Source organism: Fructilactobacillus sanfranciscensis DSM 20451 (assembly GCF_001436035.1).
Classification (GTDB): Bacteria; Bacillota; Bacilli; order Lactobacillales; family Lactobacillaceae; genus Fructilactobacillus; species Fructilactobacillus sanfranciscensis.
Genome location: NZ_AYYM01000005.1, coordinates 1 through 57,671, shown reverse-complemented (window position 1 = coordinate 57,671; position 57,671 = coordinate 1). Strand labels below are relative to the sequence as shown.

The following is a 57,671-nucleotide window of genomic DNA, read 5'->3' as shown; positions in this document are numbered from 1 at the left end:
TTATTAAACTTTTTATAATTGCAATGCTTAATTTTTTCACTTTTATAAAATATGATAATATAAACATAATAAACTACTGAACAGAAAGGATTTTTATGAATAATCAAATTACTCTTCAATACTCATACATTAATCACCAAATTAATGAACCTTTAAATGATGAAAATATCATTTCAGAACTTAATCCGGTCGTTAATGACGTACGGGTAACTCCACAATTTTTCGTTAACACTTCCAACGTGAACCCTTACCAAAGTGGAACTTATAACGCGACCCTATGGTGCCAAATTGGAAATCAAAAAGTTGAAAAGCCTTTCAAAGTTAACGTTAAGGATTTTAATCGTTTAAACGATAACAACTTCGTCAATAATCAAAACAATAATATTCCGCAATCAAATAACAATAATCAATCATATGCACCTCGCAGAACATCAACTGCAAAAAAGATTTGGATTGGAATTTTAGTTTTTGTATTAATTGTTTTAGGCTTAACATCTTGCTCAATTTATAACCAAGCTAAAACAAACCAAGCTCAAGATAGCGCACAAAATCAAAAATTACAAACAGAATTAAATCAGGTTAAACAAGCCCAAAAAACTTACCAAGAAAACCATGATAAAGAGCAACTTGAAAACACTTTAAACGGAATTCAATCACAAATTAGTCAACTTCAAAGTAATAGTGCAACTAATGCACTTAATAATCAAATCAATAAAATCCAAAGTAACCCTGATTCCGGTAAATTAGAATCTGAAATGGATGACTTGAAAGATCAAATTCAACAACAAAGTGGCTTAATTCAAGAATTACAAAACACGATTAATTCATGGTTAAGTAAAGTAGGATTTTAAAAATTAAATCAATAACCTAGCCGATTGTGGCTAGGTTATTTTTTTGCACAAAAAAACAGGCCTAGGCACGGGCAGTTTTTTACAACTTTACGTAGGATCAACAGAACCTAAATGTACTCGCGCCCATTCCTGTATCTACATACTAGTTACTCATTACTTTTTTTGCAAATAAAAAGTCCCCAATTAGAGGACTAGTTTATTATGAAGTAGCCAATCGTCTTTCAAACCATTTTGATAAGAGCGATAAACTGTAATTAACAACAAAGTATAATGCCGTAACGATGGCAAACATTGGAATCATATAGTTAGGGTTTTGCCCATAAATTACTTGACTTCTAAACATCATTTCGGTCAAAACGATGGCAGTTGCAAGGGATGTATCTTTCACTAAAGAAATAAACTGAGAAATCAATGGTGGAATCGAATTTTTCAAAGCTTGCGGTAATAAAATGTACCATAAAGTTTGAAATTTAGTCATTCCAGTTGATAAAGCCCCTTCGATTTGTCCAGCTCCCACTGATAATAATCCACCCCGAATAATTTGAGAAACCATCGTTGATTCAAAGACTGACATTGCAAAGACCGTAGCAGTGAAGGCGTTTAGCTCCACTCCTAGTTTAGGCATGGCAAAGTAGGTAAAGAAGATTAATAACAATAATGGTAAATTACGAATTGTATTTACAATAAATTGAACCGTCCGAGAGAAGTATGGAACTTCTTCAAATAAAATTACTCCTAAAATTGTCCCAACAATAAAGCTAATCACAATCGAAATAATTGAGACGGCAATCGTAATGCCTAAACCACCCATTAGATAGTGCATGTTAACTGAATTGAATGCTGATGCATAAATCATTGCGCTACCTCCTATCTTAATCTATTTTCTAAATGATTCATGAAAACCGAGAGTGGTCCGGTTAACAATAAGTAGAAAATTCCAATGACAATATAAGTGTTAAATGGATCTAGGTTAGCTCCCGAAATTACATTAGCTTGGTACATTAAATCAAGTCCAGCTACAAAGGAAAGAATCGATGAATTTTTGACTAAGTTAATGAATTGGTTTCCTAATGAAGGAATAGCTAATTTAAATCCTTGGGGCAAAACAATGTGGATCATAGCTTGCGTATAGGTTAATCCATTTGAGCGGGCCCCTTCCATTTGTCCTGGGTCAACTGAATTCACGCCTCCCCGAATACATTCAGCGACAAATGATGAAGTATACAGAATTAAGGCAATTGTTCCAGCCCAAAATCCGTTAATTTTAACGGCATGGGACACCACCACATAGAAAAACAATGTAATTACCAATAACGGAATATTTCGGAAAAATTCCACAAACGCCGTTCCAATGAATTTCAGAAATTTATTGGGAGCCATTTCCATTAAAGCAAAAACCGTTCCTAAAATTAATGAGCCTAACAGTCCAACAATTGATGAAAGAATTGTAAATTCAAATCCAGTGATAATTGTCGACCAGTTATCAGTTAAAATTTTGATCATTTTGTCAATTCCCTCCAATCTAAGCCAGGAATGTTACCAAACCATTTTTTAATCAAACGGTCATAGGTTCCGTCAGCTCGAATTTCTTTAAGAGCCCGGTTAACTGCTTTTTGTAAATCAGTTTGACCCTTATCCATTGCTAATCCATACGGTTGGTTGGTAAATGTTCCTCCAATCACTGCAACGTCTTTACTTTGTTGACAGAAACCATACAAAATCGCATTATCAGTCGTCATTGCATCCCCTTGGCCAGATTGTAAGGCACTAAATGCTTGAGAATTATCAGGCATGGCAATTAATTTGGCTTTAGGCGCGAATTTTTTGGTAGTTTCCATGGCCATCGTTCCCATTACTCCGATAATCGTCGACTTAGGATTGTTTAATTGTTGAATATTTTTAATTCCAGAATTCTTTTTAACTAAAATTGATTGCCCAGCTGGAAAATAAGGATTGGAAAAATCAACTATTTTAGCCCGTTCTGGGGTGATGGTCATCGAAGCAGCCACCGCATCCACTTGGTTATTTTTAATTAATTGAATTTTAGAACTGGTCGTTACTGGCGTAAATTCTGGTTTAATTTTAGTTCCTTGATCTTTAGCGATTTGTTTAGTAACAGTACGGGCCATATCAATATCAAAGCCCTCACTTTGACCAGTTTTCGGACTAATCAAACCAAACAACCGGGTATCACTTTTAACGCCCCAGCGCATTACATGAGCTGACTTAATGTTTTTCAGTGAATTTTTGGTCTTGCTTTGATATTCGTGATAAGTCCATCCAAAAACCAAACTACCCACTAAAACAACCACTAAGACTACGGCTGCCAGTAAACCAATGCGTTTTCCTTTTAATTTACTCATAGGTTTATCCTCATTTCTTAATGATGTTCAACTTGTGAAAGAAATTGACGAGCCCGTTCAGTCTTAGGTTGTTTGAAGAACTCTTCGGTAGAAGAATCTTCTAAAATTTTACCATCCGCCATGAAAATAACTCGATCAGCCACTGCTTTCGCAAAATCCATTTCATGAGTAACCACTAAACTAGTCATTGAAGAACTCGTGGTAATGTCTCGCATAACACTCAAAACACTTCCAACCATCTCTGGGTCTAAGGCCGAAGTGGGTTCATCAAAAAGTAAAGCTTTGGGATCCATTGCAAGTGAACGCGCAATCGCAATTCGTTGTTTTTGCCCACCAGATAATTGAGCAGGATATTTTGCACCTTGGTCAGTTAAACCAACGCGTTTTAATAATTGATCCGCAATTTCCCGATTCTTGGCATCATTTCGTTTTAAAACAATTTTAGGTGCTAACATAATGTTGTCCAAAATCGTTTTATTATTGTAGAGATTAAAGTGTTGGAAAACCATTCCAACATCCGTTCTTAATTGATTTAGATTAGTTTTGTCACTAGAAACATCTTTGCCATCTACAATCAGTTGACCCTTTTGAATTGTTTCTAGACCGTTAATGGTTCTAAGTAACGTTGACTTTCCAGAACCTGATGGTCCAATTAATACAACCGTTTCACCGGGGTGAATAGTTAAATTAATATCATGAAGTACATGAAAATCACCATAATATTTTTGGACATCTTTAAATTGAATAATATATGACATATTTATGTCCCTCCTCGTCTTCTCTAGAAAGGGGCTTCTAGGCTTCCTTAAACTTACTAGATAATCATAAATATGCCTAGGTTTCCTGTCGCATTTTGTGACATCAAATACGAATGATAAATTTTAATATAAAAATTTATTATTCGTATTTAATGTCTAATTGTTTCATGTGAAACGACAAAAAACGCTGCTTCCTAACATAGGAAACAACGTTTTTATTTTTATAATAATGGAGATAGCAATCGACTAAAGTGTTGTTTGAAATTAAGCCAAGTAGATTGATCTTTAAAGATCTTTTCTGTTTGAAGTGTACTTTCAGCAATATTTTGTGCGTAAATCTCTTCCATTTTTTGGGCAAGCTTTTCATCGTAAACAAAGGCATTACATTCAAAGTTAAGTTCAAAGCTCCGATAATCCATATTGGCTGAACCAACAGAAACTAGTTTATCATCAACCACCATCGTTTTCGCATGCATAAATCCATTGTTATATGCATAGACTTTCACCCCGAGATGCATTAATTGTCGAGAATAATATTGGGTCGCACGATAAACAAATGGGTGATCAGGCATATCTGGAGTGACAATTTCGACATTTACGCCAGACTTAGCAGCAATTTTCAAAGCATTTAACACTGATTCGTCAGGGATTAAGTAAGGTGTCGTGATTTTAATTGATTTTTCTGCCATTTCAATCAACTTAATGTAACCCATTTTAATTTGTTCCATCGTTGAATCAGGACCACTAGCAACCACTTGAATAATGGCATTTCCATCCGTTTCCATTTTAGGATAATATTTAGCAATATTATCAGGATCATTAGGATCAATTTGTGATTTAAGATCAGTTCCATTCCAATCTAAAATAAAGCGAGATTGTAGCCCATAAACTCCATCACCATGAATTCTAATCGTACAATCATGCCAATTACCAAATTTTTTTGACCAACCCATGTATTGATCACCAATGTTCAATCCGCCAATATAACCAAATTCACCATCAACGGTCACTAACTTGTGGTGATCACGAAAGTTAACTCGCATGTCTTTAATGTTTAACTTATTGTGCAAGAAAGGAAATGCCCTTCCTCCACCATCAATTAAAGGTTTAAAGAACTTTTCAGTTGTCCCCATCGAACCCCATGCATCATAAACTACTCGAACATCAACCCCTTCTTGAGCCTTTTAACCAAGAGATCTAAGATTTGACGTCCAATCTTATCATGAGAAAAAGCATAAAATTCGATGTTAATGGAACTTTTGGCATTTCTGAAATCAGTAAATAATTGTTTAATGAAATCAGGGCCATTAGTAAACGTTTCAATTTCATTATGTCCTAGTAAAGGTGCTGAAGCGGTATTCATAAAAAATTTTACTAATCCTTGTGAGTCGTTAACAATTTTATTGTTAGGATTCTCTTTATCATTGAACTTACCTAACTTTTGTTTTTGTTGCTTAATTTGTCGTTTAACTTGCTTCTTGGCACTCCCGCTAAGTCTTAATAAACTACTCTTTGGCAAACGTCTGCCAAAGAAGGCATAGACAATAAATCCAAAGATGGGGATGAAAATTAATACTAACAGCCATGCCCAAGTTGCTGCAATATCACGTGGGGTTCTAAAAACAGTGATAATCGCAAGAATCGTATTAATAATGATAATTGCGTCTAAAATTGACCCAAAAATTGCCATGGGAACTCCTCCTAATTTCTAATAACACTATTCTACCTAATTTTTCAGACTTTTGTTGAAAAATAAGTTATTAATAATCAAAATAAAAAGAGCTAAACCAATTTGGTTTAGCTCTTGTCTTTATTCTAATGAATCCCATGGTTCTAACATAATTGGTGCTTTGTCTAATACTTTTTTGGTTTCATCACGAAGAAATTCCTTTTTAACAACCACTTCATAAGTGTAATCATCCATCCAGTTATCGGCCATTACAAAATAACCTTTGTCGCCAATTTTAGGACCCCAACTATTTTCTACTTTCCACTTAATTGGTTGGTCATTAACCACATCAACTCCCGTTAAAGTCATTGCATGAGAAACTTCTGCTTCATGATATTCAAGTCGTTCTGCTTTACTCATTTTGGTATTGATCCCAAATAATTCATCATGTAAGAACAATTCACTATCTAAAATACCCTTTTGACGGTCCATTTGTTGTAAAACATCATTTCCAAACCAAATCGTTTCTCCAGCTTGAAGCTGTTTAATGGCAGCTTCTTTAAGTTGATCCATTGACTCGTTTAAAAATTCAATTTGTTTGCCACCTTCAACATTATCTTGACTAGGCAATGCGTATAATTCACCGTATTTTTTATCTGGGGAATTAGTTAAAACTACGTATTGATCTAAATCAACTCCAATGTATTTGGCATAGAAATCTTTAGGTGTTAGTCCTCGATCAAGATGATACTTTTTATCATCATCACGATATTCCAAATCAAATTTTTCTGGTGGAACACCGACTGATTGACCAGTAATTCGATAAATTTCATCCATATATTGTTGTTTCAAATTATTGATTTCAGCATCCGTTGCTCCACGATTGACTAATTCACGAAGTTTCATAGCATCATGACGCATTTTTCGATTTAACAACATATCCAAATCACTTGTGTCTTCTGTAACAGCGGTTTCCGGGAAGGTTTCACGTGGAACTACCCCATATTTTTGGACTAAAGCAGCTGCCATCGCCCATTGACCACCATCAGTACCTGGTGAACTCAAGTAAAATTCAACTTCACGATCACTAGCAGGACGACCAGCTAAAGCAATCATCCGATCATAAAAAATATTAGCCCGTTCAATCTTATCCCAGAAAAATAAGTAGCTTTGAGACAATTCAAAGTCTTTTACTTTATACTGAGTAGCAAATTGATGACGTAACGTATTTAAAATTGAAAATAACCAACAGCGTCCACTGTGCTTTTGATTGGCAACAGTTCCTGTAGGAATATCAATTGAAAAAGTATGGTTCAATTTAGCTAAAACTTGAGCGTTCGTAGCAGTTTTATTAATTCCATTAGACATCACAGCGTTAGCAACAATTTTATGTTCCGAACGGTCTTTTAACTTTTGGTGCATTTGTGCAAGGTCTTGATTAGTAAGCGGTTGATTAAATTTCATGTTATTCACCCTTTCGATTTAATTGACATTGTACCAATTAAATTTACAAATAGCAAAAAAGACGACCAAAAGTCGTCTTTTTATTAATCTCGGTCATTGATATTTTCACGTTTTTGTTTATTAGTATCCCAAGGGAAAGTCTTAACTACCCCAATAACCTTATCTTTCGGTACAAATCCCCAATAACGGCTATCATTTGAAACACTTCGGTGATCACCCATTACAAAGTATTGATTCTTTGGAACCTTCACTGCTCCTTGATTCTTTTTCCAGTTTCTAGAGAGTGATTTTAAATCCCAGTTTCCAGGTTGCATATTGTAGTCAGATCCATTTTTTTGTTCTGAACTACTAATGTAGCTTTGATCAATTTTATGATCATTAACGTAAATTGATCCATTCTTAAAAGCAACCGTATCTCCTGGAACTGCAATAACTCGTTTTACATAATCAGTTCCATTAGTACCAAGTAAATTCTTTACAAAACCACCATTTTCCGCTGCTTGTGGATCAATCCCGGCTGCGTTGAAAACAATTACACTCCCACGTTTGATTTCTGAACGACGCCAAACCATAATTCTTTCATTATTAATCAGGTTCGGCTCCATGGAAGGCCCATCAACACGAGCAACCGTGAAAAAACATTGTCTAATTATTAAGGCAACCGCCAAACCAATTATCACTGGGAGAACCCAACTTAGAATTTCTTTGATTGTTTTCATTTTATTTCTCCTATTTTATAAATCAATCTATTTTACCACTAATGCAAATTTCGCTGTAAAAATTGTTCTTTTTGAGCAAAAACCGTTCCGTTCATAAAACCACTTGGTCCATGTGGAGCATCCGGTACAATATGTAACTCTACGTTTTGAGATCCAATTTTTTGCGCTACTTCAGCGGCTAAATTAATTGTTTGAATATAAGGAACGACCCGATCCTGTTTTCCTGCATACATTAAAACGGGAATCATATGTTTGTTTAAATAAGTTTTCGGATTAACGGCCACATTTAAATCAGGAACGTCTAACGGACGTTGTTGTCCTAACATCATACCTTCAAATGAATCAGCAGCTCCAGTTTCTGAAAATTTAGGTGTTTGGCCTAAGACAGCGAATTGAGCAGGCATCATCGCTAAATCGTAAGGACCATAAGAGGCAATTACTCCGTTGACTTGACTGCTATAAGATAAATTACCACCAAACTCACTTTGCAACTGATTATTTGCTTCTGAAGCAGCGGTTAGCATGGCCAACTGTGCTCCTGATGATTCCCCCATTAAAAACACATTCTGATCATCAAAATGATATTGGTCGGCATGGGCTTTTACCCACCGAATCACAGCCTTCAGTTCATAAATTGGCTGAGGAAAGTCTGCCATGTAACTTAATGAATAGTTAGGGCTCACCACTGCATACCTGCGTTTCAATAATTGAAGGGCTCCGTTTAATTTATTAGAACTTTTTTCTCCAAAGTACATTCCGCCACCGTAAACATCAATGATAACTGGATAATTAGATTGTTCTTGGTTAGGTAAATAAATATCAAGTTGGTTACGCTGACCATCTGCATATGCCAAATTAAGGAATTTGCGGTCAATCCCTTTTGTATCTGCGCCCACAAAAGTTGGTTTACGTTCAATAAATTTAACCATTTTCCCGTTCACCTCAAAATTATTGATTTTTCTTATTTTACCATTAATCGATTAAATTTTAATTAAGCTTGTAGTTTACTGAATCCAAATTGAATAAAGACCACACTCACAATTAAGACCATTCCTAAAATTTCAAATCCGCCTAATTTATCCTGCAAAACTAACATGCAAGCTAAGGTAGCGGTCAATGGTTCAAATGACCCTAACATCTGCGTTGTAGCTGCTGGTAAAAACGCCAAACTTTTAATGTAGGCCAGACTTGCTAACAAGGTCCCAACTAAAACGACAAACACAATATTGATAATAATTGGAACAGAGAAAGCTGGTAATGCAATCAAAAACACCACTGGTAATAATGGTAAACTACCTAAAAACATGCCCCAACCCACAACAATTGTCGCATCATAATCATTTAGTAGTTTTTGCGGCAATAAACTGTAGAAAACTGCTCCAATCGCTGATACAATTCCCCAAAATAGAGCCAATGGAGCCAAAGATAAGCTACCAAAATTACCATTTGTTACTAATAAAAGGGTTCCACCTAAACTTAATCCAATTGTGATCATTTCAATTCGATTAGGTAAGCATCGTTTCTTCAATGTGCAATAGATGATGGTGAATAACGGGTTCAAAAACTGGAGAGCCGCTGCGGTCGCAACGTTACTGTAACCAATCGTTAAGAAAAATGCTAATTGAGCGGGTAAAAAACCTAAGAAACTAAATAAAAGAAGTTGTTTACGAGAACTACTAGATTGCCAAATCTTAAAAGTTTGTGCTTTTAATTGGGGTTGGCTAGCTGCAAATAGCAACATTAATAAACCAGCCACGAACAATCGCATCCCTACTAACCAAATTGGGGAAAAAGGTTGCTTAAATAAAAACTGGCTCGATACCCCACTCAAGCCCCAAAATGATGCTCCTAAAATTGCTAAAATTAATCCTTGTTTTCTTTTCATCTCAATCGTCCTCCACTAATCATAGTTTTAATATATAATGGAAAACAAAATAATAAAAATTAATATTTTTTATTAAATTATAAGGATACGTTATATTATGAATAAATATTGGGCTTTAAAGCTCGTCTTAGAACAACAAAGTATTACCAAAGCTGCACAAATCATGGGTTATTCTCAACCAGCAGTTAGTCAAATGCTAACTAGTTTAGAACAAGAATTAGGTTTTCCCTTACTTAGTAAGCAACGACAAACATTAAAGTTAACCAAGGAAGGCCAAGCCATTTATCCTTTCATCGTTAAATTAATCAATGACCAGCAAGCTCTAATAGATAAACAGCACGAAATTACTAATCAAGCCAATCGATTAATTAGAATTGCAACGATTCCTAGTATTTCCCAACAGTGGCTGCCAGAGCTAATCAGTGCTTTTCAATTTCAAAATCCAAACGTTGATTTTTCCATTATTCAAGGTGATAACGTCAGTATCCCTCGGTTAGTAGAAAACGGTGATGCTGAATTGGGAATTTTAAATCAAGATGCTGCCCCTGATTGTGATTGCGAGTTTTTAAAGGAGCAAACTTTGAGAGCAGTTCTGCCTAAAAGTTATCCATTTTCGTCAGATCTAAATGCATTAAATTTAGCTGAACTAACCAAGTACCCCTATATTTTATTAGAAGAAGGTTTACATAGTGAATCTTTAAGTCAGTTTAAAAGTGCTGGTCTAAAACCCCATATTAAAATGCGACTACATGATAGTTTTTCAACATTATTAATGGTCGAACAGGGCTTAGGCTATACCATTATGCCAGTTGATCAATCCTTAGATGACCACCATCAGATTCGCATTTTACCAACTAGTCCAATCATTACCAGAAAAATTGGGATTCTATCAAAAAATGAAATCCTGATGACCAGTGCCGCAGAAAAATTCAAAAAATTTGTCAAAAAACATGCCCAAGAATTAAATTAACCAAAAAAATAAGACATCTCAGAGAGTTGTCTTATTTTAATTAAAAGATTTGGCGAATAACATTCATAACTTTAATAAAAAACCGATTAGAAATTTTTCCACATACTGGGCGTGGCGCGTCCGAAAATCAAACGTATAAAATTGTAAAGCATTTACATAGCCATCAATTTCCTTACCTTTTACGGTAATAGAGGTTACGTGGTTTTTTTGGCCATGTGTAATTGGGGACACGGCAACTAATCCCGTTCGCTCACTATAATCCCCTTTACTAAGGACTAAAGCTGGCCGACGTTTTTTGATTTCCAACCCACTTTGGGGGTCAAAATCGAGATAGATAATGTCTTTTTGTTTTGGAATATACTCATCAGTCATCTAATTTTTCCTCCCCCATAAATTTGCCAAAATCCATTTCTGCTTGTGAAAAATCAAGGTCAGCAAATTCTGGACTAGAAAAAATATCTTGATACAACGGGGTAAATACAATCTCACCATTATCTAACTGTGAAACATAATATTGGTCACCTAAATTAAGCTTAATTTCATCCGTAACTGGTAAAGTCATCTGTTTTCCATTTTTAATTACTTTTACAATGCGATTATTCATCTTTTTGCCTCCATATCGACATTATAAGCTAAAAAGTTCAATCAACGAGCTAAGTTGATTGAACTTTTTATTATGTTTAAATTATTCAGTTTTCGCAATCTTCCCCTGTTGAATGTACACACTCAAAATGGCGATGTCAGAAGGATTAACACCACTAATTCGTGATGCTTGCGCAATCGTGGTTGGTTGAATTTGTTTCAACTTTTCTTTTCCTTCAGTTGCAATTCCATCAATCGCATCGTAATCAATCTTTTCCGGAATTTTCTTCGATTCCATTTTTTTCATCCGATTAACTTTTTCTTCTTCTTTTTTAATGTAACCAGCGTACTTAATGTAAATCGTAATTTGTTCCACAACACGTGGATCAAGTGGTTCATCCGTTGCTGGAATGTATTCTAGCAACTTTGCATAGTCCACATAAGGTCGACGTAAGAATTGAGCGGCAATAATTCCATCTTTCAAAGGCTTATCACCGTGTGATTGGACAAATTCATTAATCTGATCATTTGGTTTAATTCTGATGGTTTCTAGACGATTAATTTCATCTTCAACGGCTTTTTTCTTGGCCAAAAATGCTTCGTAGCGTTCATCAGAAATCAAACCGATTTCATGACCAATCGGAGTTAAACGCATGTCAGCATTATCGTTTCGTAACAATAACCGATATTCGGCCCGACTAGTCAAAAGTCGGTAAGGTTCATTAGTTCCCTTGGTAACTAAATCATCAATTAGCACCCCGATGTAAGCATCGGAACGTTTTAAGATAATTGGATCTTTACCTTGAACTTTACGTGCAGCATTAATTCCGGCCATTAATCCTTGTCCAGCGGCTTCTTCATAACCCGAAGTTCCATTGGTTTGCCCCGCTGTGAAAAGATTTTCGATTACTTTACTTTCCATACTAGGCTTCATTTGTTGTGGTGGAATAATGTCATATTCAATCGCATAACCAGGACGCATCATCTTGGCATTTTCCAACCCTTTAATTGAATGGAGCATTTCTTGTTGTAATTCTTCGGGCATGGAATTAGACATTCCATCCACATACCATTCGTCGTTGCCACGACCTTCTGGTTCAAGGAAGACTTGGTGACGATCTTTATCAGCAAACCGGACCACTTTATCTTCAATTGAAGGACAGTAACGAGGCCCAATTCCATCGATTACACCATTAAAAAGTGGAGAACGATCTAAATTATCTCGAATAATTTGGTGTGTTGTGGGATTAGTGTAAGTTAACCAACAAGAAATTTGTTCACTGACCGGTAAATAATCACTATAAGGAGTCATAAAACTAAAGTGATGTGGTTTCTCATCTCCCGGTTGTTCTTCAATTCCAGAATGATCAATCGTATTTCCATTTACTCGAGGGGGAGTCCCAGTCTTGAACCGTTCCAAATTAAACCCATTTTTTTCCAGATTTTCTGACAATTTAATGGATGGAAGCGAGTTATTAGGACCTGATGAATAACGAAGTTCCCCAATGTAAATTTGTCCTCGTGCTGAAGTTCCGGTTGCAAGGACCACCGTTTTCGCGTGATAAATTGCCCCAGTATTGGTGATAACTCCTTCAACGCGGTTATCATTTACTACCAAATTGTCCACGATGGCTTGACGCAACGTTAAGTTGTCTTCTTTTTCAATCGTATTTTTCATTTCTTGGTGATAAGCATGCTTATCAGCTTGAGCCCGTAATGCTTGAACTGCAGGACCTTTACCGGTATTCAAGAGCCGCATTTGGATGTAGGTTTTATCAATATTTTTACCCATTTCGCCACCTAAAGCATCAATTTCTCGAACCACTGTCCCTTTTGCTGGTCCACCAACCGAAGGATTACAAGGCATAAAGGCGACCATTTCTAAACTAATGGTTAGTAATAAAGTCTTTTGACCCATCCGTGCTGCAGCTAAAGCGGCTTCACTACCGGCATGTCCAGCACCCACAACTACAACATCGTAATCACCCGCATTGTAAGTGTGCGTAACATCCGTTGTTTTTAAAACTTCTTTTTTTTCTGTCATTATTTTCTCCTAATGTTTCATGTGAAACAACTATTTTCCAATACAGAACTGGTCAAATAATTGATCCATCAATTCATCATCATAACTATCTCCGGTAATTGCGCCTAAATCATCCCATGCTGATTGCAAATCAATTTGCACAATATCAACTGGTAATCCCGCTCCAATTCCATCAATAACCGTTTGCACTGAGTCAAGTGCTTGTTGTAAAAGACTAATATGGCGAGCATTGGTGACCATCACACTGTTTTGCGTGCTAGCAATTCCTTTAGTAAAGAACATTTGAGAAATTGTATCTTCAAGTGTTTTGGTTCCATTTTCTGCCATAGCAGAAGTCTTAATCATGTCACTATTCCCGTATTCGGCTTTAATTTTCTCAATGTCTAACTTCATTGGAAGATCGGTTTTGTTCAATAAAATCACTCGTTTACTATCGCGAGTTAAATCAAGTAATTGTCGATCTTCATCAGTTAAGGGTTCGCTTGAGTTCAAAACTAAAAGTACCAAGTCAGCTTTTTTAATTGCAGCACGAGAACGGTCAACCCCAATTTTCTCTACCTTATCTTCAGTTTCCCGAATTCCTGCGGTATCAATTAAATGAAGCGGAACACCCGCTACATTCACATACTCATCAAGCACGTCACGGGTAGTTCCAGGCACATCCGTTACAATTGCTTTTTCTTCATGCAATAAACGATTCAACAAACTTGATTTACCAACATTAGGTCGACCAACAATTGCGGTATTTAAGCCATCACGGAGAACTTTTCCTTGTTGGGCCGTTGCTAATAATTTCTCAATTTCAGCTTTAATTTCCTGTGCTTTATCCAACATTAATTTTGAAGTCACTACTTCAGCCCCATCATATTCGGGATAATCAATATTAACTTCGACATTAGCTAACACATCAACAATTTTTTGCCGCATTTTACGAATTGCTGCAGAAAGATTACCATCCAACTGATTTAAAGCTGCTTTACGGGCTTCATCGGTCTTGGCATCAATCAAATCCATTACCGCTTCTGATTGAGAAAGATCAATTCTTCCATTTAAAAAGGCGCGCTTCGTAAATTCTCCTGGTTCAGCCATCCGAGCGCCGTTTCTTAATACTAGCTGCAAAACCTTATTGGTAACTTGAATTCCACCGTGGCAATTAATTTCAATAATATCTTCTTTAGTATAGGTTTTGGGAGCCCGCATCACTGAAACCATCACTTCATCAACTCTACTATCATCATTGGCAGGATCGACAATGTGTCCATAATTAATGGTATCAGTTGCTACTTTATCTAAGTCTTTACCACGATAAATTTTTTTCGCAATTTTCATGGCGTCTGACCCACTAATTCTTACGATTGAAATTCCCCCAACTCCTGGAGCAGTTGAAATTGCTGCAATGGTATCATAATCAGTTGTCATTAATGGCATCTTAAAAACTCCTTTCTGCTTTTTTCCATAAAAAAAGTACCTACCCCTCGCGTCTTAACAACACGGGGACAAAGCACTTTCACTACTTTATCGATTTAATTTTATATCTTATCTATCATAATTAGATTAATTTAATTTGTCAATTTATGACTATCGTGGTCCAATAACCACTTCACGATTTGGTTCATTTCCAACTGAATAAGTTAAAACATCATCAAAATTTTCTAAAACTAAATGAATTTGTTTACGCTCAAAGGCAGGCATGGAATCAAGATGAACTGGTTGGCCCGTTGCTTCAACGTCCCGAGCACTTCGTGTAGCTAAATCAATTAAAATTTTCCGGCGACGTTCGCGATAATTAGCGGTATCCAAAACGACCTCGACGTAGTTTACGCCGTGATTATTAAGGTAAAATTCACATAATTGTTGGAGAGCATTAATAGTTCGACCGTGCTTACCAATTAAAAGTCCTTCTTTATCAGTTTGACAATCAATGTAAACACGTTTGTTGTTCGGCATGTCAACCTCTAAAGTGGCATTGATTCCCATCTCATCAAGTACGTCTTGTAAATACTTAGCAAGCTTTTTAACAACAGCAAAGTTACGTTCAAAACGGGCTTCAGCAGTTGTTTCTGGCTGTTTACTAGCTTTTTTGGAGACCTCAGTTGTAACTGTTTTTTTAGTTGGTTTCAGTGTTTTAACTTGTTGTTTAACAACTTTCATTTCAATAATGGCATCTTTTTTAAATAATCCTAAGAATCCATTACTTGGTTTTTGAATAATTTTAATTTTAGCGTTTTCACGATTGATGTTTAAGTCTTTAAGTCCATTTTCAATGGCAGTTTCTAGATTTTTACCTGTATATTTTGGCATGATATATGATTTCTCCTAGTTAATTGTCAACCTTGATAGCATAGCACAAATTAACTAGGTTTCGAAAGGGTTTTCGTTCGTTTGTAATATTAATTTATAAATAAAATAAGCTTAGGAATTAAATTTCCCAAGCTTATTTTAAATATTAACGTTTTTTGTGACTCTTTTTAGCCCGACGAATTGCTTTTTCAACAGCTCGTTCATGCTCACGTTTAGCCTTTTGCTTTTCTTCTCGTTCGCGTTTCATTTTCCAAGGATTTTGGATAACTAATGTTTGTCCAACTTGGAAAGCGTTGGTAACTACCCAGTACAATGAAAGGGCTGATGGAACATTCAAGGCCGTGAAGAAAATAATCACAGGCATCAAGAAGGTCATCGACATTGCCATGGCATTGGTTTCTGGTTGTGACTTCATTGCTAACCAAGAACTAAAGAACGTAAACAAAGCAGCAAGAATTGGCAAAATAAAGTATGGATCACGACTTCCTAGTTGTAACCATAAGAAGTGCCCGGTTTTTAGTTCCGGTGTCCGCCAAATGGCTTGGTACAACGCAAAAATAACTGGTAATTGTACAATCATTGGCAACATACTTGCCATTGGATGTACTCCATTTTCTTTATAAAGCGCTTTTTGTTCAGCCTGCAACTTCATCATCGTATCAGTATCACGAGATGAATACTTCTTTTGCAAAGCTTTAAGTTGTGGCTGAAGTTCAGCCATCTCTTTCATGTTTTTAGTTTGGTAAACCATCAATGGCAAAATGATAACTCGGATAATAATAGTAAATAAAACAATCCCAATTCCATAGTTGTAATCAAAGGCTTTCGATAACCAAATAATCGCACGAGAGAAATTATAAACGATTAATCCATCCCATAAACCAGTACTATGACTAGTAACGGGAGAGTTGCTACAAGCAGTTAGAAATAACCCTAAACTGACTACCATCATGGCTGTAGCAATTTTTTTGAATTTTTTCATTCCTTTTCCTCACTATAATCAGCATCCAACAAATGAGCTAAGTGCAAAACGTGCACCAAACTAGACTTTACTTCTTTCATTGAAAGACCATCAGCAATCGGTCTTGCAATAATTAAAATATCAACGTCTTGTTTTAGATAAGGCTTTAATTCAGTAATTGATTGTCGAACTCGACGTTTCACCCAATTACGGTGAACCGCATTTCCAATTTTTTTACCGACGGAAATTCCAACCCGAAAATGGGGTTGATCGGGTTTTTCCATTTGATAGATAACAAACTGACGATTAGCTACCGAATCATGCTTTTCAAAAACTTGCTGAAAATCAGCTTCTTTTTTAACACGATACGATTTTCTCATTAAATTAATCTCCAAATTTTTATATTTGTATAATAAAAAAGGCCACCGAATGGTCAGTGGTCTATGCAGATAATACTTTTCTACCTTTTTGACGGCGACGAGCTAATACTTTACGTCCACCTTTAGTTTGCATACGTGCACGGAAACCATGAACACGGTTACGATGACGTTTCTTTGGTTGGTAAGTTCTCTTCATTACGAGCCCTCCTTATATTCGATTTCGTTTAAACGATTTTTTATCCAATAGTGCTTCTTTTAAATAATAGCACAAACCGCGAAACTAGCAAAGGACAAATTTGAAAAGTTCCATAATTAGTTAACCTAACGTTCTGTGGATATAAAAAAAGTTTCATAAAGTTTACCTGTGAATTAGTGTGGATAACTAGGCAGGTAAATCACATGCTTTGCACGAATCTTTGCACAAAATCACAACAGTTATTCATTTTTATCCACAAGCTGTGTACAATTCAATAAATGTGTAATAGTTCCTTTTATAGCAACGTTTAGTTATCCACACGTGCTTGTTAATTAGTCAAAAAGCAACTTCTTTTTATTAGTTGTTAACAAGTTTGTGGAAAACTTATACCTTAGATGTGAAACATATATCCACAATGTGTTTTATGTTGTGGAAAACTTTTTTATTTCCGTCATAAAATGCTAAAATATTTTTATCGCTTTAACATAGGAGGAGTAACTTCAGTGAATGAAAATGAATTATGGAACAAAATAAAAAGTAAATTCAGAACTGATCCTAAATACGACAACATTAACTTCAATACTTGGATTGGACCTGCTACTCCAATTTCCTATGATGGAAATGTGTTTGTACTTGAACTACCTACTGATTTGCACCGTGATTATTGGGAAAAACAACTCGTTTCTAAATTTATCGAGTACGCTTACGAAATTACCCAAACCGATGTCACACCTAAATTCGTAGTTAAAGGTGAAGATACCCCTGATTCAAATACAGCAAATATCAGAGACTTTCACAATAAAAATAGGGTTCCTGAACGTCCACGAGTAGATCCTCACTTAAATCCAAATTACACATTTGAAAGATTTGTGATCGGTCAAGGAAACCAAATGGCCCATGCTGCTGCATTGGCAGTCTCGGAAGATCCCGGTAAAGTTTATAATCCGCTATTTTTCTATGGGGGAGTTGGTCTAGGGAAAACTCATTTGATGCAAGCCATTGGTAACAAGGTTTTAGCTGCTAATCCAAATGCCATCGTTAAATATGTTACAACCGAAAAATTTACAAATGATTTCATTGATGCCATTCAAAATAGTAAGATGCAAGAATTTCGGAAAATGTATCGTGAAATTGACTTGCTCTTGATTGATGATATCCAGTTCCTGGCTAACAAAGAAGGAACTCAAGATGAATTCTTCAATACTTTTAATGCTTTATATGAAAACAACAAGCAAATTGTTATGACTGCTGATCGGCTTCCAAACGAAATTAATTCGTTAACTGATCGTTTAGTTTCTCGATTCAAATGGGGTTTATCCGTTGATATTACTGCGCCTGATTTAGAAACTCGAGCCGCAATTTTGCGTGCCAAAGCCAAATCTGAAGGGCTGGAGGTTGACGGTAGCATCATGAGTTATATTGCCAGTCAAATTGATTCCAATGTCCGTGAATTGGAAGGCGCTTTAGCTCGAATTAAGGCCTTTGCCGATTTAAAACAAGAACCAATCACAATCGATTTAGTTTCAGAAGCCCTACGGCCACTCAAGTTAGATAAAGAACGCAGTGCCATCACACCCGAAACTATCATTAAAACCACGGCGAATTATTTTCATATTACTGCGAAAGATATTAAGGGGAAAAAACGAGTCAAAGCCATTGTTGTTCCACGGCAAATTGCCATGTACCTATCTCGTGAATTAACCGATAATTCACTTCCTAAAATAGGAGATGCCTTTGGTGGCAAGGATCATACAACCGTAATCCATGCTTATGATAAAATTTCGGAAAAAGTAACAACCGATATTGACCTACGCAATCAAATTGAAGATTTAAAAAACGAAATTAGACACTAGTAAATCTGAATAATCTCAAAAATGGTATAATTTGAATTGTGGATAACTTTCTGAAATACTAGTTTTTATCAACAACTTTATCCACAAAGTGTGGACTAACGGGTAGCTACGTTTAGCTTAGTTTTCCCCATAATTAACAGCACCTACTACTACTGCTTTTATTCTTTTATTAATTAAGTAAACTAAAAACACGCTAAGGAGAATCCTAAAAAATGAAATTTTCAATCAATCGTGCTTCATTCATTAAAGCGTTAAATATTGTCCAAAGAGCAATCTCTTCTAAAACAACTATTCCAATTTTGACTGGTTTAAAACTAGACGTCACTGGAAACAACATTATGTTAACTGGAAGTAATGCAGATATTTCAATTCAAACCACAATTAGTGGTGATAATCCAGATAACGATTTAAAAATTAGTTCAACTGGAAGCATTGTTTTACCCGCTCGTTTTTTCAGTGAAATTGTAAAAAAATTACCTGACACAGAGTTAGTTGTTGAAGTTGGCGATAATTTTCAAACCAACATTAAGTCAGGAAACTCTGAATTTACCATTAATGGGTTAGATGCAAATGGTTATCCTCATCTTCCAGAAATCAGCACCGATAATTCAATTGACTTACCTGCTGAAATTTTTAAAGAAGTAATTGGTCAAACTGTAATTGCTGTATCTAAACAAGAAAATCGTCCAATTTTAACTGGGGTGCACTTCACCCTAGACCAAAATCAATTATTAGCTGTCGCAACTGATAGTCATCGGTTAAGTCAACGGAAAGTTAGTTTACCTGCTGAAAGTGACGGTGCTTATAACATTGTGATTCCTGGTGACAGTTTGAAAGAACTTTCTCACATGCTTGATAGTGAAAAAGAACAAATCAAAATGGATTTATCGGAAAACCAAGTTATGTTTAATTTTGGAGCAACTCGTTTTTACTCACGGTTACTTGAAGGAATGTACCCAGATACTTCACGCTTAATTCCAGATTCATCCGCAACTAAGATTCAGTTCTCAGCTCCAGATTTATTAGCAGCTGTTGAACGTGCCTCATTGTTGTCTCATGAATCACGGAATAATGTAATTAAATTAACGATTAAGCCAAATGATAAAGTAGTGACCATTACTGGTAACTCTCCTGATGTTGGTAAAGTTGAAGAAGATCTCCAACCAAAGGAAATTAGCGGAGAAGACCTTGAAATTTCATTTAACCCAGATTATATGAAAGAAGCACTTCGAGTATTTGGTAAAATTGATGTTGAAGTGGCATTTACGTCTGCTCTTCGTCCATTTACAATTACTCCAACCGAAAATGATCATGAATTTATTCAATTAATCACCCCGGTTCGGACCTTTTAAAAATTAAAAACATCAAAAAAGCTCATATTTTGCGATATGAGCTTTTTTTGTATTTTTAAATGTTATTTATCTAGAATGCCCTATTTTTCGTTAAAACGGCTATCAGTGCTAGTTGTGTATACTTTTTCCGTTAAAAAAGGTATAATTGTAAGTAACTGAAAGCAGGTGGATTCATGGAAAAAGAAGTTTTAATTACCACTCCATACATTACTTTAGCGCAATTGTTAAAGATGGAAGACGTGATTGCCTCTGGTGGGCAAGCAAAATGGTATTTACGAGAAAAAACGGTTTATTACAATGATGAACCAGAAAATCGTCGAGGAAAAAAGCTCTACGATGGCGATATCGTTCGAGTTCCTGATTTTGGAACATTTCTGATTAAATCAAAGTAGGAAATTAAATGAAGGTAAATGAGTTAAGATTACGAAATTTTCGTAACTATGGGAAGGTAGATGTCCAATTTTCTGACGGGGTAAATGTCTTAATTGGAGAAAACGCCCAGGGAAAGACCAATTTACTGGAAGCAATCTATGTATTGGCTTTGACGAAAAGTCATCGGGCCAACAGTAACCGCGATTTAATTAGTTGGGATGATAAAGCAGCTGATATCTGGGGTTTAGTGCAACGAAGTTCGGGGAAAACCCAATTGGAATTAACTTTAAGTTCAAAGGGTAAGCGAGCCAAAGTTAATCACATTGAGCAGGCGAAACTCTCAACTTATATTGGACAATTAAATGTCATTTTATTTGCTCCTGAAGATTTAAAAATCGTCAAAGGCTCTCCACAGATTAGACGACGCTTCATGGATATCGAGTTTGGGCAAATGAGTAATAAGTATCTTTATAATATGACGCAATACCGGCGGATTTTAAAACAACGAAATGCTTATTTGCGCCAACTTCATTTTCATAAAGCAACAGATACCATTTATTTAGACGTTTTATCAGACCAATTAGCAGCTTACGCCGCTGAAATTATCTACCAACGAGTTCAATTGTTAGGAAAACTCCAAAAATGGTCCCAAAAGATCCATAGTGCGATTTCACAACAACGTGAAACTTTAAATTTTAAATATATGACTTCTCTAAAAAAAGGAGAACTTGGTTCAGTTGAACAAATCTATCAGATTTTATTGGAAAAATTTAAAAGCAATCACGAGAAAGAAATTCGCCAAGGAACTTCGATTTTTGGACCACATCGAGATGATTTACGATTTATCGTAAACGATAAAGATGTTGCTCAGTTTGGTTCACAAGGACAACAACGAACGGCCGCTTTGGCTACCAAATTAGCGGAAATTGATGTCATGAAAGAAGAAACCGGAGAATATCCAGTTTTGTTACTAGATGATGTTTTGTCAGAACTTGATGAAGGACGACAAACGCACCTTTTAACTGCGATTCAAGACAAAGTTCAGATGTTTTTGACAACCACTAGCATGAGCGATGTTGCCACAGAATTAATTCATAATCCAAAAATGTTTCATATCAAAGATGGAATCATTTCCAAGTAAGTTGATTGAGGAGGATTTATATGACAGACAAACCACAAGAAACCCAGGCAGAACGGGCACGTGAATATGATGCCAGTCAAATTCAAGTTTTAAAAGGACTTGAAGCAGTTCGGAAACGTCCCGGAATGTATATTGGGGCAACTAATTCCCAAGGATTACACCATTTAGTATGGGAAATTGTTGATAATGGGATTGATGAAGCTTTAGCAGGATTTGCTTCCAAAATCGATGTTGTGATTGAAAAAGACAACAGTATTACTGTGACTGATAATGGTCGTGGAATTCCGATTGATATGCAAAAGGAAACAGGGAAGTCTGCTCTTGAAACGGTCTTTACCATTCTTCATGCCGGAGGAAAATTCGGCGGTGGTGGTTACAAGGTTTCTGGTGGGTTACATGGGGTTGGTGCCTCAGTTGTTAATGCACTTTCCAGCGAACTTGATGTAACTGTCACCCGTGGCGGAAAACAATATTACATGGACTTTGTGAGAGGACATGTTAAAACTCCAATTGAAGTAGTTGGTACTGCACCTCAAGATGATCACAGCACTAAAGTTCATTTTTTGCCAGATCCAGATATCTTCACAGAAACTACGACTTTTGACATGGAAACGTTGACGACTCGAGTTCGTGAATTAGCCTTTTTGAATAAAGGACTTCGGATTACGATTAAGGATGAACGTCCTGAAAAGCCCGTAGAACATGACTTCTTTTACGAAGGTGGGATTAAGCATTACGTTGAATTCTTAGATCGTGGTCGTTCTCCAATCTTCAAGGATCCAATTTATGTTGAAGGTAAGGAAAACGGGATTACTGTTGAAGTATCTCTTCAGTACACTAATGACTATCACAGTACGCTCAAAACCTTTACCAACAACATCAATACTTATGAAGGTGGAACACACGAAGAAGGTTTCAAACAAGCTTTAACTAGAATTATCAATACTTATGGGCGAAACAACAATATTATTAAAGACAACGAAGATAATTTAACTGGGCCTGATGTTCGTGAAGGATTAACGGCGGTTATCAGTGTGAAACATCCTGATCCTCAATTTGAGGGACAAACGAAAACCAAGTTAGGTAATTCGGATGCTAGAACGGCAACTAATCACGTTTTTGGACAAGAATTTTCTAAATTTATGGATGAACATCCCCAAATTGCCAAAGAAATTGTCCAAAAAGGGATGTTAGCTTCTAAAGCACGAGCTGCTGCTAAACGCGCACGTGAAGTTACACGGAAGAAGAGCGGCCTTGAAATTAATAACCTTCCTGGTAAATTGGCTAATAATACCAGTAAAGATCCAGCTGTTTCAGAATTATTTATTGTCGAAGGGGATTCAGCCGGAGGTTCTGCAAAACAAGGACGTTCACGGTTGACCCAAGCAATTTTGCCTATTCGAGGTAAAATTTTGAACGTGGAAAAAGCTACAATGGATCGAATTCTTGCCAATGAAGAAATTAGATCATTGTTTACCGCAATGGGAACTGGTTTTGGAGAAGAATTTAATATTGAAAAAGTTCGTTACCATAAGCTAATTATCATGACTGATGCGGATGTCGATGGTGCGCACATTCAAACTCTATTATTAACGTTGATTTACAACTTTATGCGTCCCATGGTTGATCATGGCTATGTTTACATTGCTCAACCACCTTTGTATCGGGTTCGCCAAGGGAATAAATTCCAAAGATACGTTGATTCTGACGAAGAACTAAAAGAATTACTTGCTTCTCTTCCAGCCTCACCAAAACCATCTATTCAACGATACAAAGGTTTAGGAGAAATGGATGCGGAACAATTATGGGATACTACGATGAATCCAGTTAACCGTCGTTTACTTCGAGTTACATCAGATAATATTGATGAAGCTAACGAAGCTTTCACGATGTTAATGGGAGAAAAAGTTGCCCCACGTCGTAAATTTATTGAAAATAACGCGAAATTTGTAGAAAACTTAGATGTTTAATGTTTCATGTGAAACATTAACAGAGACGAATGGAGGTTAATCCTGTGGCCAATGAAACCGATACGCCAGAAACAAGAATAACGAATGTTGATTTATCGAAAAAAATGAAATCTTCATTCCTTGATTACGCCATGAGTGTAATTGTTGCTCGTGCATTGCCGGATGTACGTGATGGAATGAAACCAGTTAACCGACGAATCCTATATGGTATGGATCAATTAGGAGTTACGCCAGAAAAACCATATAAAAAATCTGCCAGAATCGTTGGGGATGTAATGGGTAAGTATCATCCCCATGGTGATAGTTCAATTTACGAAGCCATGGTGCGGATGGCACAAGAATTTAGTTATCGTTACATGTTAGTTGATGGTCATGGTAACTTTGGTTCCGTTGATGGAGATGGTGCTGCTGCCATGCGTTATACTGAAGCTCGGCTTAGCAAGATTTCCATGGAAATGTTACGTGATTTAAACAAAGATACAGTTGATTTTGTACCTAACTATGATGGCACGGAACGTGAACCAGTCGTTTTACCAGCACGAATCCCTAACTTGTTACTTAACGGAGCAACTGGGATTGCTGTTGGGATGGCAACGAATATTCCGCCTCACAACTTAACTGAAGTTATTTCAGCTATTCACATTTTGATGAAAAATCCAGATGCTGATGTTAATGATTTAATGGAAGCCCTTCCTGGACCAGATTTTCCAACTGGTGGAATTGTGATGGGTAAGTCAGAAATTAGACATGCCTATGAAACTGGTCGGGGAAACATTGTGGTCCGCTCTAAAACAGACATTGAAGAAGATAAAAACGGTAAACAAACGATTGCAGTTACTGAACTACCTTACATGGTTAATAAAGCAACATTAATTGAACGAATTGCTGAATTAGTTCGGGATAAACGAATTAATGGAATTAGTGCAATTAATGATGAGTCTGATCGTGAAGGAATGCGGATTGCTATTGACATTCGTCGTGATGCTAGTGCTGAAGTAGTTTTGAATAATTTATTTAAGTTAACTTTGATGCAAACTTCATTTAGTTTTAACATGCTTGCTATTATTGAAGGTGCTCCTAAGATTTTAAGTTTGAAAGAAATCTTGAACAGTTATTTGAATTATCAAGTGGAAGTTATTACACGGAGAACTCGATTTAACTTAAAGAAAGCACAAGCTCGTGCTCATATTTTAGTTGGATTGTTAATTGCCCTTGATAACATTGATAAAATCATTACGATTATTCGTGGTTCAAAGACTGCTGACATTGCCAAACACGAATTGATTTCTCAATTTGATTTGGATGATAAGCAAGCACAAGCTATCTTAGATATGCGTTTAGTTCGTTTGACTGGACTAGAACGTGGCAAAATTAATGACGAACACGAAAAATTACTTGCTCAAATCAAGGACTATAAAGAAATTTTAGCTAGTCATGAACGAGTTAACGAAATTATTTACAATGAATTATTAGATATCCAAAAACGGTTCGGTGATGATCGTCGGACTGAATTAATGATTGGTGAAATCACTAATATTGAAGATGAAGATCTTATTGAAGATAAGAATGTCACCATTACATTGACGCATAATGGGTACATCAAACGGATCCCAACGGATGATTTCAAGACCCAAAATCGTGGTGGTCGTGGAATTAAAGGAATGGGTGTTAACAAGGATGACTTTATTGAGCATCTAATTAACGGTTCTACCCATGATTTATTGTTATTCTTTACCAATGCTGGAAAAGTTTACAGTATGAAGGTTTATGAAGTTCCTGAATATGGTCGTTCTGCAAAGGGACTTCCTATCGTAAACTTGATTAACCTGGGTGAAAAAGAAAAAATCCAAACTGTCTTAAGAGTGGATGGAGATGGGGAACATAAATACCTCTTCTTCACTACTAAGCTGGGAACGGTTAAACGCACTCCAATTGATGAATTTACGAATATTCGTAACAATGGTTTGAAAGCCATTAATCTTCATGATGACGATGAACTTATTAAGGTTTCCCTCGTTGATGGGAATCAAAATATGATTATCGGAACTCACCTTGGTTATGCAGTTAGTTTCAAGGTTGAGGATGTTCGTTCTATGGGACGTTCGGCTTCTGGAGTTCGTGGAGTACGTTTGCGGGATGACGATTACGTAATTGGTGCGGCTATTCTTACTCCAGGATCTGATGTGTTTGTTATTTCAGAGAACGGATACGGAAAACGGACCCCGGTTAATCAATATCCAATTAAAGGTCGAGGTGGTAAAGGAATTAAAACCTCGAACGTGACTGAGAAAAATGGTCCCCTAGTTGGATTGGGAGTAGTTAACGGCGACGAAGATATCATGTTAATTACTGATCAGGGTGTGATGATTCGTTTTGCAGCTGGAAATGTTTCTGAAACTGGTCGTTCAACTTTAGGAGTTCATTTAATTCGAGTTGATGATGATTCTACAGTTGCTACAATGGCAATTGTGCAACCAGAAGAAGATGGCGACGAAGACATTGATTCTGAAACAACTGATGATAAATCAGGTGCAGATGATCAGCCAGAATAATTAAAATTAAGAATTTCATTTTTTAAAATGGAATTCTTTTTTATTACGTATCTATCGATGTATCGTAAAAAGCATTTCGTGGTTTGAATAATAATTCTAATCGTGATATAATATAAACTTGTGAACTAAGTACTCTTAGTTTGCCCTTGCTCTTCAAATCACTGGAGGGCCTATAGTCCATAAGGAGGTGTAATTCATGGAAAACAAATATGAAATTACTTACATTATTCGTCCAGATCTTGATGCTGCTGCTAAAACTGCTTTAGTAGAACGTTTCGACAAGATTTTGACTGACGATGGTGCTAAGTTAATTGATTCAAAAGATTGGTCAAAACGCCGTCTTGCATACGAAATCAAAGGTTACAACGAAGGTTTATACCACGTTATCAACTTAACTTCTGACAACGCTGATGCAATTAACGAATTTGATCGTCTTGCAAAATTTAGTGATGGTATCTTACGTCACATGATTGTTGTTCGTAATGACAAAAAATAAACTTTAAACTGAGAGGAGCATTTTCAGTATGATTAATACCGTTGTCCTAACTGGACGCTTAACACGAGATGTCGATTTGCGATACACCCAAAGTGGCGCAGCTGTAGGTACTTTTACCTTAGCTGTTGACCGTAGATTCACCAATTCAAATGGTGATCGGGAAGCTGATTTTGTCAATTGTGTTATCTGGCGTAAACCAGCTGAAAATCTTGCCAACTTCGTTCATAAAGGTTCGTTAATCGGAATTGAAGGTCGTTTACAAACCAGAAATTACGAAAACAAACAGGGCCAACGTGTCTACGTGACCGAAGTTGTCGTTGATAACTTCACTTTCTTGGAACCACGTCAAAATGGTGGCCAACCTAGTGGTAACAACGCAGGCAATGCTGCTCCTCAACAAAATCCATTTGGCACACCAGACAATAATAATTTTGGTGGTAGCAATAACAACCAAAATATTAATAAAGGATCTGACAATTCTGCTGATCCATTTGCTGGTGGTGACCAAATCGATATTTCCGATGACGATCTTCCATTTTAATTAATGTGCTGATCTGAATTATGACCGAGGAGGGAAAAAACATGGCTGAACAAAGACATTCTAGAGGTGGAAGAAGAGGCGGTGGACACCGTCGCCGTAAGGTAGACTTCATCGCTGCTAACCACATCGAATACATTGATTACAAAGATACTGATTTATTGAAACGTTTCATTTCAGAACGAGGTAAGATTTTACCTCGTCGTGTTACTGGAACTAGTGCTAAAAACCAACGTAAGTTGACTAGCGCAATCAAACGTGCCCGTATCATGGCTTTACTACCATTCGTAGTTGAAGACTAATTTGATAATTAAGGAAGATCTAGCATCCGCTAGGTCTTTTTTTCTTGCATAAATTTTCAAACGGCATGTGATAGAATAGAAGATAAAGTAGTTTTAATTTAGGGGTGAAATTATGAAAAACTTAGTAAAAAAGAATAATTTACCACCATTTTTGCGAAATAAACGATTACGTAGTATTTCACTCTTTATTGCAGTTAGTTTAATTTTGGGTTTAGTAATTGCGTTTCTTTATAATATGCTTGTCGGTTGCGTTCTTTTAGTGATGGCATGTGCTGGTTTAGCATATACGATTAAAAATTTAAATATCGTTGAAGAAAATGCCAATAATTACCTAACTGATCTATCATATTTAATTTCACGTGGGGAGCAAGAAGCCCTTTTAGAAATGCCAATTGGCGTTTTGTTGCTCGATCGGGCTAAACGTATTTCTTGGGTAAATCCTTACTTACAGCCATACTTTGAAGGTAAAAAGGTCATTCAACGTTCACTAGAAGAAGTTGATCCTGAGTTATTTGACATTATTCAGAATCACTGGGAAAAAGATGATTCTTTTGAAGTAACATGGCGTGGAAACCAATTTATGATGTTAATTCAACGCCAGTATAATACCGTTTATATGGAAAATATTACCCACTATGCTTCAATTGAAAAACGATATCTTGATGAGCGAGTAGTAATTGGTGAAGTTTACTTAGATAATTTTGATGAAGTTAGTCAATCAATGACTGATCAAGAAATTTCTAATTTGAAAAATTATGTTACTAACCAGTTAAGTATCTGGGCTAAGCATTATGGAGTTTATTTAAAACGAATTGATGCTGATCATTTCATGATTATGATGTATATGAAAGCCCTACATGCGATTGAAAATGATAAGTTTAATATTCTTGATGTAATTCGCCAAGGAACTTCTAAGCAAAACTTTCCAATTACTTTGAGTATTGGAATTGCTTACGATGATATTGATTTGAATAAGTTAGCAGATCAAGCACAGAGTAACTTAGATTTGGCCCTTGGGCGAGGTGGTGATCAAGCTGTTATCAAGCCTAGTGATGGTGAGGCGCTTTTCTTTGGTGGTAAGACTAATCCAATGGAAAAACGGACACGGGTCCGTGCACGAATGATTACATCGGCTTTACAAGAGTTGATGAAGGAATCCGACAAAATTTTTGTCGACGGGCATGCTCATCCTGACATGGATTGTTGGGGAGCATCTTTAGGAATTCGTCGGATTGCTCAAATGAATGGAAAAGAATGTTACATTGTTTTTGATGAAAAGATTGTTTATTCCGATATTCAACGTCTTTTGGATGAAATTGATGATTACCCAGCTATTAGGGATTCAATTATTACATCTGATAAAGCGGTTAAAATGGCAACTGATGATAGTTTGTTAGTGATGGTTGATCATTCTAATCCATCAATCGGATTAGCTCCTAATCTCTACGAACGATTACAAAATCGAGTAGTGATTATTGATCATCATCGTCGGGGAGAAGATTTCCCCGAAAATCCATTATTGGCTTACGTTGAACCTTATGCCTCATCTGCCTGTGAATTAATTACCGAAATGTTTGAATATCAATCCCAAAGTGCCGATCCAATTAACACTTTGGAAGCAACTACGATGTTGACCGGAATTGTGGTTGATACTCAATCATTTACAGTAAGAACTGGGACAAGAACTTTTGATGCAGCTAGTTATTTGCGTTCTTCTGGAGCAAATGTTGATGAGATAGCACTACTTATGAAAGAAAATGTTAACAGCTATATGGCTGAAAATCATTTGATATCCATGGTACAATTTATCGATGGGAACTTAGCATTAATTACGGCAGAAGATGATAAGAAGTATGATTCCGTAACGGCTGCGAAGTCAGTTGATTCATTGATGAAAATTGATGGGGTCTCAGCTTCCTTCGTGATTTTCCGTCGAAATGATGGAAACGTGGGAATTTCTGCACGAAGTAACGGGGACGTGAATGTCCAATTAATTATGGAAGCGCTTGGTGGTGGTGGTCACTTGGATGCTGGTGCTACACAAATTGCTGATAAAACAGTTGATGAAGTTCAAGAAATGCTGCTTGGTGTTTTACACAAAGACGAAGAAGCAGAAAATACTAATGATTAAACGAATTTAAATTATAAAGGAGAAACAATCATGAAAGTTATTTTTTTAGAAGACGTTAAAGGTAAAGGTAAACGTGGCGAAATTAAAAATGTTCCCACTGGATATGCACAAAATTTCTTGATTAAAAATGGGTTAGCGCAAGAAGCTTCTAAAGCAGCAATTGCAAAAGTAAAAGCAGTTCAACGCCATGAAGAAGCTGATGCCGAAGCTGCCTTAGAAGAAGCAGAAAAAATCAAAAAATTCCTTGAAAAAGATGATACTGTGGTTGAATTAAAGGCCAAAGAAGGTAAAGAAGGCCGTTTATTCGGTTCAATTCCTAGCAAACAAATTGCTAAGGCTTTAGCTGATCAATACAAGGTTAATATCGACAAACGTAAAATTGAATTGCCAGAACCAATTAAAACCATGGGATACACTAATGTACCCGTTAAATTACATGCACAAGTGACTGCTAAAATTAGAGTTCATGTTTCAGAAAAATAATGGTTAAGCATTAGAAAAGAGATTTTGTATGAATAATGATGTTTTGCTAGATCATACGCCCCCTAATAATCCAGAAGCCGAAAAAGCAGTTCTAGGAGCTGTTTTTTTAAACCAAGAAGCAATTGCTACAGCTGCTGAATTTTTAACTCCAGATGAGTTTTATCGTCGGGCAAATCAAATTATTTTCCAAGCGATGCTCGATTTATCAGATGCGGATGAAGTCATTGACGCCGTTTCTGTCTCCGATAAATTAAAGGGACAAAATCAATTGGAAGATGTTGGTGGAGTACCATATCTTTTGGAAGTCGTTGATGCTGTTCCATCTGCTGCTAATATTGAGTACTATGCCAAGTTAGTGCAAAAAAAAGCCACGCAGCGACGTTTAATTGATACTGCTAATAAAATTGCTAACGATGGTTATAACGAAGATGAAAATCTTGATGACTTGCTTGACAACGCTGAACGTGAAATTATGGACGTTTCAGAAAAACGAAACCAAAGTGGCTTTAAAAAGATTGGCGAAGTAGTTGGTGAATCATGGCAAAAAATTCAAGATTTAGCTGCTAATGGTGGAGAGGAAGTTACAGGAACTGCCACAGGCTATATTGAATTAGATAAAATGACGACCGGATTACATCCAGGAGAATTAATAATTTTAGCTGCACGGCCGGCAGTTGGTAAAACCGCTTTTGCACTAAATATTGCTCGAAATGTGGGAACCAAAACCAATAAAACAGTGGCCATTTTTAGTTTGGAAATGAGCGCAGAATCATTGGTTAACCGGATGCTTTGTGCTGAAGGAAGTATTCAGTCTAATCACTTACGAACCGGTGAATTAACTCCAGAAGAATGGCAATCTTTAACAGTTTCGATGGGAAACTTATCTGAGTCTCGAATTTTTATTGATGATACTCCCGGAAACAGAATTGCCTCGATTCGGGCTAATTGTCGGCGATTAAAAAAAGAAGCCGAACACGAACAAGGGGTTGATGATCCTGGTTTAGGGTTAATTGTGATTGATTATCTTCAACTGATTGAAGGTAATAATAAGGAAAGTCGGCAACAAGAAGTTTCTGAAATTTCACGACAATTAAAAAAATTAGCCAATGAATTACAAGTACCGATTATTGCTTTGTCACAACTATCTCGTGGTGTCGAACAACGACAAGATAAACGACCAGTCCTTTCTGATATTCGTGAATCTGGATCAATTGAACAAGATGCAGATATTGTAGCTTTTTTATATCGGGATGATTATTACGAACGTGATGGATCTGACGAAAATAACGGTGCTCCAGGTGCTCCTCAAATGTCTCAAGCACCGGTTTCAGATGATGATGACACCGGACAAGGTGAAGTTGAAGTTATTATCGAAAAGAACCGTTCTGGTGCTCGAGGAACTGTTCCGTTACTATTCTTAAAAGCCTATAACAAGTTTTCTAATGTTTCATATCGCAAATAGTATTTAAAGACAGCCAGTCATTTGAATAGTCTGGCTTTTTTGATAGAGATTTGCAATTTATCATTATCTTTTGTATGTTTGAATAAGTGAGGAGCCTAATACATATTATGAAAAAATCTTTAATTTACGTTTTTATTTCAACTGTTTTATTTAGTTTGATGGAAATTGCTTTAAAAATTGCTGGAAATCAATTTAATCCAATTCAGTTAAACTTGATTCGTTTTACCCTTGGTGGCTTGGTAATTTTACCCTTTGCTATTTCACGATTAAAAAAACTACACCACAAACTTCACTGGGAAGATTGGAAAATTTTCTCACTGACTGGATTCTTATGTGTCGTAGTTTCGATGACACTATATCAATTAGCCATTTTATATGGAGAACCAGCGATTGTCGCAGTCCTCTTTAGCTGTAATCCAGTATTTGCTTTGATTTTTGCCTACTTTATTTTGCACGAAAACGTTTCTCGTTCGGACATTATTTCATTGGTTTTGTCAGTAATTGGATTGTTGGTAATTATCGATCCGTTTAAAGTAACCAATCCAATTGGAGTTTCGTTAGCAATTTTAGCAGCGGCAACCTTTGGATTTTATGGAATTATGTCACAAGCTAGTTCATTGAAAGTCCATTTAGATGGGGTAGTAATGACTGGTTTTACCTTTATTGCTGGTGCAGCAGAATTATTAGTGATTATTTTGATTACCAAAATTCCTTCAATAGCTAATTGGATGAATTCAATTAGATGGTTAAAAGAATTTTCTGATATTCCAATTTTTACAAACGTTAATCTTCCTAATTTATGGATATTGGCTTTTGTTGGTTTGGCAGTAACTGGTGGAGGTTTTGCTTTTTACTTCTTGGCTTTACAAGATGGTGGAGTATCAATGGCCTCGCTAGTTTTCTTCTTCAAACCGGTGCTTTCTCCTATTTTTGCTTTCTTCTTAATTGGGGAAGACATCAATCTTCCAACGATGATTGGGATTGCTATTATTATTTGTGGATCAATTGTAACTGTGGTTGGATATAATACTGAAAAAGCTAAAATTGAATAAAACAAAAACGAAACTGAATTTCAGTTTCGTTTTTTTATGGTTAAATTTAGGTAACAAAAAAGGACTTACCAATTGGTAAATCCTTCCTTAATATGATGGGCAGTCAGGGGATCGAACCCTGGACCCACGGATTAAGAGTCCGTTGCTCTGCCAGCTGAGCTAACTGCCCATATCAAAGTACATTTAATATATTATCATATGGTTCAAACCAAATCAATACTAATTTAAGAGAATTTGCATATTTTTTAAGAGGGACTAGTGTTGGATATTTAGTTGCCTAAAACAGTTATGTTATACTTAGAGGTGACTGAGCACAAAGTAAGCCTTGGTTAAACTCAAAGCACGAACCAGAAAACGTACAATAACAGGAGATAAAAATTATGTCTAAAATTTTAGTTGTAGATGATGAAAAAACAATTACCGATATTGAAAAATTTAGTTTAGAAAAAGAAGGATACGAAGTTGAAGTTGCTTATGATGGTGAAGATGCCTTAAAAAAAGTTGAGGAAAATACACCTGATTTAATAATTTTAGATATCATGCTTCCTAAAATTGATGGTTTAGAAGTTGCAAAGGAAGTTAGAAAAACGCATAATATGCCGATTATCATGGTAACTGCCAAAGACTCTGAATTAGATAAAGTGTTAGGACTAGAAATCGGTGCCGATGACTATGTTACTAAACCTTTTTCTAACCGGGAACTGGTTGCCCGAGTAAAAGCTAATTTACGACGTCAGTCAGTTGCCAGTGAAAATAGTAGCAAAGAAGACGATGAAAAGCGGGAAATTACATTTGGTGATTTAACTGTGCATCCCGATTCATACTCAGTTACTAAGAACGGGAAAACCGTTGATTTAACTCACCGTGAATTTGAATTAATTCATTATTTAGCACAACATGCCGGACAAGTTATGACTCGTGAACACCTTCTTCAAACCGTTTGGGGTTACGATTTTTTTGGTGATGTTCGGACGGTTGATGTGACGGTTCGTCGTTTACGAGAAAAAATTGAAGATGATCCAAGTCAACCTAAATGGCTTGTCACACGTCGTGGTGTTGGTTATTACGTTCGTAGTGCTGAAGAAAAATAATAATTAGGTAAGAGGGAATCATAATGAAGCAAAAATGGAAAATTTTTAAATCAATTCATTTTAAGATTGCCCTTGTTTTCGTATTAATGATGTTATTAACCCTTGAAATTGTGGGAACAGTCTTCGTGCGGCAACTAGAGTATCAAAATTTAACTACTTTTAAGGATTCAATCCAGCTTAAGCCCTATGTTAATACCTCTTTAAAAAAGCAATTAACTAATAAAAATCAAATAAAAGCAAATAAACAAATTCGAACCATCTTACAAGACGCCGATTTTAGTAACGTTGATGAGATAACGGTGGTTGATGCTCGTGATAATATCCGTGGAACTAGTCAAACTAGTAAACAATATCTAGTGGGACAAAAAAACACTGATAGTGACATCAAGAGTGCTCTTTATAGTGGAAAAACAATTGAAAAGAATTCTTCAAATAACAACAGTCGTTACTATACGATGGTTAAACCACTAATTAATAGTGCAAAAAATCAAATTAATAGTGCAAAAAATCAAATTAATATTGAAGGGGTCGTTTACATTCGGGCCAATTTAAGACCGGTTTATCAAAATATTAATCGAATTACGACCATTTATCTTTTTGCTGCTGTTTTATCAATTATTTTAGGAGTGATTCTTACTTTAGTTATTTCAAGGGCCATTACTAAACCAATTGATGAATTAAAGAAACAGACTGAACAAATTGCTAGAGGAGACTACTCTGGACACGTTCAAGTTTACGGAAACGATGAGTTAGGACAACTAGCTCATGCTGTTAACAATCTTTCCGTTCAAGTTGAAGAATCACAAGAATCAACAGAATCAGAACGTCGGCGTTTGGACTCAGTTCTTGATAATATGACCGACGGGGTTATGGCAACTGATCGACGAGGAATTGTAACAATTGTTAATGATGAAGCACTTGATTTGTTAAACGATGAAAAAGATCAAGTAGTTGGCCGTCCGATTTTAAATGTTTTAAATTTGCAAAATAAGTACACTTTAAAGAATTTAATTGATGATCCCGGACAAATTATTCTAGATTTTTCTAACGATGAACATCAGTTAATTCTTTCAACGCATTTTTCATTGATTCAACGTAAATCCGGTTTTATTAATGGGATTGTTTGTGTGTTTCATGATGTTACGGCCCAACAAAAGATTGATGCTGACCGACGCCAGTTTGTATCAAATGTTTCACACGAATTGAGAACTCCTTTAACTAGTGTCCATTCTTATATTGAAGCCTTGTTGGACGGAGCTTGGGAAGATAAAAAATTAGCACCTAAATTCTTAAAGGTTACTCAAGATGAAACTAACCGAATGATTCGGATGATTAATGATTTATTGACGTTGTCACGGATGGATTCTGGTACACAAAGTTATAATACTGAATTAGTAAATATTAATCGCTTATTTAATTACGTATTAGACCAATTTGACATGATTGTTAGAAGTGATGATACTAAGAAAACTTATAAGATTAAGCGTGATTTTACGAAACAAGATCTATGGACAGAAATTGATACAGATCGATTTACGCAGGTAATCGATAATATCATGAATAACGCCGTTAAATACTCACCTGATGGGGGAGTGATTACTTGTCGACTTTATGAAAATCATAACCGGATTGTGATGAGTATTTCCGATCAGGGGCTAGGGATGCCTAAAGCAGCACTTAAACATATTTTTGATCGTTTTTACCGAGTCGATAAAGCCCGAGCACGTGCCCAAGGTGGTAGTGGATTGGGACTTGCAATTTCAAAAGAAATTGTTGAATCATTTGGCGGTAATATCCACGTAAATAGTGTTGAAGGTAAGGGATCGACGTTCTATATTACTTTACCTTGTGAAACAGTTGAGGAGGACTTGTGGGATGATGGCGAAGCTTAGACGATATACATTACCAATTTTATTAGGAATCGCAGTTTTAATTAGTGTAGTTTTGTCAGTTTCTTTACTAACCAATCCAGCTCGTTTTAGTGGAAGGGTGCATGAAAAGAAAACAACTACTTTAAATACTGATGAAACTGCTCGTAAAATGATTGATGTTTATTCGCCGACACAATTAATTCAAAATTCGGATAAAGGAAAAGAATTGCTTACTAGTTCTTCTACCAACCTAGTTTCTGAAATTTTTAAAACGATGCAAGATTATCATTACTCTCACATTGAAAGAGTTTCTCAAGGGAATCAAAAGCAATACAATCAGATGCTTAATAAATCGGATTCATTGATGTTAAATTACAATAATCCGATTTCATCTGACATGTTAGCTCAAATTCTTCACTATAGTCAGTTTAAAGATAAAGGCGATGTTAAACGATTAATTGTGCCATTAAAGGGTAGTTATCATTATGTTTATCTATTAAATGACGATAAATATACAATTTATAAAGTTAAAGTTAGCACTCTCAAACTAAAAACGATTAAGCAAATTCTTAATCAAAAAATGAATAAAAATCGAATCGAATTACGTTCCGTTAACGGAAATCCCTACATCTATTTCCCTAATCAAGTTAAGATGAAGGATTACGGTTATATGTTGCAGGAGCAAACCCCAAATTCTTATTTGAATCGAATTATAGGAAATACAACTGCGGCATCAGTTAAACATCAAAAAGATAAAACCATTTGTAGTTCTCAAAATCAAGATTTGACGTTTGATAATAATGATGACGTAATCTATAACAACTATCGACCTAATCAAAAAATCACTTCACAAATTGGAGCCCTAAAATCTGCATACCAAAATGCTGTTCAACTGGGAATTTCCTTGGAAAATACTAAGTTTGATACCTATAACCCTAAGAAACAAAACGTTAATTATCGACTTTACATTGAAGGGTTTCCAATTTACAGTGATCAACAACTTGGAGTTTATAATTACAGATTTATGAATGGAAATGTGGAACGTTTTGCGTTTTCATTACGAGATTTTGAAGTTCCCGTTCCGACAGATAAACAAACCATTACTCTTCCAAATTCACGGAATTTATTGATTGATTTGGAAAATAGTGGGGTTAATATGAAACAAATTAATGGAATTAGACTTGGTTATCAAGTAATTTCTGATAACCAAAATAAGTTGATTGTAACCTTACAACCAAGTTGGTTTATTAAAATTAACAACCAATGGATTAATTATCGTTCCTTAGATACACAAATTGGAAAGGGGAATTCAAATGAACTTTAAACGAATTCAAGAAGTCTTCCTCTTTGCCTTTATTGTGATTGATATCTTTTTAATATTAATGACGAAAAACAATAATATTCAAAACGATAATACAGCTTCGGAAAATGTTAATGGTACTGTCATCAAAGAAATGAAACGTGATAACATTTCAGTAGGTAAATTGTCTGATCAAAAAAAGGATGGGTATTACATAGCAGCTACACAAGATACTGATCTTGAAAAGGAAATTAATTATTTACGAGATCAAGATGCACGTATAGACGATAGTGACACCATTAGTAGTACATTTAGTCCCCTTAAAGTTGATCAAAAACATCCTGAAAAAACAATTAATCAGTTACTGAAGAAGCCAGGTTTCGTCTTAGCAGGGACGCAATATGAGTTTAATCAAGTTGATTCAACGAAGTCTAAGTTAGTTTATGATCAAAAGGCAATTGATGGAATTTTCTACACTTCAGAAGGTCGAATTACCTTTAACTTGAATGCTAATGACCGGTTGTCTGGGTATACACAACAAAAACTTAATGACATTAGAGTTTTGCATGAAAAAACTGATTTAATTTCTCAAGAACGAGCTTTAATTTACTTGTATCAATATAATGGAATTCCCAATAATTCTGACGTTATTTGGACAAAGTTGGGCTATACTAAGTTATTGCATATTAACGGAAAAGACGTTTATATTCCAACTTGGATTATTGCAACAAAAACTAAAGCATCTTCTGATGTTCAAATTCACCGCATTAATGCCTTTACAGGGGCCTCATTTAAAACAGAACAAGTTCATAATACGGAACAAAGTCAACAATCATTAGAAAGTGTGAACAGTAAAGATGAATAATGATGATTTTAAAATTTGCGTCTTATCAAGTGGAAGTGGCGGAAATTGTACCTATATTGAAACTCCAAAGCATAAAATTATTCAAGATGCAGGGTTATCTGGAATTCGAATTGAGCGAATGATGAAATCAATCGGCAAAGATTTAAAAGATGTTGATTCAATGTTTGTAACCCATGAGCATACGGATCATGCCAAGGGAGTGGGTATTTTAGCTCGTAAATATGGAATGAATGTTTATGCTAATGAACCAACCTGGAATGCCATGAACTCCAAAATTGGAAAAATTCCAGTTGAACAAAAATACATTTTTGATCCCAATAAAACGGAATCTTTTGATGATTTAGATGTGGAAAGTTTTGCCGTTTCCCATGATGCTGCTCAGGCACAATTCTATAATTATCATCACAATGGTAAGAGTTTTGTAATTGTGACTGATACTGGAACAATTTCTGATAATGTTGCCGGTATCATTCGCGATGCGGATGGCTATTTGTTTGAATGTAATTATGATACTGATATGTTGATGAATGGTGATTATTCATATTATACGAAGCTTCGAATTCAAAGTGATACAGGGCATTTATCAAATGTCGAAGGAACAGAAGTTTTAATGGATGTTATGGGTCCCAAAACAAAGCATATTTTCTTAGCCCACCGTAGTCATCATAACAATACTAAGGAATTACAACGTTTGACTGTGGCTTCAATGATGAAAAATAATGGTTTAGGTGTTGGAAAAAGTTTTCAACTACACGGAACTGATGTAGAAAAACCTTCAGATTTATATACGCTTTAAAGTGTGATTATCCAACTGATAATCGCACTTTTTTTGTGAATAAGTTGCTGAAACGGATATTATAAAATTAGTATGATACAACCTAACGAAATGTGGATTTTGTTAAAATGAAAAAATTAAAGTAAAAAGTCAGCTATAATGATAAAAGGAAGCGGAAAAATCGAAAAAGTTTTAGTAACATTCTGTTAGCCTATTTTTTTAATTACGAACGAATGATAACATTTAAAATTGATAATTAAGAAAAATAAACAACCAAAAAAAGCACAGTCAATAAGTTGTGGATAAACCTGTGTACAACTATCCGTGGATACGTTAAAGCTTGTCACTTAAGGATTTGTTAGCAGTTAATAAAATTCGGATGGTTATCCATAACGTGTGTGGATAACTTTGAGAAACATTCAAAATATTTTTTAAATGCTTTAATAACAAGCGTTTTAGCCAATTAATTTTGTGTTAACGAACATATGTTGCTGTGGAAAAAGGTGTGAAATAAAAAATAAATTGACAACAAGTGAGAAAAAAGCGTTGGGGATAAATCCACAAAAAGAAGCATTTGATTGTGATTTTTGTGGATAACTTTGTGGATAAACTGTTAAAAGGAGTCGAGTTATGAACATCAAATTAGTAGTAGTGGGAAAAGTTAAAGAAAAATATTTTCGTGATGGAATTTCGGAATATGAAAAACGACTTTCTCGTTTTTGTAAATTTAAAATTGTGCAAGTTTCTGATGAAAAAGCACCTGAGTCTTTAAGTGAAGCTGAAATGGATGAGGTAAAACAAAAAGAAGGAGAACGGATTCTCAGTAAAATTGGTGATAAAGAATTTGTGTTTGCGTTAGCAATTTTAGGTAAGCAATTTAGCTCCGAAGAATTCGCCGCTAAAATTAAAGATTTAACGACCTATGGCCATTCTGACATTACATTTGTGATTGGTGGATCACTTGGTCTTTCGGATGCAGTAATGAAACGAGCAAATGATACAATTTCATTTGGCTGTTTTACTTTGCCTCACCAATTGATGCGATTAGTATTTTGTGAACAAATTTATCGTGCATTTATGATTAATAATGGAAGCCCTTATCATAAATAATGCTAAACTTAGAGGTAAAAAGTTTTTGGGAGATGTAATTTTGACAAGAATTAGGCCGAAGGTTCAGATTAAGTGGCTCACGATTTTAATTATTTTGATTGTTGGCGTAGTTGCAATTTTGTTTACGCATTATGATGCCCCTTTGTACCAACAAACCGTGGCTCAAGTGGAACAAGTTCATAATTATGGAAAAACGAATACGACCGATGAATTTCAAAATCGTGATTATCAAGAAAATCAAAAATTAACATTGAAGATTTTGAATGGAAAAGATGCAGGAAAAACAGTCAAAGCCCAAAATCAATTTAGCGGGTCTACTGCAACTGATCAAGAATATCATCCAGGACAACAGATTTTCGTTCATCTTGGGAGTCAGAAATTAAAAGCATCCTCAATTATGATTACTGGATTTAAGCGGGATACAACAGTGATTTTTCTAAGTTGGTTGACAATTACATTCTTGTTAATAATTCTTAAATTTCGCGGGTCGATGGCACTATTGAGTTTGGTCGTTAATGCCTTATTATTCATGGTGGCTATTGAGCTGGATGTCCACACAAATTTCAATCCGTTTATCCTATTCGCAATTCTTTCAATTATTTTTACGATGGTAACGGCTTTACTAATCTTTGGGAAATCTAAAGAAACAGTCGTGGCAATTGCGGCCACGATTCTAGGCACGTTTTCGGCAATTTTAATTGCTTATCTCGTCCTTTCGGTTACCCATCAACGTGGCATGAAATTTGAAATGATGGACTACGTGACGCAGCAACGGTTACCGCTCTTTTTTGCCGGAAGTATGATTGGCTCATTAGGGGCAATCATGGATTTATCAGCTGACATTACTTCAAGTCTGTTTGCGGTTAATCGGGAGGAGCCAACGTTAACTTTTTGGCAACTATTTGAAGATGCTCGTAAGATTGGACGTTCCATTATGGGACCCTTGATTAACGTGTTATTTTTAATTTTTGTGGCTGGAACTTTTCCCATGATGGTACTCTTTTTGAAAAACGGAAACAGTTGGGGTTATTCTTGTTCCATGATTATGTCATTAGGAATTGTTCAAAGTTTGATTAGTGGGATTGGAATTGCATTAACCGTTCCAATTACTGGCTTGATTGCTGGGGCAATTTGCAAAACGAAGGTGATCAAATGACAACGATAACTTTATTAGTATTAATTTTATTTGGATCAATGTTATTGGCTGGTGGAAAACAGGGGTTCGTTTCTTTTTTAGGCTTAATTTTTAACTTCTGTTTGGTATTTATTTCAGTGGTTTTAATTTCGTACGGTTTTCCCTATTTAATTGTGACGCTGATTAACGCGGTGATCATCTTGGTGATTTCGATTTACTTTGGTAATCAACAAGGGAGAAATGCGGATATTGCTTTCATCACATCTTTGATTGTGGTTGGAATAGTAATTTTACTAATTGTTCCAATTGAACAGTGGGCGCAAGTTCAAGGTTTTGGTCCTGAAAATACCGAAGACTTAGAAGGATTGTCACTCCAACTGGGTGTTAAATTCCTTGATGTTTCGTGTGCAATGACGATTTTAAGTTGCTTGGGAGCAGTGGCAGAAGCCTCGATTGCCATTGCCACTGGTTTATTTGAAATTGAAGCGCATAATCCGACGATTACCAGAGCTAAATTGCGTAGTGAGGGGTTATTAATTGGAAAAGAAATCATTGGAACCGCGTTTAATACGTTGTTCTTTGGTTTTTACGGAGAGTTACTAGCCTTGTTTATCTGGTTTTCACGTCTGAATTATAGTTTTGGTATGATCATTAATGATAAAATTTTCATTTCGGAATTTATCATGACTTTAATTTCTTCAATTGGAGTAATTTTAACTATTCCTGTTACGATTGGAATCTTTTTACGTCATAAAAAAACAACGATATAAACACTTGATACGCTGTCATTTGATAGCGTATTTTTTGTGATTAGATTCATAAGTCAAAGTGTTGTAGGCGCTTACAAAGAAGAATATGCTTAGGTCAAATAAAGGAGGTATCATTATGAAAGATGTAAAAACAATTTCCGCAGCAGTAGCAATGTTAAAAGTGATTGAAGCTTATGGGGTTAAACAAATTTATGGTTATCCTGGTGGTTCAATTAATTCAACCCTCCATGCATTAGATGAAGAAAAAAATAATATTGAATACATTCAAATTCGTCACGAACAAGTTGGTGCTCTTGCAGCCGCCGCTCATGCTAAATTAACTGGAAAAATTGGAGTAGCATTTGGTTCAGCTGGTCCTGGTGCAGTTAACTTGCTCAATGGTTTGTACGATGCTAAAGAAGATCGAGTTCCTATGTTAGCATTGGTAGGTCAAGTTGGACATAACGATATGAACTACAATTATTTCCAAGAAATGCCTGAAGCTCCTATTTTTTCTGATGTAGCTGTTTACGATCGAGTAGTAATGAGCCCAGAAAGTTTGCCTCACGTGATTGACCGTGCGATTCATGAAGCTTATGCTCAAAAAGGAGTTACAGTGGTTGTAATTCCTAATGACTTTGGGTTTGCACAAATTCCCGATGTTAAGTATGATTCAGCTTCTGCAACTTACGAAAAAACAGCTCCAGAACCAGTTGCAACAGACACTGAAGTTTCTGAATTTTTAGACATGGTTAAATCTGCAAAACGTCCTGTTATTCATGTTGGTCGTGGAATTAAACAAGGCGGAGACAAATTAATCAAATTGTCAAAACAGCTTCAAATTCCATTGATTATGGATGGTTTAGCAATTGGTTTAATTGATCCAAACTATGAAGGTAATCTAGGAACTGCTAATCGGGCCGCTTCTAAAGCAGCTGACGAAATTCTTGGAACTGCAGATTTAGTGATTGCAATTGGAGGAGACTTCCCATTTGCTAACAGTTACTATGCTGGTCATGATTTTAAATATGTTCAAATTGACAATTCTAAGCTTGAACTTGGTCGTCATCATGTTCCTGATTTAGCAATTTGGTCTGACGCAACAATCTTTGTTGAAAAAGCAATTGCTGCAAGTCAACCAGTTCCTGAATCAGCATTCTTTAAAGCAGCTGTAGCTGACCAAAAGAATTGGAAAGCTTATTTAGCACAAATTAAAGCTAGTCAAAATGAAAGTCTTTCTCCTGCACAAGTTTACGAACAAGTTAATCGGATTGCTAACCAAGATTCTATCTTTTCAATTGATGTGGGTGATAACATTATCAGCACCTTTAGATACTTGAATTTGGCACCTACTAACCGTTGGCTTATCTCAGCTTTGTTTGCCACAATGGGTTCTGGAGTTCCAGGTGCAATTGCAGCTAAGTTAGATGAACCAAATAAACAAGTCTTTAACATTGCTGGAGACGGTGCTTTATCAATGGTTATGCAAGATTTGGTTACCATGGTTAAATACCATCTTCCAATTATCAACATCGTTACGCAAAATGGTGATTTAAGCTTTATCGAAGGAGAACAAGAAGATCTTCCAATGGACATCTTTGGACTTGATTTACAACGTCAAGACTTCTCAATGATTGCTAAAGGAATGGGTATTGATGCACTTAAAGTTAAGAATTATTCTGAACTTCCATCAGCATTTGATACTGCTTTAAAAGCTACTCAAGCTGGAAAACCATTCTTGCTTGATATTGAAATTAATGATCATCGTGCTTTGCCAGTTGAAGATTTAATGGTTAAGGTTACGGATGGTAAATTAGAAGAAAAAGTCAACCCAAGATATCTTCAACAAGAAGGTAAAACTTATAGTTTAGCAGAATTATTCAATAAATTTGATGGTGAAAATCTAAAACCATTAACTGACTACTTTGCTGAATATGATGTAAAACTTTAAAAAAAGAAAAACGTCTAAATTTGAAAAAATTTAGACGTTTTTTGTTATTGTTTAAATTAAGCCTTTTTTAAATTAAAAGCTTCCTTAGTAGCAAATAATAAAATAACTAGATTAACTGCCATACAGAAAATCACTAATAAGCAACTAGACATATTTCCCATAGTAGTTGCAATAAAAGGTAATGCAAAGGTTCCAATTGGAAGGGATGCATTAACCATGGAACTCATTTTAGTTCGAAAACTTGCTAAGATTTTTTCATCAACAGCTACCACCGTTCGCGAATAAATCTTAGTATCGAATTTACCAAACAAGAGATAAATCAAGAAAATAATTGCAAAAGAAAAATAATCTTGGTGAAAAATAAACATTGAAACAAAGAAACAAATTGTTAGAGAATCGACCACCATACTAATTAACGGTAGGGGCACATGGTTGAGCATTTTGTCAGCAAAGATACTGCCGAGTAAATATCCGGCACCCATTGAAACAGAAAACATTAAAATGCTAACGGAATAGGGGAGTTTAATGTATTTATCGTTTAATAAAGTAATGCTTACGTATGCGAACATCCCCGAGAAAACAAAATTTTCAAAAACTAAGCTGGTCAACATAATATAAGGATTAGCTTGAAAGACATTTTCTACATTGTTCCAAAATTGAGATTTACTAATCTTTTCTTTTGGTTCAATTGTTTCATGTGAAACAGAATTTTGAACAAGTTTTGCTAGCCCTTTATCATTAAACTTTTTTCGATTTAAGTAAATAAAAGCTGACGAGATGAAAAAAGTTAATGAATTTATGTAAGCAACAATTTGAAAATCGTTATGGGAGATTAATAAAATTCCAACCCCGATTGATTGACCACACATACTGATTAGGATCGATAATCCACTAATCAAGCCTGTAGAAGATTCCATAAGTTCTTTGCGGATGTATCTTTTTTGAATTACAGCGATTAGACCGCTTTCATAGATAGAAATCAAAGTAACAATTGCGTCAAGAAAAAGAATGATTGCTAAGGCAAACCAACTGCGTAAATCTAGTAATAAACCAATTACAATAAACATAAACCCAGCGATTAACTGGGTATAAAACATTGCTCCAAATTTTTGTTTGGTTTTATCAGCATATTTTCCAGGAATTACCTGTAACAAAAAGGGCATAATTTGTGAAACAGAAACGAAAACGATTGCCCATTTAGCAAATTCTAATGTAGCTGCATATTGGACTAAAACAATACGATAGAGGCTACTTCCTAATACTCCAATCGTGGATAAAATTAAGAGATAACGTACTACGGGATTTTTTAAACTTTTCATATTATAAGAACTCCTCAATAAGTAGCTTGTGTATTGAAGGATTAATTCGAGCTACTTTGTTATTTTGAATGAATAAGGACAGTTCTTGATTTTGACATAATTCTAAAACCTCCGATTTTTCTATATTATTAAACATTATACAGAAAGTCGACAGAAAGACAAACATTAAAGTTGAAAAGTAGACGTTTGATGCTGATACACGAATTATTTAGCTGCTGATTTGATTATTATTAAAATAAATTGCTAATTTAAATTTTTAATTTCATTGCGCCCATCGAGTTAAGAATAATTTAATGTATAATGGGTAATAACGCTAGACAATTCGCATATAGAAAGAAGATTTCTAAAAAATGTTATTAACTATTTTATTTTTAATTGTTGCTGGATTTTTCGCGGGGTTATTAGCAACGATTGCTGGATTGGCATCAATTGTTTCTTATCCAGCTCTGTTAATTGTAGGAATCCCGCCAGTGGTTGCCAATGTTTCTAATACGGTGGCTTTGATTAGTACTGGACTAGGAGCTATTCCTGCTTCAATGCGAGAATTAAAAGGTCAGTGGCATCGAGTAATGGGTTATACGATTCTAGCCGTCATTGGTAGTTTTATCGGTAGTTCGCTTTTGTTAATCGCGCCAGCTTCGACCTTTGAAAAAGTAGTCCCATTCTTCATTTTATCAGCTGGAATTTTGCTAATTATTTCTGGTAGAGGAACAGAAAGTAACGTTGGAACTAAATTAAAACGTGATGGTCGAAATCCACATAAAGAGCGCATTATTAAATTAATTAGTTACTTTGGAATTGTATTTGTCGGTGGGTACTTGGGTTATTTTGGAGCCGCTGGAGGGGTAGTTTTACTCGCTATTTTGGGAGTGATTACTCACGAAGGGTTTGCCGAATATAATGCAGTGAAAAACTTTATGTGTTGTATTTGTAATGTCGCTGCCACGCTATTATTCATTTTCAAAGCCACGATTGATTGGGCTGCCGTTGTCCCACTTGGAATTGGTTTGCTAATTGGTGGTTATACTGGTCCACTAATTGTGCGGCATGTGAACGTTAAAATGCTTAGAATGTTAATTGCAATTGCTTCATTTGTGTTAGCCGGTTACTTGGGCTACAAAGCTTATTTATAAAAATAAAAACCAACTCATCTTTCACTAGGAAAGGTGAGTTTTTTACTCTTTTTTAACCAGTTTGGCCTCGATTATTACCAGTGTAATTATGCTATAATTAGCACTAATAGATAATTTAGAAGGAGTGGGAATTAGATGCCAGTTTTAGACCAAAAAGATAAAGAAATGGTAGCACGTTACGAAAAATTTATGCGTAGTACTAAAGAGGGACGTCTTACCCAAGACCTTGGTTGGGCAAAAGTTAAAAATAATTGGGAAGCACGCGAAGTATTTGTTGAAAACGAAAACGGAGAAATCGTGGCAGCAATGTCAATGTTGTTAACTGATACTCCCGCAGGAAAAAAGTTTGCCTATGCTTCAAAGGGACCAATCATTGCTGACCGATTTGACCTCGATCTTTTGGATAAATTAGTTGCCGAAGCTAAAAAAATTTTACCGGATGCTTACGTTTTACGGATGGATCCAGAAATTGAATATTCAGATGAATTAAATGATGAATTAAAAAAACGTGGCTATAAAACGCGGAACCGCAATGTTGCTGACGAAGGAATGCACGCCACCATTCAACCACGGTTGAATATGGTCTTAGATTTAGCTAATTTTCCTGGTAAAGAAAAAACGTTAGATTTATATCCTTCTAAAACTAAAAGTAAATTGAAACGCCCAATTCGTGATGGAGTGGAAGTTACCTGGGGACATGATGCAGCTGCCATTGATGCCTTTTACACGACTTATCAAACGATGGCTAATCGTCATGGCATTACTTATCGTCCTAAGGAATATTTTCAACGGATGTTAGATGCTTTTGATGAAAATACCATGCGGATTTACGTTGCCAAACGCGATGGGAAATTGCTTTCAACTGGAATTGTTTTGAAGTATGGAGACAAGATTTGGTATGTCTATGCTGGTTCAATGGATGGCAATACTTACTATGCTCCTTACGCAGTGCAAACTGAAATGATTCAATGGGCGCTTGATGAACCTGACATAACCTTGTACGATATGGGTGGAATTGAAAGTGAATCAACCAGTGATCCACTTTGGGTCTTTAAGCATACTTTTGTGAAAGCCGCTCCCGTGGAATACATCGGAGAAATCGATGCAGTTCTTGATGACGATGTTTACAAAGAATTAGTGAAAGATTAATCTACATGAAAAAAGCAGATCTCAAATTTGAGGTCTGCTTTTTAGTTAGTTTTAATGTTTTGATTGATTTTCATTTCATGGCTCACAATAAAGGTAATGAGAGCAGAGATGCCTAAGATTACAGCAACAATAATGTAAGGGATGTGCGGATTAATATCCATCAAACCACCAGCAAAAATAGGTCCGATAATGTTTCCAATGCTGGTTAAAGACATGTTAACTCCGTTGATTAATCCTTGATTGTTTTTCCCAAACCGCGTCAACATTGTCGTTATGGAAGGACGAAGGATATCAAAAGAACAGAAGATGAATAAGGTAGCAATGATCACTTCTATCTGGGTATGAGCGACTAATATCCAGACGGTACTTAAGGTTCCGATGGCGAAACAAATTCGCGTTAAGCCGATTTCACTAAACATATTTACCATTCGATCAAACAAAACAACTTGGAGAATTAATGAGAAAATCCCATTCAAAATTAACACTAAAGCAATTTCGTTTAAGGTAAAGTGGAAAACTTGGTTAACATACAAAGTATAGATACTTTCAAAACCGGCCAGTCCAAACGAGGAAATTAAAATCATCGCAAACAAAATAATGATAGCTTTGCTCATAATCGATTTAAATCCTTTTTCGGTAATGGAAATTCCATCCACTAAATCACCATGACTTTGAGCTTTCAAATGTTGGGGAAGGCCGACCATAAAGACAATGGCAGCAATTAAACCGGAAATTCCAGCAAACCAGAAGGGTGTTTTATAACTAATGTTAGCCAACACACCTCCAATTCCTGGTCCAATGATTAATCCACCACTCAACGCAGCTGAAATCCAACCAATTACCTTGGCCCGATCCTTATCGCTTGAAAGGTCAGCAGCCATAGCCATTGAGGCGGTCCCCACCATTGCTGCTGAAATTCCACCGATAATCCGAGAAATGTTAAACCATAAGACGGTTCCAGCAACGGCAAAAAGCAATTCTGCAACCATATAGAGGAGTAGTCCAGTAGTTAAAATTGGAGCTCTTCCATATTTATCCGAAACTTTACCAACAATTGGTGAGAAAACAAATTGGGCAAAAGCATACAGTGAGGTCATAAATCCCATTTGTCCAGCCGTTAAATGATATTCAATTTTAATAAATGGTTCCACCGGAATTATTAGTCCCCAACCTAAACAAATGATGAAGTTGGCTAGCACGATAATCAAGATGGCCCGTTTAGTTTCTTTTGCCAATGGCAAGACCCCTTTAAATTAATAATAAGAATTATTTTAGCACGAATCTAACGTAAATCAGAACTTTTGTAATTAATTTAAAAATATTGAGAAATTAAAACCGAACTATATGTTGTTCGGATGGTTTTTGAAACGTTAGTTAACGAATGAAAAAGAGCTTTAATTGATAATTTTATTTTTCGTGTTTCTACTATTATATATTTAAAATACCTGTTAAAGAAAGTAATTCGATTATACTTTATTTCACAAAGTCATCCTTAAAATGGAAACTGAATGATTTTAAGTAGATTAATAAGAACGTTCTGTTGAAAATTTAAATAAATTTCCAGCATATCACGAAAGATGACACTAACTATTGGCGTTTTTTATATTTTTTTACTTTTTCTTTTTTGTTAATTTTGCAGAAAAGGATTGCTTTAATATTAACTATGTAATCGCTTTCTTTAGAAAATAAAAATTAATTATTCACAAAAATCATTAAGGAAAAATAAAAATATTGCTTGACGGTCGGTTTTTAATAGCTTATTGTAATAAAAAATCAATTTTTAAAAAGCAAACGAATTCGGAGGAAATAACATGACAGAATCTGCAACTAAACACGAAACGATTCTAACTGTTAAAGATTTAACTACATCTTTTAAAATTAACAACAAATTTTATAAAGCAATCTCCGATATTGATATGAAAATTAAACGAGATGAAATTTTAGCAATTGTAGGTGAATCTGGATGTGGAAAGAGTACACTAGTTAATTCAATTATGGGATTACAAGATCCTAGCGAAACCAAGATTACTGGAGAAATTGATTTCGAAGGACAGGACTTAACTAAAATTAGTGAAGCAGATTACAACAAGATTAGAGGAGCTAAGATTGGAATGATCTTCCAAGATCCTTTATCAGCATTGAATCCTTTAAAAAGAATTGAAGACCAAATTGAAGAAGTTTTGATCTGCCACACAGACATGAGCAAGCAAGAAAGACGTGCTCGAGTACTTGAATTACTTGACCAAGTTGGAATTGTTGATCCTAAGCGAACTGCTCATCAATTTCCTCACCAATTGTCTGGTGGAATGAGACAAAGAATTGTGATTGCAATTGCGATTGCTTGTAAACCAGATTTCATCATTGCTGATGAACCAACGACCGCTTTGGACGTAACTATCCAAGCTCAAATTTTGGATCTTTTAAAAGATATTCAGAAAGAAAATCATTCAAGTATCATTTTGATTACTCATGATTTAGGAGTAGTTGCTGAAACTGCAGATTATGTTCACGTTATGTATGCTGGAAAGATTGTTGAAAAAGGAAATGTTGATCAAGTATTTAACAATCCACAACATCCTTATACCAGATCATTATTAAAATCAATTCCACAAGTTGACAGCGAAAGCGATGAACTATACGTAATCGAAGGTTCAGTTCCCTCATTACAAAACATGCCAGCAACTGGTGATGCTTTTGCACCAAGAATTCCTTGGATTCTAGCAAGTGATCATGAAGAAAATCCAAGTATGCATAAATTAGGTCATGGCCACGAAGTTCGTTGTACCTGTTATCAAGATTTTTACTTTAAGGAGGAAAGTGACGCATGAGTTTAATTAAAGTTAAAAATTTAAAAGTTCACTTCCCGATTAGAGGAGGATTCTTTAACGGAGTGGTTGACAATGTTCGTGCGGTTGATGGAGTTAGTTTTGAAATTCAACCTGGGGAAACATTTGGATTAGTTGGTGAATCTGGATCAGGTAAATCAACAACTGGGCGTGCCATCATCGGTTTGGAAAAAGTAACTTCTGGAGAAATTACTTTTGAAGGTCATGACGTTACTAGTCACAAAGACCGTAAAGAAATTGATTACGATCAAGATGTTCAAATGATTTTCCAAGATTCATTTTCAAGTTTGAATCCACGAAAACGAATTGAAAGTATTATTGCTGAACCATTAAAAAACTTTGAAAACCTTACTCCTGAACAGGAAAAAATTAAAGTTTTACAATTAATGAAAATTGTTGGATTATCACCCGATGCTTTGTACAAGTATCCTCATCAATTTTCTGGAGGACAACGGCAACGAATTGGAATCGCAAGAGCGGTTGCTACTAATCCTAAATTGGTAATTGCGGATGAACCAGTTTCAGCTTTGGATTTATCAGTTCAAGCACAAGTATTGAACTTTATGAAGAAAATTCAACGTAACATGGGAGTTTCTTACTTATTTATTTCTCATGATTTAGGGGTTGTTCGTCACATGTGTGATCGAATTGCAATTATGAATCGTGGTCAAATCGTTGAAATTGGAAGTCGAGAGGATATTTATAAACATCCTAAACATCTTTATACTCAACGTTTATTAGCTGCAATTCCTAGTACTAGAGTTGCCGATCGTGATAAAGATCGTGAACGGCGCCAAAAAATTGAAAAAGAATATAAAGAAAAACAAAAAGATTACTATGATAAAGAAGGACGGGCCTATCCGCTAGTAGAAGTTTCAAAGGGCCACTTAGTTGCTTTGCCACCTAAAGAAGCACTGAAATACAAAGACATTAAGGAGGAAAATTAATTATGTGGAAAACAATTTTACGTCGTGTGTTAATCATGATTCCAGAATTAATTGTCCTTAGCATTTTGGTTTTCTTATTAGCAAAAGCAATGCCTGGAGATCCTTTTAGTGGGTCAATTAATCCCAAAACTAGTCCAGCTCAACTTCACCGCTTAATGGCTGCTAATGGATTGTTTGATCCCTGGTACGTTCAATATTGGCACTGGGTTGTTAATTTATTCCATGGAAAACTTGGAATGAGTTATGAATATCAAATGCCAGTTATTAACTTAATTAAACAACGTGGACTTAATACTCTTTGGTTAGCAACATTTACCATGATTTTAACTTATGCAATTGGTTTACCTTTAGGAATTTTTGCTGGTAAACACGAAGGAAAATGGCAAGATACTATCATTCGTGTATTTAATTATATTACGATGTCAGTTCCTTTCTTCGTTGTATTGGTTATCGGAATTTGGATTTTCGGATACGCCCTTGGTTGGTTCCCAACTTCTGGATCGATTTCACCAAATGCTAATGGAATGGGTGAAACCATTCTTTCAAGATTGGGACACATTATTCTTCCAGGTTTGTTAGGTGCATTATTTGGAACTGTTAATATTGTGCAATATCTTAGATCACAAGTAATTGATGCCAAACATTCTGCTTTTGTAAAAACAGCAGTTGCCAAAGGAGTTCCAGAAAAAGATATTTATAGACATCATATTTTTCGGAATTCACTTCTTCCCATCGCAGCTTTTGCCGGATATTCAATTACTGGTTTGCTAGCTGGATCAATCTTTACTGAAATGATTTTTTCATATCCAGGAATGGGACAATTGTTCCTAAATGCCGTTAATTATCGTGATTATACTGTTATTACTACTTTGGTCTTGCTATATGGTTTCTTGAACTTAATGGGAACGTTAATTTCTGATATTGTTCTTAGCATTGTTGACCCTCGAATCAGAGTCGAATAGGAAAGGAGAAAACAAATGGCTTATGATTTTAACGCACGAGACGAGCTCTCTGATGCTGATCTTTTAGAATTATCTAAAGAAGCAGAAAACGAAGCAACGCCTAGTACCATTAAGGTGATGATGAGTGAATTTAAAGTTGATAAAATAGCTTTAGTTTCCGCCGGTTTTATTGTTTTCTTCATCGTAGCTGTAATCCTTGGTTCATTTTTTATAAATGTTCCTCATATTATGGAAACTGATTTGATGGGATACTATGCTAAACCATTTAGTAACTATATTTTAGGTGCTGACGCAAGTGGTCGTCCAATTTTTTCTCAATTAGTTGTTGGATCTCGTAATTCAATTTTAATTGCGATTGGTTTGACTGCCATCTCATCAACATTTGGTGTCGTTTATGGATTAGTTTCAGGTTATTACGGTGGCTATGTTGATTTAGCCATGCAACGTGTTTACGATTTCATGATGATTATTCCAATGTTGATGACTATCATCGTAATCGTAACAATTATTCCAAACTACAATGCGATTACTTTAACACTTTTATTATCATTATTTTATTGGATGGGAACTTCTCGTTTAATTCGTTCAAGTACTTTAGCTGAATCGCAAAAAGATTACGTAGCTGCTTCAAAGGTTTCTGGGACAAGTAATTTAAAGATTATTTTCCGAGAAATTTTACCAAACATCGCTTCATTAATTATCGTTGATACTACTTTATCTTTTGCGGAAAATATTGGGGTTGAAACTGGACTTTCTTACCTAGGTTTTGGTCTTCCAGACGGAACTCCATCACTTGGTACTTTAATTTCAAATGCTAACGATCCTAACAATATTACTCAATACTGGTGGACATGGTTACCAGCTGCATTTGAAATCATTCTTTTATGTTTAGCAATTAGTTATGTTGGACAAGTTCTTCGTCGAACAGCTGATGCTTCGCAAAGAAGAGGTAGCTAATTAAAAAAATCATTTTAGGAGGTGGTTCTGAAATCGATGGGATTAAGTTTCATATTTTAAAACACAATATTTTGGAGGAAAAGAAAATGAAAAAACGTCATAGACTTGCGATGCTGGGTAGTGCTGCACTGCTTACCTTGACATTGGCAGCTTGTTCAAATGGATCTAACAATTCTTCTGTTAAGACCCCTAAGCTTCCACAAACTTATAGTGCATCTGCTAAGGCTAGTCCTAAAGCAAACGATGGAACTTTGAAAATTGGGGAAGTTAGTGATTCTCCATTTACTGGGATTTCATCACCAACTCTAGCAAGTGTAGCAACTGATGCTGATGTATTTGCCCCGGGTGGACAAGGTAACTTATTTGCAACTGATAACAATTACAAAATTGTTAACGGTGGTATGGCTAACTTGAAATTAGACAAGAAAGCTAATACTGCTACAATTACTCTTCGTAAAAACGCTAAGTGGTCAAACGGAACCCCTGTTACTGCTAAAGATATTGAATATGCATACGAAGTAATTGCTAATCCTGATACAAAATCACAACAATATAGTGGAGATTTTGAAAACATCAAAGGTATGAAGGATTACCATGAAGGTAAATCAGATACCATCTCAGGAATTACATATCCTGATGGAGAAAAAGGAAAAACTGCAGTTATCCACTTTGATCATTTAACTCCAGCAATGCAATATGCCGGAAACTCATTCATCTGGGGTTCTGTAGAACCATATGAATATCTCAAAGATGTTAAGATTGCAGACCTTGTTTCTTCTGACAAGATACGTAAAGACCCAATCTTTACTGGTGCTTACAAACTTGACAAGGTTGTTGAAGGTGAATCAACTAGTTGGAGCCCTAACAAGTACTACTGGGGTAAGAAAGCTAAAATCAAACATGTTGATATCCGAGTTGTTTCAACAAGTAACGTAACTGCTGCTCTAAAAGCTAAGAAGTATGACTTCCTACAAGGTGGAGCTTCAGCTGCTGATCGTCCTGAGATTTCAAAACTTAAAGATTACCAAATTGTTGGTAAACCAGCCTTTGCATACAGTTACTTTGGATTTAACTTAGGACACATGGATCCAAAAACTGGTAAACAAGTTACTGATAAGAACAAGAAGATGAGTAACAAGAACTTGAGAAAAGCAATGATGTACGCTATTGATCTAGATCAAGTTGCTAAGAAATTTGGTAATGGAGTTTCTTGGAGAGCTAACACTCTACTTCCTCCAGTATTTAAAGATCTTTACAATGCAAAAACACCTGGCTTCAAGTACAACATGAAGAAAGCTAACAAACTTCTTGATGATGCTGGATACAAGAAGAAGGGCAAATGGAGAGCACAACCAAACGGTAAACCACTTGTAATTAACTTTGCTGTTTCATCTTCATCAGCTACTGCAAATGCTACTCATAAATACGAATTGCAACAATGGCGTAAACTTGGCTTGAACGTTAAGTACACTTCAGGTAAACCAATGGAATTCAACAGTTTTGATTCAGCAATTCAAAAACCAGACCAAAAGAACATTGATGTTTGGAATGGTGCATGGTCACTTTCATCAGAACCTACTCCAACTCAACTCTACGGTCAAAATGCTCCATACAACATGGGTCACTTTGTATCAAAAGAAAACACTAAGCTTTTGAACAACATGAACAATAGTAAAGCTTGGAACCATAAATATCGTGCAAAACAATTTAAAGACTGGCAAGCATACATGAACAAGGAAACTGCATACGCTCCAGATTCATTCTCATTGTCATGGGAACCAGTTAACAAACGTGTTAAGGGTTACAGTGTAAAACCTGCTGATGGTGATAACTCATTCAGCAACCTTCAACTTACACAAGAAAACACTAAATAATTAGTAATTAATGATTATTTAAGTGACAAACTACTCTACAATATTGATTTTTAAAATTGTAGAGTAGTTTTGTTTATAAGCGAAATGCTTAATTTAATGAGGAAAACCGTTATATAATGAGAGTATTAATTGAAAAGAGGTTGGATAATGGCTAAAATTGAACGTTTTTATGATACTTTTCAACCTGAACATTATGATGTTTATGTTGATGTAGATCGTGCAAAGAAAACAATTGTTGGTGAAACAACAATTACTGGAACAGCAACTCAATCAGAAATTTCCGTTAACCAAAAATATTTGGTAATTGATGAAGTTATTGCCGATGGTAAACCAGTTGAGTTTAAGACTGATAATGACGCTGAAGCAGTTCGTATTACTTTACCTAATGAAGGTAAAGTTGAACTAAGAATTAAGTATCATACTGATTTAACTGATACTTTGATGGGAATTTACCCTTCTTACTATGAATTGAATGGTAAGAAACAACAAATTATTGGTACTCAATTCGAAACCACTTTTGCCCGGCAAGCATTTCCTTGTGTTGATGAACCGGAAGCTAAGGCAACATTTAGCTTAGCAATTAAGTTTGATGAAAAACCTGGTGAAACAATTTTGGCTAATATGCCAGAAGATCACGAAGCTGGCGGAATTCATTACTTTGAGCCAACTGTTAAAATGTCGACTTACTTAGTAGCCTTTGCTTTTGGTGATTTACAAAGTAAGCTTACAACGACTGACAGTGGGGTTAAAGTTGGAGTTTTTGCCACTAAAGCTCATAAAGCAGATGAATTAGATTTTGCTTTGGATATTGCCAAACGTGCCATTGAATTTTATGAAGACTTCTATCAAACTCCATATCCACTACCACATTCATGGCAATTAGCTCTCCCTGATTTTTCTGCAGGAGCAATGGAAAATTGGGGTTTGATTACTTATCGTGAAGCCTACTTATTATTAGATCCAAACAATACTCCTTTAGATACTAAGGAACTAGTTGCAACTGTTATTACTCACGAACTTGCTCACCAATGGTTTGGTGATTTAGTAACAATGAAGTGGTGGGATGATCTTTGGTTAAACGAAAGTTTTGCTAACATGATGGAATATGTTTCAGTTGATGCTTTAAATCCTGAATGGAATGTTTGGGAATTGTTCCAAATGTCTGATGTTCCAGCAGCTTTAAATCGTGATGCAACTGATGGGGTTCAATCGGTACACGTTGCTGTTAATAATCCAGCTGAAATTGACTCTCTTTTTGATGGTGCCATTGTTTATGCTAAAGGTGCGCGGATGTTAGTAATGGTTCGGGCATTGATTGGTGATAAGGCGCTTCGTGAAGGATTGAAGAACTATTTTGCTGCGCATAAATTTGGTAATTCAACGGGAGCTGATTTGTGGAAAGCTTTAGGTGATGCTTCAGGTATTAACGTTGGTGAAATCATGAAGTCATGGTTAGATCAACCTGGATATCCGGTTGTTACAGCGAGCGTTAATGACGCAGGACAATTAGTACTTAAACAACAACAATTCTTTATCGGTGGCGGTGAAGATAAAGGCCGGACATGGCAAATTCCGTTAAACGGAAACTATGGAACTCCCCAAATTATGAAGGACAAGAAACTTAACCTTGGAGATTATAAGGCTTTACGGACAGAAAATGGAGAACCATTCCGTTTAAATGTTGGAAATAATTCACATTTTATTGTTCAATATGATGACAAATTACTTAAGGACATTTTGCAACATGCAGATCAATTAGACCCAATTAGTAAACGTCAATTACTTCAAGATTCACAACTTTTGGCCTCAGCACAACGATTATCATATGCTGATTTAATTCCTTTATTAGTTGAATTTGCAAATGATGAATCAGTGGCAGTAATTTCTGTCCTTTATAGAATTGCAAATTCATTGAAACAATTTGTGATTGCCGGGAGTCCAGAAGAACAAGAATTGCGTGAATTTTTTGATAATTTAAGTCGTAAACAAGTTGAACGATTGGATTGGACTCCAAAAGCAACAGATTCTAATGATGACCAATTAGTTCGTCCATATGTTTTGAACGCTTCATTATATGCACACGATGCAGTTTCGATTGCACAAGCGCATGAATTATTTGAAGATAATGACGATGATTTGACACAAATTCCAGCCGCAGTTCGTGGATTGGTCTTAAAAAATGAAGTTTTAAACTTTAGCAGTAAAGGCTTGTTTGATAAATTGATGAAAGCTTACCATGAAACTGTTGATCCAAGCTTCAAACAAGATATTTGTATGGCAGTCTCTAACGTAACTGATCCAGAATTAGTAAAATCATTGGTAAATGATTTTGAAAATGCGGATGTGATTAAGCCGCAAGATTTACGGGCTTGGTATCGTGGGGTCTTAGCTAATGAAGAAAGTCAGCAATTTGCTTGGGATTGGATTCGTAATGAATGGTCATGGTTGGAAGCTACAGTTGGTGGTGATATGGAATTTGCAACATTTATCACTGTAACTGCTAATGTTTTCCATACCCCAGAACGTCTAGCTGAATTTAATGCTTTCTTTGATCCTAAGGTTGATACTCCAGGATTAACTCGGGAAATTAAAATGGATAAGAAATTAATTACTGGTAAAGTTGATTTAGTAGAAAAAGAAAAGACAGCTGTTAATGATGCTGTTGCAAAAGAAGTTTAATAATATAGTAGAAAAAGCTAATTTCATTAATTTGAAATTGGCTTTTTTGTTTATTTTGAAAATAAATTAAACTTTTTTATGCAAAACCCTTGACCTTTCCTGACCAATGGT

The 57,671-nt window shown here is 35.6% G+C and carries 50 protein-coding genes, 1 tRNA gene and 1 pseudogene; 32 read left to right on the top strand and 20 right to left on the bottom strand.

Features of this window, described 5'->3' with window-relative positions; all coding sequences use genetic code 11:
• The first annotated feature begins 95 nt into the window (after positions 1 to 95).
• A complete protein-coding gene (locus tag FD36_RS02725) occupies positions 96 to 851 on the top strand; it encodes a hypothetical protein (protein WP_056957847.1) in 756 nt (251 codons plus the stop codon).
• A 199-nt stretch (positions 852 to 1,050) separates the two neighbouring features.
• Here FD36_RS02725 and FD36_RS02720 read toward each other — a convergent pair whose 3' ends face one another.
• From FD36_RS02720 to FD36_RS02680, 9 genes and pseudogenes are all read right to left on the bottom strand, one after another.
• Entirely contained in the window at positions 1,051 to 1,707 is a 657-nt protein-coding gene (locus FD36_RS02720) for an amino acid ABC transporter permease (RefSeq protein ID WP_056957846.1), read from the bottom strand.
• Positions 1,708 to 1,718: 11 nt separating this feature from the next.
• Positions 1,719 to 2,354, bottom strand: coding sequence for an amino acid ABC transporter permease (locus FD36_RS02715; RefSeq protein WP_056957845.1), 636 nt, complete (start codon positions 2,352 to 2,354; stop codon positions 1,719 to 1,721).
• Positions 2,351 to 3,214: a transporter substrate-binding domain-containing protein gene (locus tag FD36_RS02710; RefSeq protein WP_056957844.1), complete on the bottom strand. Its 864-nt coding sequence runs from the start codon at positions 3,212 to 3,214 to the stop codon at positions 2,351 to 2,353. Before FD36_RS02710 ends, FD36_RS02715 begins: the two co-directional genes overlap by 4 nt.
• 17 nt (positions 3,215 to 3,231) lie before the next feature.
• On the bottom strand, positions 3,232 to 3,972 hold the full coding sequence (locus tag FD36_RS02705; protein WP_056957843.1) for an amino acid ABC transporter ATP-binding protein: 741 nt from the start codon (positions 3,970 to 3,972) through the stop codon (positions 3,232 to 3,234).
• A gap of 221 nt (positions 3,973 to 4,193) precedes the next feature.
• Positions 4,194 to 5,662 (bottom strand): annotated as a pseudogene (gene cls / locus FD36_RS02700) (cardiolipin synthase).
• 120 nt (positions 5,663 to 5,782) lie between these two features.
• The gene (locus FD36_RS02695) at positions 5,783 to 7,105 is read right to left on the bottom strand and encodes a C1 family peptidase (protein ID WP_056957842.1); all 1,323 of its coding nucleotides are present in this window, start codon (positions 7,103 to 7,105) and stop codon (positions 5,783 to 5,785) included.
• A gap of 83 nt (positions 7,106 to 7,188) precedes the next feature.
• Positions 7,189 to 7,824: a signal peptidase I gene (gene lepB / locus FD36_RS02690; protein WP_056957841.1), complete on the bottom strand. Its 636-nt coding sequence runs from the start codon at positions 7,822 to 7,824 to the stop codon at positions 7,189 to 7,191.
• 38 nt (positions 7,825 to 7,862) lie between these two features.
• Positions 7,863 to 8,753: an alpha/beta hydrolase gene (locus tag FD36_RS02685; protein WP_056957840.1), complete on the bottom strand. Its 891-nt coding sequence runs from the start codon at positions 8,751 to 8,753 to the stop codon at positions 7,863 to 7,865.
• A gap of 62 nt (positions 8,754 to 8,815) precedes the next feature.
• Positions 8,816 to 9,709, bottom strand: a complete 894-nt coding sequence (locus FD36_RS02680) for an EamA family transporter (protein WP_056957839.1) — start codon at positions 9,707 to 9,709, stop codon at positions 8,816 to 8,818.
• A 97-nt stretch (positions 9,710 to 9,806) separates the two neighbouring features.
• Here FD36_RS02680 and FD36_RS02675 point away from each other — a divergent pair, with 97 nt between their 5' ends.
• On the top strand, positions 9,807 to 10,679 hold the full coding sequence (locus tag FD36_RS02675) for a LysR family transcriptional regulator (protein ID WP_056957838.1): 873 nt from the start codon (positions 9,807 to 9,809) through the stop codon (positions 10,677 to 10,679).
• 63 nt (positions 10,680 to 10,742) lie between these two features.
• Here the strand turns inward: FD36_RS02675 and FD36_RS02670 are convergent, their stop codons facing one another.
• The 8 genes from FD36_RS02670 to rpmH all read right to left on the bottom strand — a co-directional run bounded on the left by FD36_RS02670 (position 10,743) and on the right by rpmH (position 17,143).
• On the bottom strand, positions 10,743 to 11,051 hold the full coding sequence (locus FD36_RS02670; RefSeq protein WP_056957837.1) for a type II toxin-antitoxin system PemK/MazF family toxin: 309 nt from the start codon (positions 11,049 to 11,051) through the stop codon (positions 10,743 to 10,745).
• Complete coding sequence (locus FD36_RS02665; protein WP_056957836.1) at positions 11,044 to 11,283, bottom strand: hypothetical protein; 240 nt, start codon at positions 11,281 to 11,283, stop codon at positions 11,044 to 11,046. Before FD36_RS02665 ends, FD36_RS02670 begins: the two co-directional genes overlap by 8 nt.
• An 81-nt stretch (positions 11,284 to 11,364) precedes the next feature.
• Positions 11,365 to 13,305, bottom strand: a complete 1,941-nt coding sequence (gene mnmG, locus FD36_RS02660; RefSeq protein WP_056957835.1) for a tRNA uridine-5-carboxymethylaminomethyl(34) synthesis enzyme MnmG — start codon at positions 13,303 to 13,305, stop codon at positions 11,365 to 11,367.
• Between the two features lie 30 nt (positions 13,306 to 13,335).
• Positions 13,336 to 14,733: a tRNA uridine-5-carboxymethylaminomethyl(34) synthesis GTPase MnmE gene (mnmE, locus tag FD36_RS02655; RefSeq protein ID WP_014082549.1), complete on the bottom strand. Its 1,398-nt coding sequence runs from the start codon at positions 14,731 to 14,733 to the stop codon at positions 13,336 to 13,338.
• A gap of 150 nt (positions 14,734 to 14,883) precedes the next feature.
• Positions 14,884 to 15,606: an RNA-binding cell elongation regulator Jag/EloR gene (gene jag / locus FD36_RS02650; RefSeq protein ID WP_056957834.1), complete on the bottom strand. Its 723-nt coding sequence runs from the start codon at positions 15,604 to 15,606 to the stop codon at positions 14,884 to 14,886.
• A 145-nt stretch (positions 15,607 to 15,751) separates the two neighbouring features.
• Positions 15,752 to 16,588: a membrane protein insertase YidC gene (yidC, locus tag FD36_RS02645; RefSeq protein WP_056957833.1), complete on the bottom strand. Its 837-nt coding sequence runs from the start codon at positions 16,586 to 16,588 to the stop codon at positions 15,752 to 15,754.
• Positions 16,585 to 16,947, bottom strand: coding sequence for a ribonuclease P protein component (gene rnpA / locus FD36_RS02640; protein ID WP_014082552.1), 363 nt, complete (start codon positions 16,945 to 16,947; stop codon positions 16,585 to 16,587). The genes yidC and rnpA overlap by 4 nt, the downstream gene beginning before the upstream one ends.
• A gap of 61 nt (positions 16,948 to 17,008) precedes the next feature.
• Positions 17,009 to 17,143 (bottom strand): 50S ribosomal protein L34, encoded by a 135-nt coding sequence (gene rpmH, locus FD36_RS02635; RefSeq protein WP_014082553.1) that lies wholly within the window; start codon positions 17,141 to 17,143, stop codon positions 17,009 to 17,011.
• Between the two features lie 503 nt (positions 17,144 to 17,646).
• Between rpmH and dnaA the strand changes: the two genes are divergently transcribed.
• The 13 genes from dnaA (at position 17,647) to FD36_RS02570 (ending at position 32,847) form a co-directional block, all read left to right on the top strand.
• Positions 17,647 to 18,996 (top strand): chromosomal replication initiator protein DnaA, encoded by a 1,350-nt coding sequence (gene dnaA, locus FD36_RS02630; RefSeq protein ID WP_225362011.1) that lies wholly within the window; start codon positions 17,647 to 17,649, stop codon positions 18,994 to 18,996.
• A gap of 212 nt (positions 18,997 to 19,208) precedes the next feature.
• Entirely contained in the window at positions 19,209 to 20,348 is a 1,140-nt protein-coding gene (dnaN, locus tag FD36_RS02625) for a DNA polymerase III subunit beta (protein ID WP_056957831.1), read from the top strand.
• Between the two features lie 173 nt (positions 20,349 to 20,521).
• Positions 20,522 to 20,740, top strand: a complete 219-nt coding sequence (gene yaaA / locus FD36_RS02620; RefSeq protein WP_056957830.1) for a S4 domain-containing protein YaaA — start codon at positions 20,522 to 20,524, stop codon at positions 20,738 to 20,740.
• Between the two features lie 8 nt (positions 20,741 to 20,748).
• A complete protein-coding gene (gene recF / locus FD36_RS02615) occupies positions 20,749 to 21,861 on the top strand; it encodes a DNA replication/repair protein RecF (RefSeq protein ID WP_056957829.1) in 1,113 nt (370 codons plus the stop codon).
• Between the two features lie 20 nt (positions 21,862 to 21,881).
• A complete protein-coding gene (gene gyrB / locus FD36_RS02610; RefSeq protein WP_056957828.1) occupies positions 21,882 to 23,831 on the top strand; it encodes a DNA topoisomerase (ATP-hydrolyzing) subunit B in 1,950 nt (649 codons plus the stop codon).
• A 29-nt stretch (positions 23,832 to 23,860) separates the two neighbouring features.
• On the top strand, positions 23,861 to 26,383 hold the full coding sequence (gyrA, locus tag FD36_RS02605) for a DNA gyrase subunit A (protein WP_056957827.1): 2,523 nt from the start codon (positions 23,861 to 23,863) through the stop codon (positions 26,381 to 26,383).
• 196 nt (positions 26,384 to 26,579) lie between these two features.
• The gene (rpsF, locus tag FD36_RS02600) at positions 26,580 to 26,879 is read left to right on the top strand and encodes a 30S ribosomal protein S6 (RefSeq protein WP_056957826.1); all 300 of its coding nucleotides are present in this window, start codon (positions 26,580 to 26,582) and stop codon (positions 26,877 to 26,879) included.
• A 28-nt stretch (positions 26,880 to 26,907) separates the two neighbouring features.
• On the top strand, positions 26,908 to 27,420 hold the full coding sequence (gene ssb, locus FD36_RS02595; protein WP_014081364.1) for a single-stranded DNA-binding protein: 513 nt from the start codon (positions 26,908 to 26,910) through the stop codon (positions 27,418 to 27,420).
• A 41-nt stretch (positions 27,421 to 27,461) separates the two neighbouring features.
• Positions 27,462 to 27,719, top strand: coding sequence for a 30S ribosomal protein S18 (rpsR, locus tag FD36_RS02590; RefSeq protein ID WP_041817484.1), 258 nt, complete (start codon positions 27,462 to 27,464; stop codon positions 27,717 to 27,719).
• A 112-nt stretch (positions 27,720 to 27,831) separates the two neighbouring features.
• A complete protein-coding gene (locus tag FD36_RS02585) occupies positions 27,832 to 29,850 on the top strand; it encodes a DHH family phosphoesterase (RefSeq protein WP_180996144.1) in 2,019 nt (672 codons plus the stop codon).
• Positions 29,851 to 29,880: 30 nt separating this feature from the next.
• On the top strand, positions 29,881 to 30,333 hold the full coding sequence (gene rplI, locus FD36_RS02580) for a 50S ribosomal protein L9 (protein ID WP_014081367.1): 453 nt from the start codon (positions 29,881 to 29,883) through the stop codon (positions 30,331 to 30,333).
• 28 nt (positions 30,334 to 30,361) lie between these two features.
• A complete protein-coding gene (gene dnaB / locus FD36_RS02575) occupies positions 30,362 to 31,795 on the top strand; it encodes a replicative DNA helicase (RefSeq protein ID WP_056957825.1) in 1,434 nt (477 codons plus the stop codon).
• Positions 31,796 to 31,902: 107 nt separating this feature from the next.
• Positions 31,903 to 32,847 (top strand): DMT family transporter, encoded by a 945-nt coding sequence (locus FD36_RS02570; protein ID WP_014081369.1) that lies wholly within the window; start codon positions 31,903 to 31,905, stop codon positions 32,845 to 32,847.
• Positions 32,848 to 32,943: 96 nt separating this feature from the next.
• Here FD36_RS02570 and FD36_RS02565 read toward each other — a convergent pair.
• Positions 32,944 to 33,016, bottom strand: a tRNA-Lys gene (locus FD36_RS02565).
• 211 nt (positions 33,017 to 33,227) lie between these two features.
• Here FD36_RS02565 and yycF point away from each other — a divergent pair.
• The 9 genes from yycF (at position 33,228) to spxB (ending at position 43,694) form a co-directional block, all read left to right on the top strand.
• Complete coding sequence (gene yycF, locus FD36_RS02560) at positions 33,228 to 33,938, top strand: response regulator YycF (RefSeq protein ID WP_056957824.1); 711 nt, start codon at positions 33,228 to 33,230, stop codon at positions 33,936 to 33,938.
• A gap of 23 nt (positions 33,939 to 33,961) precedes the next feature.
• The gene (walK, locus tag FD36_RS02555; protein WP_056957823.1) at positions 33,962 to 35,830 is read left to right on the top strand and encodes a cell wall metabolism sensor histidine kinase WalK; all 1,869 of its coding nucleotides are present in this window, start codon (positions 33,962 to 33,964) and stop codon (positions 35,828 to 35,830) included.
• Positions 35,814 to 37,133, top strand: coding sequence for a YycH family regulatory protein (locus FD36_RS02550; RefSeq protein WP_225361528.1), 1,320 nt, complete (start codon positions 35,814 to 35,816; stop codon positions 37,131 to 37,133). The genes walK and FD36_RS02550 overlap by 17 nt, the downstream gene beginning before the upstream one ends.
• Positions 37,123 to 37,974 (top strand): two-component system regulatory protein YycI, encoded by an 852-nt coding sequence (locus FD36_RS02545; protein ID WP_056957822.1) that lies wholly within the window; start codon positions 37,123 to 37,125, stop codon positions 37,972 to 37,974. The genes FD36_RS02550 and FD36_RS02545 overlap by 11 nt, the downstream gene beginning before the upstream one ends.
• Complete coding sequence (locus FD36_RS02540; protein ID WP_056957821.1) at positions 37,967 to 38,770, top strand: MBL fold metallo-hydrolase; 804 nt, start codon at positions 37,967 to 37,969, stop codon at positions 38,768 to 38,770. The genes FD36_RS02545 and FD36_RS02540 overlap by 8 nt, the downstream gene beginning before the upstream one ends.
• 609 nt (positions 38,771 to 39,379) lie before the next feature.
• Entirely contained in the window at positions 39,380 to 39,859 is a 480-nt protein-coding gene (gene rlmH, locus FD36_RS02535) for a 23S rRNA (pseudouridine(1915)-N(3))-methyltransferase RlmH (RefSeq protein ID WP_056957820.1), read from the top strand.
• Between the two features lie 40 nt (positions 39,860 to 39,899).
• On the top strand, positions 39,900 to 41,015 hold the full coding sequence (locus FD36_RS02530; RefSeq protein ID WP_225362010.1) for a YibE/F family protein: 1,116 nt from the start codon (positions 39,900 to 39,902) through the stop codon (positions 41,013 to 41,015).
• Positions 41,012 to 41,764 carry a YibE/F family protein gene (locus FD36_RS02525; RefSeq protein WP_056957818.1) on the top strand — a complete coding sequence of 251 codons (753 nt, stop codon included), beginning with the start codon at positions 41,012 to 41,014 and terminating at the stop codon, positions 41,762 to 41,764. The genes FD36_RS02530 and FD36_RS02525 overlap by 4 nt, the downstream gene beginning before the upstream one ends.
• Before the next feature lie 115 nt (positions 41,765 to 41,879).
• The gene (spxB, locus tag FD36_RS02520) at positions 41,880 to 43,694 is read left to right on the top strand and encodes a pyruvate oxidase (protein WP_056957817.1); all 1,815 of its coding nucleotides are present in this window, start codon (positions 41,880 to 41,882) and stop codon (positions 43,692 to 43,694) included.
• Between the two features lie 56 nt (positions 43,695 to 43,750).
• On the opposite strand, the gene FD36_RS02515 is transcribed toward spxB, so the two are convergent.
• A complete protein-coding gene (locus FD36_RS02515; protein WP_056957816.1) occupies positions 43,751 to 45,013 on the bottom strand; it encodes an MFS transporter in 1,263 nt (420 codons plus the stop codon).
• A gap of 350 nt (positions 45,014 to 45,363) precedes the next feature.
• Here FD36_RS02515 and FD36_RS02510 point away from each other — a divergent pair, with 350 nt between their 5' ends.
• Together FD36_RS02510 and femX are read left to right on the top strand one after the other, a co-directional pair.
• On the top strand, positions 45,364 to 46,146 hold the full coding sequence (locus FD36_RS02510; protein ID WP_056957815.1) for a sulfite exporter TauE/SafE family protein: 783 nt from the start codon (positions 45,364 to 45,366) through the stop codon (positions 46,144 to 46,146).
• A 135-nt stretch (positions 46,147 to 46,281) separates the two neighbouring features.
• Complete coding sequence (gene femX, locus FD36_RS02505) at positions 46,282 to 47,295, top strand: UDP-N-acetylmuramoylpentapeptide-lysine N(6)-alanyltransferase (protein WP_056957814.1); 1,014 nt, start codon at positions 46,282 to 46,284, stop codon at positions 47,293 to 47,295.
• 41 nt (positions 47,296 to 47,336) lie between these two features.
• Here the strand turns inward: femX and FD36_RS02500 are convergent, their stop codons facing one another.
• Positions 47,337 to 48,530 carry an MFS transporter gene (locus FD36_RS02500; protein ID WP_056957813.1) on the bottom strand — a complete coding sequence of 398 codons (1,194 nt, stop codon included), beginning with the start codon at positions 48,528 to 48,530 and terminating at the stop codon, positions 47,337 to 47,339.
• A gap of 576 nt (positions 48,531 to 49,106) precedes the next feature.
• Here FD36_RS02500 and FD36_RS02495 point away from each other — a divergent pair.
• The 6 genes from FD36_RS02495 (at position 49,107) to FD36_RS02470 (ending at position 57,560) form a co-directional block, all read left to right on the top strand.
• On the top strand, positions 49,107 to 50,123 hold the full coding sequence (locus FD36_RS02495) for an ABC transporter ATP-binding protein (protein WP_056957812.1): 1,017 nt from the start codon (positions 49,107 to 49,109) through the stop codon (positions 50,121 to 50,123).
• The gene (locus tag FD36_RS02490; RefSeq protein ID WP_056957811.1) at positions 50,120 to 51,088 is read left to right on the top strand and encodes an ABC transporter ATP-binding protein; all 969 of its coding nucleotides are present in this window, start codon (positions 50,120 to 50,122) and stop codon (positions 51,086 to 51,088) included. The genes FD36_RS02495 and FD36_RS02490 overlap by 4 nt, the downstream gene beginning before the upstream one ends.
• A 2-nt stretch (positions 51,089 to 51,090) precedes the next feature.
• Complete coding sequence (locus FD36_RS02485; protein WP_056957810.1) at positions 51,091 to 52,050, top strand: ABC transporter permease; 960 nt, start codon at positions 51,091 to 51,093, stop codon at positions 52,048 to 52,050.
• Positions 52,051 to 52,065: 15 nt separating this feature from the next.
• The gene (locus FD36_RS02480; RefSeq protein ID WP_056957809.1) at positions 52,066 to 53,007 is read left to right on the top strand and encodes an ABC transporter permease; all 942 of its coding nucleotides are present in this window, start codon (positions 52,066 to 52,068) and stop codon (positions 53,005 to 53,007) included.
• 86 nt (positions 53,008 to 53,093) lie between these two features.
• The gene (locus FD36_RS02475; RefSeq protein ID WP_056957808.1) at positions 53,094 to 54,881 is read left to right on the top strand and encodes an oligopeptide ABC transporter substrate-binding protein; all 1,788 of its coding nucleotides are present in this window, start codon (positions 53,094 to 53,096) and stop codon (positions 54,879 to 54,881) included.
• A 147-nt stretch (positions 54,882 to 55,028) separates the two neighbouring features.
• Positions 55,029 to 57,560: a M1 family metallopeptidase gene (locus tag FD36_RS02470; RefSeq protein ID WP_056957807.1), complete on the top strand. Its 2,532-nt coding sequence runs from the start codon at positions 55,029 to 55,031 to the stop codon at positions 57,558 to 57,560.
• The last annotated feature ends 111 nt before the right edge of the window (positions 57,561 to 57,671 follow it).

What these genes read in the sequence shown, in the direction of transcription:
- lepB (WP_056957841.1), bottom strand. Translation starts at nt 7,824, where the DNA reads ATGAAAACAATCAAAGAAATTCTAAGTTGGGTTCTCCCAGTGATAATT.
- FD36_RS02695 (WP_056957842.1), bottom strand. Translation starts at nt 7,105, where the DNA reads ATGAAATTTAATCAACCGCTTACTAATCAAGACCTTGCACAAATGCAC.
- mnmE (WP_014082549.1), bottom strand. Translation starts at nt 14,733, where the DNA reads ATGCCATTAATGACAACTGATTATGATACCATTGCAGCAATTTCAACT.
- walK (WP_056957823.1), top strand. Translation starts at nt 33,962, where the DNA reads ATGAAGCAAAAATGGAAAATTTTTAAATCAATTCATTTTAAGATTGCC.
- FD36_RS02585 (WP_180996144.1), top strand. Translation starts at nt 27,832, where the DNA reads ATGAAAAACTTAGTAAAAAAGAATAATTTACCACCATTTTTGCGAAAT.
- gyrB (WP_056957828.1), top strand. Translation starts at nt 21,882, where the DNA reads ATGACAGACAAACCACAAGAAACCCAGGCAGAACGGGCACGTGAATAT.
- rplI (WP_014081367.1), top strand. Translation starts at nt 29,881, where the DNA reads ATGAAAGTTATTTTTTTAGAAGACGTTAAAGGTAAAGGTAAACGTGGC.
- rpsR (WP_041817484.1), top strand. Translation starts at nt 27,462, where the DNA reads ATGGCTGAACAAAGACATTCTAGAGGTGGAAGAAGAGGCGGTGGACAC.
- FD36_RS02720 (WP_056957846.1), bottom strand. Translation starts at nt 1,707, where the DNA reads ATGATTTATGCATCAGCATTCAATTCAGTTAACATGCACTATCTAATG.
- FD36_RS02470 (WP_056957807.1), top strand. Translation starts at nt 55,029, where the DNA reads ATGGCTAAAATTGAACGTTTTTATGATACTTTTCAACCTGAACATTAT.
- yidC (WP_056957833.1), bottom strand. Translation starts at nt 16,588, where the DNA reads ATGAAAAAATTCAAAAAAATTGCTACAGCCATGATGGTAGTCAGTTTA.
- rlmH (WP_056957820.1), top strand. Translation starts at nt 39,380, where the DNA reads ATGAACATCAAATTAGTAGTAGTGGGAAAAGTTAAAGAAAAATATTTT.
- spxB (WP_056957817.1), top strand. Translation starts at nt 41,880, where the DNA reads ATGAAAGATGTAAAAACAATTTCCGCAGCAGTAGCAATGTTAAAAGTG.
- FD36_RS02665 (WP_056957836.1), bottom strand. Translation starts at nt 11,283, where the DNA reads ATGAATAATCGCATTGTAAAAGTAATTAAAAATGGAAAACAGATGACT.
- FD36_RS02510 (WP_056957815.1), top strand. Translation starts at nt 45,364, where the DNA reads ATGTTATTAACTATTTTATTTTTAATTGTTGCTGGATTTTTCGCGGGG.
- FD36_RS02485 (WP_056957810.1), top strand. Translation starts at nt 51,091, where the DNA reads ATGTGGAAAACAATTTTACGTCGTGTGTTAATCATGATTCCAGAATTA.
- FD36_RS02715 (WP_056957845.1), bottom strand. Translation starts at nt 2,354, where the DNA reads ATGATCAAAATTTTAACTGATAACTGGTCGACAATTATCACTGGATTT.
- FD36_RS02570 (WP_014081369.1), top strand. Translation starts at nt 31,903, where the DNA reads ATGAAAAAATCTTTAATTTACGTTTTTATTTCAACTGTTTTATTTAGT.
- dnaN (WP_056957831.1), top strand. Translation starts at nt 19,209, where the DNA reads ATGAAATTTTCAATCAATCGTGCTTCATTCATTAAAGCGTTAAATATT.
- FD36_RS02705 (WP_056957843.1), bottom strand. Translation starts at nt 3,972, where the DNA reads ATGTCATATATTATTCAATTTAAAGATGTCCAAAAATATTATGGTGAT.
- FD36_RS02490 (WP_056957811.1), top strand. Translation starts at nt 50,120, where the DNA reads ATGAGTTTAATTAAAGTTAAAAATTTAAAAGTTCACTTCCCGATTAGA.
- FD36_RS02515 (WP_056957816.1), bottom strand. Translation starts at nt 45,013, where the DNA reads ATGAAAAGTTTAAAAAATCCCGTAGTACGTTATCTCTTAATTTTATCC.
- FD36_RS02475 (WP_056957808.1), top strand. Translation starts at nt 53,094, where the DNA reads ATGAAAAAACGTCATAGACTTGCGATGCTGGGTAGTGCTGCACTGCTT.
- FD36_RS02685 (WP_056957840.1), bottom strand. Translation starts at nt 8,753, where the DNA reads ATGGTTAAATTTATTGAACGTAAACCAACTTTTGTGGGCGCAGATACA.
- FD36_RS02725 (WP_056957847.1), top strand. Translation starts at nt 96, where the DNA reads ATGAATAATCAAATTACTCTTCAATACTCATACATTAATCACCAAATT.
- yaaA (WP_056957830.1), top strand. Translation starts at nt 20,522, where the DNA reads ATGGAAAAAGAAGTTTTAATTACCACTCCATACATTACTTTAGCGCAA.
- yycF (WP_056957824.1), top strand. Translation starts at nt 33,228, where the DNA reads ATGTCTAAAATTTTAGTTGTAGATGATGAAAAAACAATTACCGATATT.
- FD36_RS02710 (WP_056957844.1), bottom strand. Translation starts at nt 3,214, where the DNA reads ATGAGTAAATTAAAAGGAAAACGCATTGGTTTACTGGCAGCCGTAGTC.
- jag (WP_056957834.1), bottom strand. Translation starts at nt 15,606, where the DNA reads ATGCCAAAATATACAGGTAAAAATCTAGAAACTGCCATTGAAAATGGA.
- FD36_RS02550 (WP_225361528.1), top strand. Translation starts at nt 35,814, where the DNA reads ATGATGGCGAAGCTTAGACGATATACATTACCAATTTTATTAGGAATC.
- FD36_RS02545 (WP_056957822.1), top strand. Translation starts at nt 37,123, where the DNA reads ATGAACTTTAAACGAATTCAAGAAGTCTTCCTCTTTGCCTTTATTGTG.
- FD36_RS02675 (WP_056957838.1), top strand. Translation starts at nt 9,807, where the DNA reads ATGAATAAATATTGGGCTTTAAAGCTCGTCTTAGAACAACAAAGTATT.
- FD36_RS02525 (WP_056957818.1), top strand. Translation starts at nt 41,012, where the DNA reads ATGACAACGATAACTTTATTAGTATTAATTTTATTTGGATCAATGTTA.
- recF (WP_056957829.1), top strand. Translation starts at nt 20,749, where the DNA reads ATGAAGGTAAATGAGTTAAGATTACGAAATTTTCGTAACTATGGGAAG.
- FD36_RS02670 (WP_056957837.1), bottom strand. Translation starts at nt 11,051, where the DNA reads ATGACTGATGAGTATATTCCAAAACAAAAAGACATTATCTATCTCGAT.
- gyrA (WP_056957827.1), top strand. Translation starts at nt 23,861, where the DNA reads ATGGAGGTTAATCCTGTGGCCAATGAAACCGATACGCCAGAAACAAGA.
- femX (WP_056957814.1), top strand. Translation starts at nt 46,282, where the DNA reads ATGCCAGTTTTAGACCAAAAAGATAAAGAAATGGTAGCACGTTACGAA.
- mnmG (WP_056957835.1), bottom strand. Translation starts at nt 13,305, where the DNA reads ATGACAGAAAAAAAAGAAGTTTTAAAAACAACGGATGTTACGCACACT.
- rpsF (WP_056957826.1), top strand. Translation starts at nt 26,580, where the DNA reads ATGGAAAACAAATATGAAATTACTTACATTATTCGTCCAGATCTTGAT.
- ssb (WP_014081364.1), top strand. Translation starts at nt 26,908, where the DNA reads ATGATTAATACCGTTGTCCTAACTGGACGCTTAACACGAGATGTCGAT.
- FD36_RS02540 (WP_056957821.1), top strand. Translation starts at nt 37,967, where the DNA reads ATGAATAATGATGATTTTAAAATTTGCGTCTTATCAAGTGGAAGTGGC.
- rpmH (WP_014082553.1), bottom strand. Translation starts at nt 17,143, where the DNA reads ATGAAGAGAACTTACCAACCAAAGAAACGTCATCGTAACCGTGTTCAT.
- FD36_RS02680 (WP_056957839.1), bottom strand. Translation starts at nt 9,709, where the DNA reads ATGAAAAGAAAACAAGGATTAATTTTAGCAATTTTAGGAGCATCATTT.
- rnpA (WP_014082552.1), bottom strand. Translation starts at nt 16,947, where the DNA reads ATGAGAAAATCGTATCGTGTTAAAAAAGAAGCTGATTTTCAGCAAGTT.
- FD36_RS02495 (WP_056957812.1), top strand. Translation starts at nt 49,107, where the DNA reads ATGACAGAATCTGCAACTAAACACGAAACGATTCTAACTGTTAAAGAT.
- FD36_RS02480 (WP_056957809.1), top strand. Translation starts at nt 52,066, where the DNA reads ATGGCTTATGATTTTAACGCACGAGACGAGCTCTCTGATGCTGATCTT.
- dnaB (WP_056957825.1), top strand. Translation starts at nt 30,362, where the DNA reads ATGAATAATGATGTTTTGCTAGATCATACGCCCCCTAATAATCCAGAA.